The organism is Smaragdicoccus niigatensis DSM 44881 = NBRC 103563 (assembly GCF_000380645.1).
In the GTDB taxonomy this organism is placed as follows: domain Bacteria; phylum Actinomycetota; class Actinomycetes; order Mycobacteriales; family Mycobacteriaceae; genus Smaragdicoccus; species Smaragdicoccus niigatensis.
The window spans coordinates 172240-229910 of sequence record NZ_AQXZ01000019.1; the positions used below are offsets into that span (position 1 = coordinate 172240).

53 protein-coding genes (1 of these 53 running past the window's edge) are annotated in these 57671 nt (G+C 64.9%); 16 read left to right on the top strand and 37 right to left on the bottom strand.

Annotated features, from left to right (window positions below):
- The 3 genes in view from F600_RS0121970 to gatC are tightly spaced (at most 50 nt apart) and all read right to left on the bottom strand, a layout consistent with a single transcriptional unit that may run on beyond the window.
- On the bottom strand, nt 1-695 hold the 5' portion of the coding sequence (locus F600_RS0121970; protein ID WP_018162813.1) for an MFS transporter. The gene continues 454 nt to the left of window position 1, outside the view; only the first 695 of its 1149 coding nucleotides appear in the window; it begins with the start codon at nt 693-695; the stop codon falls past the left edge of the window.
- A gap of 50 nt (nt 696-745) precedes the next feature.
- Nucleotides 746-2233, bottom strand: a complete 1488-nt coding sequence (gene gatA / locus F600_RS0121975) for an Asp-tRNA(Asn)/Glu-tRNA(Gln) amidotransferase subunit GatA (RefSeq protein ID WP_018162814.1) — start codon at nt 2231-2233, stop codon at nt 746-748.
- Complete coding sequence (gene gatC, locus F600_RS0121980) at nt 2230-2529, bottom strand: Asp-tRNA(Asn)/Glu-tRNA(Gln) amidotransferase subunit GatC (RefSeq protein WP_026306831.1); 300 nt, start codon at nt 2527-2529, stop codon at nt 2230-2232. The genes gatA and gatC overlap by 4 nt, the downstream gene beginning before the upstream one ends.
- Before the next feature lie 128 nt (nt 2530-2657).
- Between gatC and F600_RS0121985 the strand changes: the two genes are divergently transcribed.
- Nucleotides 2658-3308 carry an ACT domain-containing protein gene (locus tag F600_RS0121985; RefSeq protein WP_018162816.1) on the top strand — a complete coding sequence of 217 codons (651 nt, stop codon included), beginning with the start codon at nt 2658-2660 and terminating at the stop codon, nt 3306-3308.
- Here F600_RS0121985 and F600_RS0121990 read toward each other — a convergent pair.
- Nucleotides 3252-3911, bottom strand: coding sequence for an SRPBCC family protein (locus F600_RS0121990; RefSeq protein WP_018162817.1), 660 nt, complete (start codon nt 3909-3911; stop codon nt 3252-3254). The two genes, F600_RS0121985 and F600_RS0121990, sit on opposite strands and share 57 nt — an antisense overlap.
- Nucleotides 3912-4074: 163 nt before the next feature.
- Nucleotides 4075-6156, bottom strand: a complete 2082-nt coding sequence (gene ligA, locus F600_RS0121995; protein WP_018162818.1) for an NAD-dependent DNA ligase LigA — start codon at nt 6154-6156, stop codon at nt 4075-4077.
- A 210-nt stretch (nt 6157-6366) separates the two neighbouring features.
- Here ligA and F600_RS0122000 point away from each other — a divergent pair, with 210 nt between their 5' ends.
- Nucleotides 6367-6750 (top strand): ankyrin repeat domain-containing protein, encoded by a 384-nt coding sequence (locus tag F600_RS0122000; protein WP_018162819.1) that lies wholly within the window; start codon nt 6367-6369, stop codon nt 6748-6750.
- 98 nt (nt 6751-6848) lie between these two features.
- Nucleotides 6849-7088, top strand: a complete 240-nt coding sequence (locus F600_RS31750; protein WP_156024765.1) for a hypothetical protein — start codon at nt 6849-6851, stop codon at nt 7086-7088.
- Nucleotides 7089-7095: 7 nt separating this feature from the next.
- Here F600_RS31750 and F600_RS0122010 read toward each other — a convergent pair whose 3' ends face one another.
- The 10 genes from F600_RS0122010 to F600_RS0122055 all read right to left on the bottom strand — a co-directional run bounded on the left by F600_RS0122010 (nt 7096) and on the right by F600_RS0122055 (nt 17634).
- Complete coding sequence (locus tag F600_RS0122010) at nt 7096-8082, bottom strand: methionine synthase (protein ID WP_018162821.1); 987 nt, start codon at nt 8080-8082, stop codon at nt 7096-7098.
- The gene (mnmA, locus tag F600_RS0122015) at nt 8079-9158 is read right to left on the bottom strand and encodes a tRNA 2-thiouridine(34) synthase MnmA (protein ID WP_040632279.1); all 1080 of its coding nucleotides are present in this window, start codon (nt 9156-9158) and stop codon (nt 8079-8081) included. Before mnmA ends, F600_RS0122010 begins: the two co-directional genes overlap by 4 nt.
- Nucleotides 9159-10343 carry a cysteine desulfurase family protein gene (locus tag F600_RS0122020; RefSeq protein ID WP_018162823.1) on the bottom strand — a complete coding sequence of 395 codons (1185 nt, stop codon included), beginning with the start codon at nt 10341-10343 and terminating at the stop codon, nt 9159-9161.
- 23 nt (nt 10344-10366) lie between these two features.
- The gene (locus F600_RS29365; protein WP_018162824.1) at nt 10367-11233 is read right to left on the bottom strand and encodes a lysophospholipid acyltransferase family protein; all 867 of its coding nucleotides are present in this window, start codon (nt 11231-11233) and stop codon (nt 10367-10369) included.
- 2 nt (nt 11234-11235) lie between these two features.
- A complete protein-coding gene (locus tag F600_RS0122030) occupies nt 11236-12069 on the bottom strand; it encodes a GNAT family N-acetyltransferase (RefSeq protein WP_026306833.1) in 834 nt (277 codons plus the stop codon).
- A gap of 130 nt (nt 12070-12199) precedes the next feature.
- Nucleotides 12200-13693, bottom strand: a complete 1494-nt coding sequence (locus F600_RS0122035; protein ID WP_018162826.1) for an adenylate/guanylate cyclase domain-containing protein — start codon at nt 13691-13693, stop codon at nt 12200-12202.
- Between the two features lie 44 nt (nt 13694-13737).
- Nucleotides 13738-14766, bottom strand: a complete 1029-nt coding sequence (locus F600_RS0122040) for a hypothetical protein (RefSeq protein ID WP_156024766.1) — start codon at nt 14764-14766, stop codon at nt 13738-13740.
- A gap of 60 nt (nt 14767-14826) precedes the next feature.
- On the bottom strand, nt 14827-15735 hold the full coding sequence (locus tag F600_RS0122045; RefSeq protein ID WP_018162828.1) for a dienelactone hydrolase family protein: 909 nt from the start codon (nt 15733-15735) through the stop codon (nt 14827-14829).
- A gap of 130 nt (nt 15736-15865) precedes the next feature.
- Nucleotides 15866-16819 carry an electron transfer flavoprotein subunit alpha/FixB family protein gene (locus F600_RS0122050; protein WP_018162829.1) on the bottom strand — a complete coding sequence of 318 codons (954 nt, stop codon included), beginning with the start codon at nt 16817-16819 and terminating at the stop codon, nt 15866-15868.
- Nucleotides 16820-16854: 35 nt separating this feature from the next.
- Complete coding sequence (locus F600_RS0122055; protein ID WP_018162830.1) at nt 16855-17634, bottom strand: electron transfer flavoprotein subunit beta/FixA family protein; 780 nt, start codon at nt 17632-17634, stop codon at nt 16855-16857.
- 223 nt (nt 17635-17857) lie between these two features.
- On the opposite strand from F600_RS0122055, the gene F600_RS0122060 reads away from it, so the two are divergent.
- Genes F600_RS0122060 through F600_RS0122070 form a run of 3 tightly spaced genes read left to right on the top strand, consistent with a single transcriptional unit; the run spans nt 17858 to nt 21417 of the window.
- On the top strand, nt 17858-18637 hold the full coding sequence (locus F600_RS0122060; protein ID WP_018162831.1) for a class I SAM-dependent methyltransferase: 780 nt from the start codon (nt 17858-17860) through the stop codon (nt 18635-18637).
- 17 nt (nt 18638-18654) lie between these two features.
- Complete coding sequence (locus F600_RS0122065) at nt 18655-20127, top strand: 1,4-alpha-glucan branching protein domain-containing protein (RefSeq protein ID WP_040632389.1); 1473 nt, start codon at nt 18655-18657, stop codon at nt 20125-20127.
- A gap of 39 nt (nt 20128-20166) precedes the next feature.
- Complete coding sequence (locus tag F600_RS0122070; protein ID WP_026306834.1) at nt 20167-21417, top strand: glycosyltransferase family 4 protein; 1251 nt, start codon at nt 20167-20169, stop codon at nt 21415-21417.
- Between the two features lie 6 nt (nt 21418-21423).
- On the opposite strand, the gene F600_RS29370 is transcribed toward F600_RS0122070, so the two are convergent.
- Nucleotides 21424-22596 (bottom strand): LamG-like jellyroll fold domain-containing protein, encoded by a 1173-nt coding sequence (locus tag F600_RS29370; protein ID WP_156024768.1) that lies wholly within the window; start codon nt 22594-22596, stop codon nt 21424-21426.
- A gap of 419 nt (nt 22597-23015) precedes the next feature.
- Between F600_RS29370 and F600_RS0122080 the strand changes: the two genes are divergently transcribed.
- The 4 genes from F600_RS0122080 to F600_RS0122095 are packed head-to-tail and all read left to right on the top strand — an operon-like array spanning nt 23016 to nt 28085.
- On the top strand, nt 23016-24392 hold the full coding sequence (locus F600_RS0122080) for a nucleotide sugar dehydrogenase (protein WP_018162835.1): 1377 nt from the start codon (nt 23016-23018) through the stop codon (nt 24390-24392).
- Nucleotides 24392-25753 carry a glycosyltransferase family 2 protein gene (locus F600_RS0122085; protein WP_081628976.1) on the top strand — a complete coding sequence of 454 codons (1362 nt, stop codon included), beginning with the start codon at nt 24392-24394 and terminating at the stop codon, nt 25751-25753. The genes F600_RS0122080 and F600_RS0122085 overlap by 1 nt, the downstream gene beginning before the upstream one ends.
- A complete protein-coding gene (locus F600_RS29375; RefSeq protein WP_018162837.1) occupies nt 25750-27327 on the top strand; it encodes a polysaccharide deacetylase family protein in 1578 nt (525 codons plus the stop codon). Before F600_RS0122085 ends, F600_RS29375 begins: the two co-directional genes overlap by 4 nt.
- A 38-nt stretch (nt 27328-27365) precedes the next feature.
- The gene (locus tag F600_RS0122095; protein WP_018162838.1) at nt 27366-28085 is read left to right on the top strand and encodes a hypothetical protein; all 720 of its coding nucleotides are present in this window, start codon (nt 27366-27368) and stop codon (nt 28083-28085) included.
- Between the two features lie 4 nt (nt 28086-28089).
- Here the strand turns inward: F600_RS0122095 and F600_RS0122100 are convergent, their stop codons facing one another.
- A complete protein-coding gene (locus F600_RS0122100) occupies nt 28090-28842 on the bottom strand; it encodes an acyltransferase (protein WP_018162839.1) in 753 nt (250 codons plus the stop codon).
- 161 nt (nt 28843-29003) lie between these two features.
- On the opposite strand from F600_RS0122100, the gene F600_RS0122105 reads away from it, so the two are divergent.
- The 3 genes from F600_RS0122105 (at nt 29004) to F600_RS0122115 (ending at nt 33186) form a co-directional block, all read left to right on the top strand.
- Nucleotides 29004-30302, top strand: coding sequence for an outer membrane protein assembly factor BamB family protein (locus F600_RS0122105; protein WP_156024769.1), 1299 nt, complete (start codon nt 29004-29006; stop codon nt 30300-30302).
- 77 nt (nt 30303-30379) lie between these two features.
- Nucleotides 30380-32890, top strand: coding sequence for a nitrite reductase large subunit NirB (gene nirB / locus F600_RS0122110; RefSeq protein ID WP_026306836.1), 2511 nt, complete (start codon nt 30380-30382; stop codon nt 32888-32890).
- The gene (locus F600_RS0122115) at nt 32887-33186 is read left to right on the top strand and encodes a Rieske (2Fe-2S) protein (protein WP_026306837.1); all 300 of its coding nucleotides are present in this window, start codon (nt 32887-32889) and stop codon (nt 33184-33186) included. Before nirB ends, F600_RS0122115 begins: the two co-directional genes overlap by 4 nt.
- Here F600_RS0122115 and F600_RS29380 read toward each other — a convergent pair.
- The 10 genes from F600_RS29380 to ctaD all read right to left on the bottom strand — a co-directional run bounded on the left by F600_RS29380 (nt 33183) and on the right by ctaD (nt 44463).
- On the bottom strand, nt 33183-34733 hold the full coding sequence (locus F600_RS29380; protein WP_018162843.1) for an alkaline phosphatase family protein: 1551 nt from the start codon (nt 34731-34733) through the stop codon (nt 33183-33185). The two genes, F600_RS0122115 and F600_RS29380, sit on opposite strands and share 4 nt — an antisense overlap.
- A 43-nt stretch (nt 34734-34776) precedes the next feature.
- Nucleotides 34777-35946 (bottom strand): GGDEF domain-containing protein, encoded by a 1170-nt coding sequence (locus tag F600_RS0122125; RefSeq protein WP_026306838.1) that lies wholly within the window; start codon nt 35944-35946, stop codon nt 34777-34779.
- 52 nt (nt 35947-35998) lie between these two features.
- The gene (locus F600_RS0122130) at nt 35999-37141 is read right to left on the bottom strand and encodes a THUMP-like domain-containing protein (protein ID WP_026306839.1); all 1143 of its coding nucleotides are present in this window, start codon (nt 37139-37141) and stop codon (nt 35999-36001) included.
- Complete coding sequence (locus F600_RS0122135; protein WP_018162846.1) at nt 37138-38139, bottom strand: class I SAM-dependent methyltransferase; 1002 nt, start codon at nt 38137-38139, stop codon at nt 37138-37140. The genes F600_RS0122130 and F600_RS0122135 overlap by 4 nt, the downstream gene beginning before the upstream one ends.
- A gap of 34 nt (nt 38140-38173) precedes the next feature.
- Complete coding sequence (locus F600_RS0122140; RefSeq protein ID WP_018162847.1) at nt 38174-38908, bottom strand: enoyl-CoA hydratase-related protein; 735 nt, start codon at nt 38906-38908, stop codon at nt 38174-38176.
- A 34-nt stretch (nt 38909-38942) separates the two neighbouring features.
- Complete coding sequence (locus F600_RS0122145) at nt 38943-39716, bottom strand: NUDIX hydrolase (RefSeq protein WP_018162848.1); 774 nt, start codon at nt 39714-39716, stop codon at nt 38943-38945.
- Entirely contained in the window at nt 39713-40546 is an 834-nt protein-coding gene (locus F600_RS0122150) for an ABC transporter ATP-binding protein (RefSeq protein WP_018162849.1), read from the bottom strand. The genes F600_RS0122145 and F600_RS0122150 overlap by 4 nt, the downstream gene beginning before the upstream one ends.
- A 23-nt stretch (nt 40547-40569) precedes the next feature.
- Nucleotides 40570-41355, bottom strand: a complete 786-nt coding sequence (locus tag F600_RS0122155; RefSeq protein ID WP_245541606.1) for an aminoacyl-tRNA hydrolase — start codon at nt 41353-41355, stop codon at nt 40570-40572.
- Nucleotides 41342-42574 (bottom strand): phosphoserine phosphatase SerB, encoded by a 1233-nt coding sequence (gene serB / locus F600_RS0122160; RefSeq protein ID WP_018162851.1) that lies wholly within the window; start codon nt 42572-42574, stop codon nt 41342-41344. Before serB ends, F600_RS0122155 begins: the two co-directional genes overlap by 14 nt.
- A 149-nt stretch (nt 42575-42723) precedes the next feature.
- Nucleotides 42724-44463, bottom strand: coding sequence for an aa3-type cytochrome oxidase subunit I (ctaD, locus tag F600_RS0122165; RefSeq protein ID WP_040632283.1), 1740 nt, complete (start codon nt 44461-44463; stop codon nt 42724-42726).
- A gap of 218 nt (nt 44464-44681) precedes the next feature.
- Between ctaD and F600_RS0122170 the strand changes: the two genes are divergently transcribed.
- The gene (locus tag F600_RS0122170) at nt 44682-45728 is read left to right on the top strand and encodes an ABC transporter substrate-binding protein (RefSeq protein WP_026306841.1); all 1047 of its coding nucleotides are present in this window, start codon (nt 44682-44684) and stop codon (nt 45726-45728) included.
- Between the two features lies 1 nt (nt 45729).
- Nucleotides 45730-46203, top strand: coding sequence for an NUDIX hydrolase (locus F600_RS0122175; protein ID WP_018162854.1), 474 nt, complete (start codon nt 45730-45732; stop codon nt 46201-46203).
- Here the strand turns inward: F600_RS0122175 and F600_RS0122180 are convergent.
- From F600_RS0122180 to F600_RS0122220, 9 genes are all read right to left on the bottom strand, one after another.
- Nucleotides 46200-47030 carry a peptidase associated/transthyretin-like domain-containing protein gene (locus F600_RS0122180; protein WP_018162855.1) on the bottom strand — a complete coding sequence of 277 codons (831 nt, stop codon included), beginning with the start codon at nt 47028-47030 and terminating at the stop codon, nt 46200-46202. The two genes, F600_RS0122175 and F600_RS0122180, sit on opposite strands and share 4 nt — an antisense overlap.
- Nucleotides 47031-47126: 96 nt before the next feature.
- Entirely contained in the window at nt 47127-48197 is a 1071-nt protein-coding gene (locus F600_RS0122185) for an amidohydrolase family protein (protein WP_018162856.1), read from the bottom strand.
- A gap of 71 nt (nt 48198-48268) precedes the next feature.
- Nucleotides 48269-49261, bottom strand: a complete 993-nt coding sequence (nrdF, locus tag F600_RS0122190) for a class 1b ribonucleoside-diphosphate reductase subunit beta (protein ID WP_051090895.1) — start codon at nt 49259-49261, stop codon at nt 48269-48271.
- A gap of 83 nt (nt 49262-49344) precedes the next feature.
- Complete coding sequence (locus F600_RS0122195; RefSeq protein ID WP_026306843.1) at nt 49345-50970, bottom strand: D-alanyl-D-alanine carboxypeptidase/D-alanyl-D-alanine-endopeptidase; 1626 nt, start codon at nt 50968-50970, stop codon at nt 49345-49347.
- 13 nt (nt 50971-50983) lie between these two features.
- Nucleotides 50984-52552: a D-alanyl-D-alanine carboxypeptidase/D-alanyl-D-alanine endopeptidase gene (gene dacB, locus F600_RS0122200; RefSeq protein WP_018162859.1), complete on the bottom strand. Its 1569-nt coding sequence runs from the start codon at nt 52550-52552 to the stop codon at nt 50984-50986.
- Nucleotides 52553-52729: 177 nt separating this feature from the next.
- Nucleotides 52730-54874 (bottom strand): class 1b ribonucleoside-diphosphate reductase subunit alpha, encoded by a 2145-nt coding sequence (gene nrdE, locus F600_RS0122205; RefSeq protein ID WP_018162860.1) that lies wholly within the window; start codon nt 54872-54874, stop codon nt 52730-52732.
- The gene (gene nrdI / locus F600_RS0122210; protein WP_018162861.1) at nt 54871-55362 is read right to left on the bottom strand and encodes a class Ib ribonucleoside-diphosphate reductase assembly flavoprotein NrdI; all 492 of its coding nucleotides are present in this window, start codon (nt 55360-55362) and stop codon (nt 54871-54873) included. The genes nrdE and nrdI overlap by 4 nt, the downstream gene beginning before the upstream one ends.
- Before the next feature lie 29 nt (nt 55363-55391).
- Nucleotides 55392-55625, bottom strand: a complete 234-nt coding sequence (nrdH, locus tag F600_RS0122215) for a glutaredoxin-like protein NrdH (protein ID WP_018162862.1) — start codon at nt 55623-55625, stop codon at nt 55392-55394.
- A 438-nt stretch (nt 55626-56063) separates the two neighbouring features.
- On the bottom strand, nt 56064-56624 hold the full coding sequence (locus F600_RS0122220) for an NADPH-dependent FMN reductase (protein ID WP_018162863.1): 561 nt from the start codon (nt 56622-56624) through the stop codon (nt 56064-56066).
- A gap of 117 nt (nt 56625-56741) precedes the next feature.
- On the opposite strand from F600_RS0122220, the gene F600_RS0122225 reads away from it, so the two are divergent.
- Nucleotides 56742-57338, top strand: coding sequence for a TetR/AcrR family transcriptional regulator (locus tag F600_RS0122225; RefSeq protein ID WP_018162864.1), 597 nt, complete (start codon nt 56742-56744; stop codon nt 57336-57338).
- On the opposite strand, the gene F600_RS0122230 is transcribed toward F600_RS0122225, so the two are convergent.
- Entirely contained in the window at nt 57323-57592 is a 270-nt protein-coding gene (locus F600_RS0122230) for a hypothetical protein (RefSeq protein WP_018162865.1), read from the bottom strand. The two genes, F600_RS0122225 and F600_RS0122230, sit on opposite strands and share 16 nt — an antisense overlap.
- Nucleotides 57593-57671 lie beyond the last annotated feature (79 nt).

The following is a 57671-nucleotide window of genomic DNA, read 5'->3' on the forward strand; positions in this document are numbered from 1 at the left end:
TCGCGCGCCCGAATCACCGCAAATGCGAGAAACGCACCCGCACCGAAGATTCCGCAGAACAACGCGACGGACGGCCCGAACGCGGGGCGGTTGATGACGTGCTTCCATGACAGATCAAGTCGGCCGGTGGCAGTGCTCGTTTCTGGAAACACGTACGTCGCAACCACGGCGATGAGCCCGAATACGGCCGCTCCGAGCCAGGCGCCGGCGAAGCCGGACCGGCTGACGAGAACTTGTCCGAGAACCGGCCCGATCGCGAGACCGAGGTAGAGCGACAGCGAGTTGTAGCTCAAGGCCTCAGCGAGGCGGTGCGCCGGTGCGAGGTCAGCCAGCGCCGCGAATCCAGCGACGAAGAAAGCGGCCTCTGCGACTCCGGTGATGATCCGGAGCAGGATCACCGGCCAGAAACTGTCGACGAACATCAGGCCGCCCGTCGCGAGAGCGGCTAGAAGTGTTCCGCCGATCATCATCGGGCGCCGACCGATCGCATCCGCGAGCGCACCCGCCAGCGGACGAAGGAACAAAGCCGTCACGCTGAAGGCGCCGACCGCGAACCCGGCTGCGGCGCGGCCACCGCCGATCGGACCTACGACGAACAACGGCAGGGTGTAGATGCCGATTCCGAAGCACAGGAAGTACGCCAAGTCGGCGATCATCAGCTTGATGAACCCCGCCGTGAACAGCGGCTCCTGCATGCCTCGATTGTGGACGCTAGGTCGCGCTACCCGCGACCTAGCGTCCACAATCAGCTGAGCGTCGGCAGCGGCATCGCCCCGCGCGCGGCTTCGTATGCCGCGGCAACGCGATACAGACGGTCGTCGGCCATGACCGGCGCCATGATCTGGAGTCCGACCGGGAGATTGTCTTCCGCGGCCAGACCCGACGGCACCGAGATTGCACACGTACCAGCGAGGTTCGTCGGGATGGTGCACAGGTCGGCCATGTACATCGCGAGCGGGTCGTCGACCTTCTCGCCGATCTTCCACGCGGTGAACGGACTCGTCGGCGAGATGAGAACGTCGACCTGCTCGTAGGCCCGCGCAAAGTCGTCGGCGATGAGTCGCCGAACCTTGAGCGCCTGGCCATAGAACTCGTCGAAGTAGCCGGCGGACAGCGCGTAGGTACCGATCATGATGCGGCGCTTGACCTCTGGGCCGAAACCGGCCTCGCGGGTCAGCGCGGTGACCTGGTCCGAGCTGTTCGAACCGTCGTCGCCGACGCGCAGTCCGTACCGGAGTGCGTCGAAGCGAGCGAGGTTCGACGACACCTCACTCGGCAGGATCAGGTAGTAGGCCGCGATGCCGTAGACAAAACTTGGGCACGACACCTCGACAACTTCAGCACCGAGGTCCTTGAGGACCGCAACCGCGGCATCAAAGGACGCCAGCACGCCGTCCTGGTACGCGCCGGACTTGAGCTCCTTCACGACACCGACGCGAACGCCCTTCAGATCACCCTGTGCGCCAGCACGTGCGGCGGCGACGAGGTCTGGGATCGCGACGTTCATCGAGGTCGAATCGAGCGGGTCATGACCAGCGATGACCTCATGCAGCAGCGCCGTGTCGAGGACCGTGCGACCGCAGGGGCCACCCTGGTCCAGCGACGACGCGCAGGCGACGAGACCGTAGCGCGAGACCGTGCCGTACGTCGGCTTTGTGCCGACGGTCGCGGTGACGGCGGCCGGCTGACGGATCGATCCACCGGTGTCGGTACCGATGGCAAGCGGCGCTTGGAACGACGCGAGTGCGGCCGCCGAGCCACCGCCCGAGCCGCCGGGGATTCGGGTGACATCCCACGGGTTCCGGGTCGGTCCGTAGGCGGAGTTCTCGGTCGAACTGCCCATAGCGAACTCGTCCATGTTGGTCTTGCCGAGGATCGGGATGCCCGCCGCGCGCAGCTTGGCGGTCAGCGTGGCGTCGTAGGGCGCGGTCCAGCCTTCGAGGATCTTCGAACCGCAGGTCGTCGGCATGTCGGTGGCGGTGAAGACGTCCTTCAGCGCCAGCGGGACACCCGCAAGCGGGGACGCCGGAGCCTCACCACGAGCGAGGCTGTCGTCGACGGCGCGTGCGGCCTTGAGCGCCGACTCCCCCGCGACGTGCAGGAATGCACCGAAGTTCGCGTCGACCGCGGCGATGCGGTCCAGATGAGCCTGGACGACCTCCGCCGAGGACACCTGCTTCGAATGGATGAGCCCGGCGAGGTCCGCGGCGGACTGCGTGGTCAAGTCGCTCATTCGGCCTCTCCCAGAATCTGCGGGACCTTGAAACGACCGTCTTCGGCCGCCGGCGCACCGGCAAGTGCCTGCTCCTGCGTCAAACCGGTGACGACCGAGTCCGGACGGGTGACGTTGGTCGCCGGGTTCGGGTTCGTCATCGGGCGCACGTCAGCACCCGCGACCTCGGTCACCTGCTGGACGTAGTTGAGGATCCCCTCGAGCTGTCCGGCGAAGTGGTCGAGTTCGGCATCGGTCAGCGCCAAACGGGAAAGCCTGGCGAGATGAGCCACCTCATCACGCGATATCGCGGGCACGCGAGCCCCTTTCGGGTGGTTAAACCTCTGTGAAAGCGCACGGCCAAAGTCTCGTCCGCGCTCCAACAGTGTAAGGATGGGTCCGACAGACTGTTCATCCGTACCCAGACGTTGCGAAAGGCAGGCACGTGTCGTACTTGCTGCGAGTCCAATTGCCGGACCGCCCAGGAAGCCTCGGCGCTCTTGCCCTCGCACTCGGAAAGGTCGGCGCCGACATCCTGTCTCTCGACGTTGTCGAGCGGGGTGACGGCTACGCGGTCGACGACATCGTCGTCGATTTGAGCCTCGGCTCGCTGCCGGACTCGATCATCACGGCCGCGGAAACGCTCCCGGGCGTTCACGTCGACTCGATCCGCCCGTACGCCGGACTTCTCGACGCACACCGGGAACTCGAACTCATCGACCGTGTCGCGACCGCCACGCACGACCGGCTACAGGTGCTCGTCGACATCACCCCACGTGTGCTGCGCGTCGGGTGGTGCACCGTCATCGACACGGGAGCTGACGGCGTCTACCGCGTCGTCGGCAGCCCGGGTGCGCCGCTCACGCAGGCGACGGAAGTGCCGTGGATGCCGCTCACCAAGCCCGCTGTCCTCGACGGCGACGCGGACTGGGTGCCGAAGATCTGGCAGGACATGAACACCAAACTCGCCGCGGCGCCGCTCGGTCACACCGGAAAGGTGCTGGTCCTGGGCCGTCCCGGCGGTCCGGCCTTCCGGCCGTCAGAGGTTGCTCGTCTCGGCTATCTTGCCGGGATCATCGGGACCGTGCTGGGCTAACGCATCTCGCGCGGAGATCTTGAACGCGTTGAGAATCGAGTCGACGTGCTGTCCGACGACGCGCGGACTCAAATTCAACTGGTCGGCGATCTCGCGGTCCGACCACCCCTGCTGAAGCAGCCGTAAGACTTTGCGCTGCAACTTCGTCAACGATGACCGACTGCCGCCATCGATGACGTCCGCGACCGCCATCATCTTCGACTGCAGCAACGTGCGATAAGCCAGCGCGCTCACCGCGTCCGCGAGACCAGCGAAGAGCCCACCGAACTCGGGTTCGATCTCTACCCGCATCGTCGTCGCGGAACCGTAGGGCGTCACGGCGATCGTGCAGGTTGCGGTGAACTGGAAGGTACCCACCGTCGACCGGATGCTCGACACTATCGGTCGCTCGGCTGCGATCGCCTCGACCGTGAAGCTGACGGGAGCCATCAGCAGATGACCGTGGATTTCGATGAGGGCGCCAGTCTCGAACGAGTCGCCCTTGACCTGAATCGCCTTCTCGATGCCGGGCGCGAACACCGGCCAGTTATCGGCGTTGCCGATGAAGTCCCATACGGCTTCCGGAGGCGCCGCGACGAGAACCGTCGTCTCGGATACCGACATGATTCTCACCTCCAACGCCACTGCGGTGCTGCCGAAAAATGTAGACCCTCGACGCGCGAGGTTCGTGCAGCACACGTGCTTGCTGTGGATCGGCGACGGCACTGGTGCTCAACCAACACGATCATAAAGCCGGCGCGAACCTCGCGGTCACCTCGTTGAAGGCTCAACTAACCGCGGCCGGACCCTCCGCCAAAAGCTTGCGGAAACCGTCCTCGTCCAGGATCGGAACTCCCAGCTCTTCGGCCTTGTCGGCCTTCGAACCGGGCGCGTCTCCGATGACCACGAACGCTGTCTTCTTCGACACCGAACTTGCGGCTTTGCCGCCGCGGGTGATGATCGCTTCCTTCGCCTGGTCGCGGGAGAAGCCGGCAAGCGATCCGGTGACGACGATCGACAAGCCCTCGAGATTGCGCTCGATCGTCTCGTCGCGCTCGTCACGCGTTCGTACGCCCGCGGCCATCCACTTGTCGACGATGTCCCGGTGCCAGTCAACGGTGAACCACTCGGCCACCGCCGCGGCGATCGTTCCGCCGACACCCTCCACCGCGCCGAGCTGCTCGGCCGAGGCATTGCGAATGACCTCGAGATCACCGAATTCCGTCGCCAACGCGCGCGCGGCAGTCGGCCCGACGTGCCGGATCGACAGAGCCACGAGCACGCGCCACAGCGGCCGGTCCTTCGCGGCCTCGAGGTTGTCCAGGAGACGCCTGCCGTTCGCGGACAGACCGCCCTCTTTCTTGACGAAGAGCGTCGTCTTGAGGAGGTCTTCCTCGGTGAGCGAGAACAGGTCGCCCTCGTCGTTCAGAACCCCGGACTTCAGCAGGTCGACGGCGGCCTCGTAGCCGAGAACCTCGATGTCGAACGCTCCGCGGCCCGAAAGATGGAACAGCCGCTCCCGCATCTGCGCTGGACAGCTGCGCTGATTGGGGCACCGGATGTCGGCATCGCCCTCTTTCTCGGGGGCCAGTTCGGAACCGCATTCCGGGCAGTTCGTCGGCATGACGAACTCGCGTTCGTCGCCGGTGCGGGCGTCGGCGACCGGGCCCAACACTTCCGGGATCACGTCTCCCGCCTTGCGCAGAACAACGGTGTCGCCGATGAGAACGCCCTTGCGCTTGACTTCGGACGCATTGTGCAGCGTCGCGTACGACACCGTCGATCCGGCCACGAGCACGGGCTCCATGTACGCGAACGGGGTCACGCGGCCGGTGCGCCCGACATTCACCTTGATGTCGAGGAGCTTGGTGGTGACTTCCTCCGGCGGGTATTTGAACGCGATCGCCCAACGGGGCGCCCGTGAGGTCGAGCCGAGGCGACGCTGCAGAGCGACCTCGTCGACCTTGACGACGAGGCCGTCGAGTTCGTGCTCGATCGAGTGCCGGTGTTCGCCCCAGTACTGCATTCGCTCGAGGACGGCGTCGACGCCCTGAACCCGCTTGGTGTACGGAGATACGGGCAGACCCCACGCCGCGAGCGCTTCGTAGGCGTCGTACTGCGAGGTCGGGGTGAAGCCGATACTCCGACCGAGGCCGTGGCAGAACATGCGCAGATTCCGGCGCGCGGTGACCGACGGATCCTTCTGCCGCAGCGAACCCGCCGCGGTGTTGCGTGGATTCGCATACGGCGCTTTGCCTTCTGCGACGATCGCCGCGTTGAGCGCCTCGAAGTCGCTGACCCGAAAGAACACTTCGCCACGCACTTCGAGCAACTCCGGAACCGGATAGGCGTCAGTCCCGGTCAGAACTTCGGGGATGTCGGTGATGGTGCGCGCGTTGAGGGTGACGTCTTCGCCGGTGCGGCCATCTCCTCGCGTGGCGGCCCGGACCAGGCGACCGTTCTCGTAGACCAGGTTGAGAGCCAGCCCGTCGATCTTCACCTCGCACAGATAGTGCAGTTCAGAACCCACTTCCGACTCGACTCGCCGGGCCCACGCGCGCAGTTCGTCGTCACTGAACGCGTTGTCGAGACTGAGCATGCGTTCGAGGTGGTCGACCGCGGTGAAGTCACTCGCGAATCCGCCACCGACGATCTGTGTAGGCGAATCGGGCGTGCGCAAGTCCGGATGCGCTTCCTCGATGGCCTTCAGCTCGTTGAACAGCGCGTCGAACTCGCCGTCGGAGATGATCGGCGCGTCTTTGACGTAGTACCGGAACTGGTGGTCGCGAACCTGTTCGGCGAGTTCCTGCCAGCGCTGACGGACCTCGGGCGACGCACCCTGCGGCTGTCCGGATTCAGTGTCGGTCACGGTTTTGAACCTTAGTCCAGGGGGCTGACAAGCCGGTTGGATGTGTCTGGCGATTTCTGGCCGTAGCGAGCGGCGGCCAGGTGTGCGGAATGCAAGGCGGACGAGGAGGACATAGCGGAGCTATATCCGACGAGGACAACGCCGCAGACGTGCTTCTGGCCGTCGCGCAGTAGGCCACGAAATTGCCAGACACGTCCTACGCTCAAGGGTATGAGCGATGAGGGAGTACCCGTACCCGATGCCATCCTCGAGCTGGCCGAAGCGCTGTTCGACCTGGCCCGCGAGGGCAAGATCGACCTCCTCGACCACATCCGCGCGGGTGTGCCGGTGAACCTGCTCGACGTCAACGGAAACAGTTTCCTGATGCTCGCGGCTTACCACGCGCACACCGATCTGGTGGCCGGTCTCCTGGAGCTCGGGGCGAACCCCAACCTCGCCAACGACCGCGGGCAGACGCCGCTGGCGGGAGCGGTCTTCAAGCGCGCGCGAGCGGTCGTCGACGGCCTGCTCGCGGCGGGCGCCAACCCCGACTTGGGCGAACCGAGCGCGCGTGAAGCCGCCTCGATGTTCGGATTCGAACTCGGCGGCAAGTAACACCCGCTGTCCTGCGTGTTGACCATTGCCAGCGGTCTTTGCGGGCGAGAAGAGTGGACTGTGAACGTTCCACCTTGTCAGCGCGAGGAGTCACAGCGATGGCAATTCTCAAGTCCCCCACTACCCGCCGAATGGTCGCCGCTTGTCTGTGCGGTGCTGGCCTGACCCTCATGGCGCCGGCCGTTGCATCCACAGCCCCAACGTGTACGACGAAGGGCACCTTGGTCTGGTGCACCGGAACCTTCGGCTTCTCGAGCAGCAACAGCGTTTCGGGAACCGTCGGCGGGTTCAGCTACAACTTTGGATACCGGGGCTTCAACACGACGCCGCCGCCGTAGACGACTGCTAAACCTCGTCGGCCTCGGAAAACGACTTCGCGACATCCGTGCACACCGCCAGTGCGCGGCGCGCCCACTCGCCCGATGAGCCGCCGAGGCCGCACGACGGCGTCACAACGACGCGGTCGGCAAGCATCGACTTCGGGAACCCGAGTCGGTCGAACAGCCTGGTCGCGGGCTCGGCTGCACTCTTGAAGTTGAATCCCGGTTCCGGCGCGGTCGGAACCAGCCCGAGCCACAGGTTCTTGCCGGCGTCGAGGATCTCACCGAGGTGGTCGAGGTCGGCCGTCTTCAACTTCGCGACATCGATTGCCACGGCGGCCGCGCTCGACTTCCGGAAGAGTCCGAGCGGCGCACGGTCGGCACAGCAATGAATCGTGGTCGGCAGCCCAATGCCCTCGATGACGCTCTCGAGAACCTTCAACGCCTCCCGCTCCGGAACCGCCCGAACGATGTTCAACGCGGATGCCGCACTCAGAGTCCCGGCGAGAACCGCGGGCAGCTCCGGCTCGTCGATCTGCACGATGACCTTGGTGTTCAGTCGCTTCGCGACCTCCGCCGCGTGCTCGCGCAACCCATCGGCGAGTGAAGACGCAATGTCCCGCACGGCACCCGGATCGGTCATCGCGCGGTGCCCGTTCGCCAGCTCGACCGACGCCGCGAGCGTCCAGGGGCCCGCCGCCTGCACTTTCACGACCGGGGCCAGGCAACGTGAGGTCTCCCACGCTTCCTCGAGCGCGTCGAGATCTTCGCGCAGCCGATCGCGCGCGACCTTGGCGACCGCACCCGGACGCATGGCCAGCCGATACGACCGCGTCGAGATGTCGAAATGAAGATCGGTGAGGATCGCGCTCGCACGACCGATCATGTCCGCGCCGAGACCGCGCGCTGGAAGCTCGACGACGTGCGGGATCGACAATTCGCCCACCACGATCGACGCAGCCTCACGCGGGTCACGGCCGGGCCAAGACCCGATTCCGGTGGTCAGAGTCACCGATGAGTTCCCGAAATCGTGCCGCTGCCGATGACCCGGTCCCCCGCAGAGTCCGGAACATAGAGAACCGCAGCCTGGCCCTTGGCCACGCCGGTCAGCGGCTCACGAAGGGAAATGCGCATTCCGGTACCGACTGACTCGGCGACGGCCGGAGCCGTGCCACCGTGGGCGCGGACCTGCACGACGCACTCGACCGGCGAATCGGGCGCCGAACCCGACGTCCAGATCGCGCGGCTCGCCTCGATCGTCGTGACCGCGAGCTGCTCGACCGATCCGACCGTGACGGTGCCCGACTCGGCGTCGATCCCGGTCACGTAGCGCGGACGTCCGTCCGCACCCGGCCCGGCAATCCCCAAGCCCTTGCGCTGCCCGACCGTGAACTCGTGAACACCCTTGTGCTGCGCGAGAACCGCGCCCGATTCCGCGTCGACGACGTTTCCACTCCGCACGCCGATCCGGGCGCCCAGGAATGCCTGGGTGTCACCGGACGGGATGAAGCAGATGTCGTGGCTGTCCGGCTTGTTCGCCACGGCGAGGCCGCGAGCTGCGGCTTCGGCGCGGATTTCCGGCTTCGGGGTGTCGCCGACCGGGAACATCGCGCGCTGTAGCTGCGCCGCGTTGAGCACCGCGAGAACGTACGACTGATCCTTGTCGGCGTCGACCGCCCGGCGCAGAACGCCATCGGACAACCGCGCGTAGTGACCAGTGACGACCGCGTCGAAGCCGAGTGCGTGTGCACGTTCGGCGAGCGCAGAGAACTTGATCTTCTCGTTGCAGCGCAGGCACGGATTCGGCGTCTCGCCCGCGGCGTAGGCGGCCACGAAGTCATCGATGACGTCTTCCTTGAAGCGGTCCGCGAAGTCCCAGACGTAGAACGGAATGCCGAGGACATCCGCCGCGCGCTGGGCATCGCCGGCATCCTCGCGGGAGCAGCAGCCCCGCGATCCGGTCCGGAGGGCGCCCGGCGCCGTCGACAACGCCAAGTGCACGCCGACGACGTCATGACCAGCGTCGACCGCCCGCGCGGCCGCCACCGCCGAGTCGACCCCACCGCTCATTGCAGCCAAAACCCGCATCTAACGCATACTCCCAACACTCATGAGGCCCGCGGCCTTCGCCCGCTCGACGACGGCCGGCAAGGCCGCGACGAGCACATCAACGTCTTCTTTCGTGGACGTGTGCCCCAGCGAGAATCGAAGCGATCCTCGAGCCGCGGCCCGTCCCATTCCCATCGCCATGAGCACATGACTCGGCGTGGCGACACCCGACGTGCACGCCGATCCCGTGGAGCACTCGATGCCCGCGGCGTCGAGCAGCATGAGCATCGATTCGCCTTCGCATCCGGGGAAGGTGAAGTGCGCGTTTCCCGGCAGTCTCTCACCGTCAGGTCCGTTGAGGATCGCGTCGGGAACCGCGCTCCGGACCTCGGTGATCAAGTAGTCGCGCAGCGTCGCCAACTCTGCCGAACGGGTGCCAAGGTCGGCGGTCATCTCCCGAAGGGCTGCCGCCATTGCAGCGATCGAGGCCGTGTCGAGCGTTCCACCGCGAAGGTCGCGCTCATGGCCGCCGCCATGCACGAGCGGCACGGCAGCAACGTCACGGCCGAGGAGTAAGGCACCGGTGCCGCGCGGTCCGCCGAACTTGTGCGCCGAGAAGCTCAGCGCCGCCAAACCGGACGACGCGAAGTCGACTGGCACCGCACCCACAGCCTGCACCGCGTCGCTGTGCAGCGGAACGCGATATTCGGCCGCCACGGCAGCCAGCTCGGTGATCGGCATGAGGGTGCCGACCTCGTTGTTCGCCCACATGACCGTGGCCAGTGCGACCTCGTCGCCGAACTCTTCGAGTGCCGCGCGGAAGTCTGTGACCGACACCGCCCCGGTGCCGTCGACCGGCAGCCAGGTGACGGCGGCACCCTCGCGCTTCTCGAGCCACTCCACGGCATCGAGGACCGCGTGGTGTTCCACCGCACTCGTGATGATCCGGGTACCGCGCGAGTCGACTTCGCGTCGAGCCCAGAAGATGCCCTTGACCGCGAGATTGTCGCTCTCCGTGCCACCGGAGGTGAACAGGATCTCCGACGGTCGCGCGCCGACGCACTCCGCGATGGACTCGCGGGACTCTTCTATCGTGCGCCGGGCCGCGCGACCCGAAGCATGCAGGGACGACGGGTTTCCGACCTGAAGGAAGATCGAATTCATCGCCTCGATTGCCGCGGGCACCATCGCAGTGGTGGCGGCGTGATCGAGGTAGACCGTCATAGCCCTACCAGAGTACTGCCAACTTACGCCGGGACCATTTTCGTGGTGTTCCTCGAGCCCTCGAGGACCCCGTGGGCGGCGAAGTCGAACTCGGCCGTGCCCTGCACTCGTAGTGCACATCGCGTCGCGAGCTCGCGGCGGTCGGGACCGGGCTTCTCGAGCGGCAGGAGCGTCACCCGCGCCCGGATTCCGTCCGCTGCGATCAACCGCTGGACCGAGGTCGCGATGGTGTCATCTCCGACAAACCCGGGGGTCGTGCAGGTGGTTCCGTCCGGATTGAAGTACTCGATCCGAATGGGCTGAACCGGTGCACCGGATTCGACCGCGGCCTGGAAGATCGCGGGCCGGAAGGTACCGCTTCCTCGGCCGCACCAGGTCGTTCCCTCCGGGAACATCGTGACGGTCTTGCCGTACTCGAGGCGGGTTCGCACTTCGTCGATCACCGCACGAAGCCCGGTGAGGCTCTCCCGACGGATCGGGATGAGCTTCATCCACTTCGCGACCTGCTTGAGCGGCTGGGCGTCGGTGATGTCCGCCTTGCCGACGAACGTGCTGGGCTCGACCGCCGAGACGGCGAGACCATCGATCCAGCTGATGTGCGAGGCGACGACTAGCTTGCCGCGCTGGGCGGACTCCCCGGCCCGACGGCGATCGACGACCTCGATCTCAACCCCGAGATTGCGAAGCATCGACCGCGAGTAGGCCTGAACGATTGCCGGCTGCCACGCCTGCGGTGCCAGCGTGTGAACCGGACCGAAGGTGGAGATGATGCCCAGCAGTCGTGCCGTCCGGGCCACCACCTCGGCTCGCCCGACGGTCACCGGGGGTGCGTCGATGCAGCCGTCCACGCACGGGCTCAGCGGCATCCAGGCGTGGTGCTCGGAACCCATGGCTATCTCGCTTCCAGAGAGGAGATCGCCCGCGAGAGGCGGTCGAGGTAGCGGACGTTGACCTGGTCCATCTGGAGCGTCGTGACGAAGTCGGCGACTCCGAAGTCCGGGTCGTGCGAAGGCTCACCGCAGACCTGCGCGTTGAGTCGCAGGTAGCCCTGCATGAGCGGCGGAAGCGCCGGCCGAACCGGTGCCGGCAGGTCGTCGAGCTTGCGTCCGTCGACGATCACCGGGTTGTACGGCCGCACGCGCTTGGCGGGGTCGTTCGCGTGCTTGCCCAGGACGAAATCGCGGACGCCGCGGACGTTGACGCCCGGCTGGTCTTCCGGGGTGGCCTGCATCGGCACCGACACGCAGCCCATGATGGTCTGGTAGCCGGTGAGCTGCATGTACTGCAGGATTCCGGCCCACATCATCGTCAGTACCGTGCCGTTGCGGTGCTCGGTCCGGACACACGCGCGACCCATTTCGACAACACGGTTGCCGTGCGGGTCGAGTGCGTCGATGTCGAACTCGGTGGCGGTGTAATAGCCGGTGGTGATCGCCGCGTCCGGCGGGAGCATGCGGTAGCAGCCCACGAAGGAATCAGTCAGGTCGTCGCGCACCAGCAAGTGGTCGCAGTATTCGTCGAAGCGGTCGGCGTCGAGGCCGTCCGGGTTCGAGGGAATCGCAAAGCCTGGTTCGGCAGCGAATACGTCGAAACGCAGTCGCTGAGCTGCCAGACGGTGGGCCCTGTCGGAGGACACCACCAGTGAGTATCGAGGCCGCGTCTCGGCGCTCGGGCTGCTTGCACCCTGCAAGCTGTCGCTCTTCTTGAGGACCGTCAAACTAGACATGATTCATGTTTAGGTGGGCCGAACGGCGACACCGCGACGAACCAATGACGAGTCATTCAAGCCTGAGTGAACAGATCAAAATCACACAAACCGCTGGTCGGAGTGTGTTCACCTACAGTCAAGCTGCAGTTCAGGCGCGCACACTACCGGTTCGCCGCCGCTGCATTGCGTTGCCGATGCGGACTCCCGCTCGCATGGCCCACGGATGCTTCCTCGCCAGTCTGAGCAACGCGCGATCACCGAAGCCAAGTGCCGGCGATTCGTCGGGAACGACCGGCGGCGCGGCTCCCGTGCCGGCTAGTGCGTACAGTCGCCACTTGCCCGGCACACCCTTGAGCTGCTGCTCACCGCGGTCGGTGAAAACGAGGCCCGACCCGACGACCAGGTCGCGCACGGGGCGCGAAACCAGCACCTCACGAGCCCCGGCGGCCGACCCGACCCGCGCACCGACGTGCACGGTCATCCCGGTCAGTTCGGGTCCGGCCTGCTGGACCTCGCCCATGTGCACCCCCGCGCGCGCCTCGATCCCGAGTTCACGCGCGCCCTCACAGATGAGCAACGCGCAGCTCACGGCCGCGGCGGGACCGTCGAAGATACTGAACGTCCCGTCGCCGGTGACGTTCACCAGACGCCCGCCAGCCTGCTCGACTTCTCGTCGAACGTGGCGCTCGTGCGCGGCGCGCAACTCCGAATAGGCGCGATCCCCCATCTTCGCCAACGCCGCAGTGGAACCGACCAAGTCGGTGAACAGCAACGCGGCGAGGAATCGATCGGCGTCGCCGGACCGGTGGGCACCGGTCGCGACCTCTTCGACGTGATCGACGATCGGCAGCCACGCTTCCCCCAACGAGGCACCCGGCGGTGTCGGGGGAAGCAGATGGAAGCTCCCGTTCGGGATCAGCTCGGCCACGTATTCCGCGGCTCCACGGGCCAGTGCGGCCGCCGGCGGAAGGAGGGCGCGGGCCGGACACTGGATCGACGGGAGCGCCTGCGAATAGTCGAGGCGCATGAGCCATTCGAAGTGGGCCTTTGCGGTTGCCGGTGTCGCGGAACAACGCTCGAGCATGCCCATCATCCGGCGGTTGTAGGGCGAGTCGACGTCCGGATCCCACATTGCCGCAGACTGCCCCGAGCCCCAGCGCGTGTACGCATCACGCCAGCCCTCGACGAACTTGTCGCGATCGGCGGGGTCCCACCCATGCGGGACGGGGTTGGACAGCACGCTCTCCGCGAACGGCTGGACGAGGATGAGGCCGGTCACCCGGAGTGGTGACCGCGCCGCCACGAGCGAAATCGGACCACACGTGCTCGCGACCCCCACGAGGGTTGCCCGCTCCATCCCGACCGCGTCCATCACCGCGACGACGTCGTCGGCCTGCTGCTCCAGGGTGGGGATGTAGTCGATGGGATCGGACAAACCCAACCCGCGCCGCTGGAAGAACACGCCCCGTCCGAAGCTCGCCACGCGCTCGAACAGATAGTGGATCTGCGGATCGGTCCACATCAGGTCCAGGTGGAGATTGGCCTCCAGAACGAACACCATGTCGGTGGGTCCGGCCCCGACCACTTGGTAGGCGAGCGCACGTCCGTCGCGCTCGACATACTGGGTGTTCGACGGGTCCACTCGCCCAGCGTAGGACGGTGACCTGCATTTATTTTGGCCTTCCGCTACTCCACGTAGTCAGTGCCGTTCCAGTGCAGCAGCTTCGACGTGATCGTGCCGTGGGCGCAGTCAGGCTTGCAGTCATTGTTGAACTGCTTGATGACGTACTGACCGTTGTCCCCGGGTCCGTCGAGTTCCGCGTAGTAGATGAGCCGCTTCCCGGTGTAGTTGCCGCGATCGGCGCCCAGCGGCTCGAATCCGGTCGGCGTCGGCACCAGCACCATGACCCCGTTGTAGCGACCCGGGTTGTAGTTGACGAAGAAGTTGCCACTCGCATCGGTCACGGGATCGGCGAATCGGAGCCGGTCGTCGAAGCCGGCCACCTCGAATGCCTGGACCACCTTGTTCGACCGATCAACAGCGATGACACACCCCTGCAGCTTCGAGTTCGACCCCAGTGGCTTGGTCAACGCGAACAACCGCAGCGTGCCCAGATACGGGTGCTTGATGTCGACCTTCTCGTTGACGAGAGTCGGGCAGTTGGGCACCTCGGGCGGGAAGTCGGCGAACGGCCGCGGACCACATCGACACAGCACGATCTTCGTGATCGTGCCGTCGAGCCGGCCCACGGTGGTGGGCTTGAAGTCGACCTCGTAGCCAGTGCCCGCTTCCTTGTCGACCTCCACGACCGCGGTCGACCGCGACGCAGCGGTCGTCAGATCGACATCAGCGAACAGTTGGCTCAGTCGTTTGACGTCGTCACCCACGCCGAGCCCCTCGACAGTCTTGACGGTCGACGGCGGCGCAATGCGCACCAGAGTCCCGTTGTTGAAGGTCAGCGTGCAGCCTCGCCACTCCACCTCGTCCACACCGGTCTTGGAGACCTTGGGGAGTGCAGTTCCGATCGCCTGAGCCGCAGACTTCGCCTGGTCGATCGACATACCCAGGAGCAGGCCGTCGATTCCCGCGTGGGACAACCTCGACGCCGTTGCAGACACCGGGACCGCACCGCGTGGAACCCCATCGGTGACCGTGGCGCAGCCCCCGAGCGCCACCAGGCACCCGACGATCACCGCCACCCGTAGCAAGGTCATGTCGGCAACGTACCGGACCTTTCGGCCAGGGCCCGTCGGGGGTTGGGTCGTGTCTGACAGCTACCCGACGTGCTCTCCAAACCAGTCGAGTACCCGCTTCCAGGCGTCATTTGCGGCAACGACGTTGTAGCGCTGGCCGGTGTCGTTGAAGAAGGCGTGATTGGCGTCCGGCTCGGTGACTATCTCGTGGACCAGGCCCGCCTGCGTCAGGGCCTCGTCCATCGCATCTCGCGTGGCATTGACCCGATTGTCGAGAGCGCCGTAGAACGCGATCACGGCCGCGTTCTTCGATCCGGAGAAGTCTGGATTTTCCGGTCCTGGCCCGTAGAAGGGCGCAGCCGCCGAAAGCCTCGGCTCCCCCGCGGCGAGGGTCTGCCACGTCAGACCGCCGCCGAAACAGAACCCGATCATCGCGAGCTTCTTGCCGTCCGCACGTACCTCGAGTTCGCCGATGGCAGCTTGGATGTCGGCGACCAGGTCGGCGGCCGGCGTGCCCGTGAGCGCCGCGGTCGCCTGCGCGGGATCGCTGAAATGAGCTGTGCCGCCATTGCGCGAAAGCAGGTCAAGCGCCATCGCCGAGTAGCCGGCGCCCGCGAAGCGGCCGGCCACGTTCTTGTGATGGTCGGTCAGCCCTTTGTTCTCGTGGATCACGAGGACGGCTCCACGAGGCGACTCCGCGGCCGCCCAGGCCGCGTGCAAGCCCCCATCCGGGCCAGCGAACGAGATCGCCTGGGTGGCGACGGCGTGCGCTGCCCCGGGCGGGCCCGCCGTGATCGTCGCGGGCGGCGTCGAGGACTGAACGAGCGGCGCTTCCTTGACCTGGTCACCGCACGCCGCGAGGAGCGCAGACGCCGCCCCGACACTGAGCCCGAGCAAACCCAGCCGACGCAGCGCCTCGCGGCGGGACATCAGTCCGTCCGCATGATCGGTCGCGATCTCCTCGGCGACGTATCGCTGTAGAGGCGTCATGACGTATCTCCGATCGGCGAGAGCTCTGGGTTCATTCTGCTGGATCACCTGCCCAGAGGAATCGCCAAAGGGGCAGTCCCCCAAACACAAAACGCCCGCCTTCAGTGAAGGCGGGCGTTTCGATGGGGTCTTAGCCCTTGTGCTTCTTGACCGCTTCGGTCAGCTGCGGAGCAACCTCGAAGAGGTCGCCGACGACGCCGTAGTCAGCGATCTCGAAGATCGGAGCCTCGGGGTCCTTGTTGACCGCAACGATGGTCTTCGAGGTCTGCATACCAGCGCGGTGCTGGATGGCGCCCGAGATACCGAGAGCGATGTAGAGCTGCGGCGAGACGGTCTTACCGGTCTGGCCGATCTGGAACTGAGCCGGGTAGTAGCCCGAGTCGACAGCGGCACGCGAAGCACCGACAGCACCACCGAGAGCGTCGGCGAGAGCCTCGACGGTCGCGAACTTCTCGGCCGAACCGACACCACGACCACCGGCGATGACGACGCTGGCCTCGGTGAGCTCCGGACGGTTACCGCCGGCGGCCGGGGTACGACCGGTGATCTTGACGCCACCCTCGACGGCCGGAACCTCGACAGCGACCTTCTCGCCTGCGCCGGCAACCGGCTCAGCCTCGATGGCACCCGGGCGGACCGAGATGACCACGGCGCCACCGTTGGACTTCGCCTCGGTGGTGAAAGCGCCACCGAAGATCGAGTGCACAGCCGAACCGTCCGCGTTGACCGCGATGACATCCTGCAGCAGTCCGGCGCTCAGGCGCGGAGCCAGACGAGCGGCGACTTCCTTGCCCTCGACGGTCGCCGCGGTGATGACCGCGGTGGCACCGGTCTGGCCGACGAGCGCCTCGAGAACGGCGACCTTAGGGGTGACGAGGTAGTTCACCACATCATCGCCCTCGGCGACGTAGATCTTCTCGGCGCCGGCAGCGGCCAGGGCGTCCGCGAGTGCATCGGCGGTGCCGGCGGCACCGGTGACGACAGCTGCGGGGGTACCGATTGCACGAGCAGCGGTCAGCAGTTCCGTGCTGACCTTCTTCAGAGCACCGTCAGCGTGCTCGACGAGCACGAGTACTTCTGCCATTTCATTTACTCCTGAAAGCTGTGAAGAAGAAGGAATTAGATGATCTTGTTCGAGACCAGGTACTGAGCGATCTGGTTGCCGCCCTCACCCTCGTCCGTCACACGCTGGCCGGCCTCACGCGGCGGCTTCGGGGTCGCGCTGGTGACCGCCGAGGCAGACGCAGCACCGCCGACGACGCTCGCATCGATGCCGAGATCAGCGAGAGTCAGCTTCTGGATCTCCTTCTTCTTCGCCGCCATGATGTTCTTGAACGACGGGAAGCGCGGGGTGTTGATGGCCTCGCCGACGCTCACGACAGCCGGAGCAGCCGACTCGAGGGTGAAGACACCCTCTTCGGTTTCACGCTCAGCCGTGATCGTGCCGCCGGAAATCTCGAGCTTGCGCACGTGGGTCAGCGCAGGCAGACCGAGGTAGTCGGCAACGATGGCCGGAACGGCACCGATCGCACCGTCGCCCGAGGTGTTACCCGCGATGACGAGCTCAGCACCTTCGACGGTGCCGATTGCGGTGGCGAGGATGTACGCGGTCTGAACAGCGTCCGAGCCGGCGATGGCCGGGTCCGAGACGTGGATGGCCTTGTCCGCACCCATCGACAGCGCCTTGCGGACGGCGTCGTTGGCCTTGTCCGGGCCAACGGCCAGAACCGTCACCTCTCCGCCCTGTGCTTCCTTGATCTGCAGCGCTTCTTCAACGGCGCGCTCGTTGATCTCATCGAGAGGACCGCCTTCGGAACGGTCGAGCGTGAAGTCGCTGTTGAGCTTCTTCTCGGACTCGTAGTCCGGAACCTGCTTGATCAGTACGACGATGTTCGGCATCGGTCTGCGTCGACCTCCTCGGTAAACGTTATGCAGAGCAGCTTTTCAATGTTGCTGGTACGGCAGAAACCGTACAAGCGTCCGCCTAGCGTGACACTAGCGGAATAGTAGGTTACTTCGCAGTAACAGGTTCAAGACCTTCGCCTGTGAGACCTGACACAGAAACATCCTTGCGCAAGGCGATTCTTACCTGGCCGGAATGCCGATTTTGACGGCTCATAAAATGGTGTCGGTGAGCGACTCCCAGCCCGACCAGTCCGCGGTCTCCCAGCTACCCCTCACGGGCGAGCGTACGGTGCCCGGAATTCCCGAGGAAAACTACTGGTTCCGGCGGCACGAAATCGCCTATGAGCAGCTCCTGGACCGCTGCGCCGGGCAGCGAGTTCTCGAAGCCGGCGCGGGAGAAGGCTACGGCGCCAACATGATTGCGTCCGTGGCGGCCTCCGTGACAGGCATCGACTACGACACCAGCGCGGTCGAGCACATCCGGGCGCGCTACCCCGCCGTTCAGATGCTCCAGGCCAACCTCGCAGACCTGCCACTGGCCGACGGTTCCATCGACATCGTCGTCAATTTCCAGGTCATCGAACACCTGTGGGATCAAGCCCAGTTTCTGCGCGAATGCCACCGGGTTCTGACGGTCGGTGGAGCGCTGTTGATCAGCACGCCGAACCGCATCACGTTCTCGCCGGGGCGTGACACACCCCTCAATCCGTTTCATACGCGCGAGCTGAACGCGGCGGAACTCGACGAACTTCTCGTCGAAGCCGGGTTCCGTGTGGAGGCCATGCTCGGCGTTCACCACGGCGCGCGCCTGCGTGAACTCGACGCCAAGCACGGTGGCTCGATCATCGATGCGCAGATCGAACGCGCACTCGCCGGCGAGCCCTGGCCCGCCGACCTCACGGCCGACGTCGCCGCCATTGCGACCGCAGATTTCGACCTCCATGCCGACGACATCGACGCTTCCCTCGACTTGGTGGCCATTGCGGTGAAGGAGTGACCAAGCCCGTGCCGGGCATGTTCTGCCTGGTTCTGCACTCCCACCTACCCTGGCTGGCCAATCACGGCCGCTGGCCAGTCGGTGAGGAATGGCTCTATCAGTCGTGGGCGGCCTCGTATCTTCCCGTCGTTGACGTCCTTCGACGGCTCGGCGAAAAAGGCCACGAGAATCTGCTGAGCCTCGGCATCACGCCGGTGCTCGCCGCTCAGTTGGACGATCCGCACTGTCTCGAGGGTCTGCACCACTGGCTCGGCAACTGGCAGCTGCGCGCTCATGAGGCCGCCTTGCGGCCCGGCGGCCGCGATCTCGGCGCCCGTGAGCACGCGAATTCGGCCTGGGCGCTGCAGCAGTTCGAGACGTTGTGGCGGCACGGTGCCTCGCCATTGTTCCGCGAGCTCATCGAAGCGAACACCATTGAAGTGCTCGGCGGCCCGCTTGCACATCCGTTTCAGCCGCTGCTCGATCCTCGCCTGCGTGCATTTTCTCTTGCCGAGGGATTGACCGACGCGAAGACCCGCTGGGGTCGGAGGCCACGCGGTATTTGGGCTCCCGAGTGTGGCTTCACGCCGAGCATGGAGCACGGCTACGACCTCGCTGGAGTAAAGCACTTCATGGTCGACGGACCGGCGCTACACGGCGACACCACGCTCGGCCGCCCGGTCGGCGAGGCCGACGTCGTCGCGTTCGGGCGCGACCTCCCGGTCAGCTATCGAGTGTGGTCGCCGAAGTCGGGCTATCCGGGTCACGCCGCCTACCGCGACTTCCACACGTTCGACCACGCGACCGGGCTGAAGGCCTACCGAGTCACGAGCCGCAAGTCGACCGAGAAGGCGCCGTACGACCCACACCTCGCGGCCGCCGCGGTCAAGCAGCACGTCGACGACTTCGTGCACACCGTCGTGCGCCGCCTGTCGAGCGAATCCGAGCGGATCGGGCGCCCCGCGCTTGCGGTCGCCGCCTTCGACACCGAGTTGTTCGGCCACTGGTGGTACGAGGGACCGGCCTGGCTCGAGCAGGTTCTGCAGGCACTACCCGAGGCTGGAGTCCGCGTCGGGACCCTGACGCAAGCCCGCGCCGAAGGATTCGTTGGACAATCTGTCCACATTTCGGACAGTTCGTGGGGATCGGGTAAAGATTGGCGCGTGTGGGCGGGCGACCAGGTCGCTGATCTCGTCCAACTCAATGCCGAAGTCGTCGAGACGGCGCTCGCCGCGCTCGACAAAAACCCTTCCGAACTGCGTAATCGCACCAACGATCAACTCATCCGCGAGGCGCTCATGGCGGTGTCGAGCGACTGGGCCTTCATGGTGAGCAAGGACTCGGCGGCGGGGTATGCCCGTGACCGCGCCCACCGACACGCCCACGCGACACGCGAGATTGCCGAGGCCATGACCTCCGGCCAATTCGCCAAAGCAGAGCGACTCGCGCAAGACTGGAACCAAGTAGACGGCTTGTTCCCCGCGCTGGATGCCCGGCGGCTGCAGGTCTGAAGCTAGAAAACCGGCATGCACAAAGGAAAGCCCGACGTCGTGCGCATATTGCTTGTGTCATGGGAGTACCCGCCGGTCGTGGTGGGCGGTCTCGGCCGCCACGTTCACCACCTGGCGGTCGAACTCGCGGCCGAGGGTCACGAGGTCGTCGTGCTGTGCCGGCGGCCGAGCGGGACTGACGCGTTGACGCACCCGACGGACTCCATGTACGCCGAGGGAGTCCTCGTCGTCGCGGTCGCCGAGGACCCGCACGCGTTCGAGTTCGGCCAGGACATGCTCGCCTGGACGCTTGCAATGGGACACGCGATGGTCCGTGCCGGCGTCGCCCTGAGCAAACCCGGCATCGGCGAAGGCTGGACACCCGACGTCGTCCACGCGCACGACTGGCTGGTTGCCCACCCCGCGATCGCACTCGCCGAGTTCTACGACGTTCCGCTCGTCTCGACCCTCCACGCCACCGAAGCGGGCCGCCACAGTGGCTGGGTCTCGGGTCGGATCAACAAGCAGGTTCACTCCCTCGAGTGGTGGCTCGCCAACGAGTCCGACGCGCTCATCTGCTGCTCGCACTCGATGGAAGACGAAGTCACGCGCCTGTTCGGGCCCGAGCTCGCGCCGATCTCGGTGATCCACAACGGAATCGACGTCTCGACCTGGAAGTACCGGGAGCGTCAGCCGCGGCGCGGTCCGGCCACCTTGCTCTACGTCGGCCGCCTCGAGTACGAGAAGGGCATTCAGGACGCGATCGCCGCGCTCCCCCGGATTCGCCGCACCCACCCGGGAACGACGCTCGTCATCGCGGGCGAGGGCACTCAGTTCGAGTGGCTGCGTGAACTCACGGTCAAGTATCGAGTCGCCCGCGCGGTGACGTTCCTCGGCAAGCTCGACCACGAGGAACTACTCGGTTGGCTGCACGGCGCGGACGCGATCGTGCTGCCGAGTCGATACGAGCCGTTCGGAATCATCGCCCTCGAGGCCGCTGCAGCCGGAACGCCGCTGGTCACGTCCACCGCGGGTGGGCTTGGAGAAGCCGTCGTCGACGGCGAAACGGGCCTCTCCTTCGAACCAGGTGATGTCGCTGGACTGGCAATTGCCATCCGCCGACTTCTCGACGATCCCGAAGCCGCACAGGAGCGCGCCGAAGCCGCTCGTGCCCGCCTGACCGGCGACTTCGGCTGGCCGGTCGTCGCCGAGGCGACCTCGACCGTCTACCAGAGCGCCAAGCGCCGCGTTCGGCACCCGCTTGGCCGTCCGGTCATCATCGAACGGCCACTGCCCGAGCGGGACGTCTGACTCGACCTAACCGAGCGAGCACGTCCCGCCGCTGAGGGTGCAACTGCCCGCCGGCGAACGGCCGGTCATCGCCCGGAAATGATCGGCAATTCGACTTTCGGGGAGCAGCGAGTCATAGATCGCGACCTTTCCGATCGCGCCTTTGAAGAAGCTGTCCAGCGCCACTGTGCCGATATTGAAGACCGATCCTCCGGCCGTGGGCGTAATGCCATATTGCGACATGCACCCAGTGGGCAAATGGGACGCCATATTCCATTTCACACCGTCGACCCAGATGTTGATGCCGCCGATCTGCGGCCCACTGCATCCCGATGGTTGAGTCACTATCTGATACTGACCAACCACCTGGTGCCATTGTCCGGCTTTGATCGCCGAGGTGCCGTATTGCTGCCAATAGGCGCCCGCACCCAGGCCGGCGCCGGGGTTGAAGGCATAGGCGGAAATGCGGGAAGGCCGGTCGGTGCTCTGGTTGTACATCCGCGCGGCCCACTCGCAATCTGGGCTGTAGTTGGCGCATTTGCCCATCCAGTCCACGTAGCCGCTGAGATTCGACGGGAAATTCGCTACGTCAGGTCGTATCCATGCCTCGAACGTCAACTTTCCGGTGGTGCTGATGGAGAGCACGTTTTTCGACGGCACTTGCAGGTATTGGGAACTGCCGTTGAACACGACGACCGGATCAGAGTTCGGCATCGTACTGACCGCCGGCGTACCGCCGCGGTAAGCGCCGGTCAGGCCGCGTCCGGTCTGGTCTGTTTCGGTGCCACCTCCGCCGCGCATCACCCAGTACGCCGCGGGCGCATCGACCAGGACTGCCTTGTCGTACGCGCTCAACGTCGATGGGGCGCTTGCCGTGGTGGTGGGCGCTGTAGTGGTCGGCGCAGTGGTAGTCGTGGGCCGGGGTCTGAACTTGGTGAACTCTCGGTGGACCGGCGCGCTGTCCGCATGGGCGGTAGCGATTGCGGGAGCGATCAATGATGCGCCGACACACACCGTCGCGATTGCCGTGCGCAGGTGGCGCGTGGCGCCACTCGACCGCTTGGGGGTGAATGGCGAGCCGGGTGTACGCGGAGGCATCAAACGCTTTCCTTTCCGCCGGGCGTGCGGCCGCACGGCGAAATAGCCAGTGGTTTCACGCAGACTTTGACACCACCAATTCACTTTCGTCTCAGAATTCACATCAGTAACAGTGCAAAAGTGCACCCGCAAAGGCAGATTGACGGCATTCGAGAGCGGTGAGGCCGAATTCTTCGGACGAACGGGAGTGCGTCCCCGATTTCGGCAGTAAATCGGCACAACGCGTCCGGTTTTCACGTCATTTTCGATGCCCGAGCGAATTAGTCAGTGCGCGCGACATTCTCGCGTTTCGTTTGCTAAACAATAGCTGTGGCCGCGGTTTCATACATTTGAACGCACGACATTCAATGGATATACGCCCCGCGTTACATCGGTGTGATCCATACCACGAATGCGTTTTGGGCCTGGTAAATGGCTATTTCTATCCGAATACTTAGGCCCGAAACAGACTTTCGGTCAGTTTTCCGTGCCACAGAGAAACTTCAGGCACGTTGGGCATTTACTTTTCGGAGAGAATTAGCATGCAGGTTGCAGAGGCCATGTTGGCCCGACTTCCGCATCGGACAAGCGTTAGCCAAACGGTTGTTGGGGGCACCACCGCGAGCTGGCTCGCGCATCGGACGCTCCGATCGCGGAAGGCATCGTCCGTCGCGATCGTCGGGCTCGGCTACGTCGGGCTGCCGACCGCGCTGTCCTTCGCGGACGTCGGTGTGGAAGTCGTTGGCTTCGATATCAGCACCCCGCGCCTCACGGCGATCCAGAGTGCCAAGGTCGATCTTCTGCCACGCGACCTCACCCGACTCAAGACCCGTCTCACCAAGCCGAACACCTTCAAGCTCACCTCGGACCCGGCGGCGATCGCGACGACGGGCGGAGTGATCATCTGCGTGCCGACCCCGGTCGACAAGCACCTCAACCCGGATCTCACCGCCTTGGCGAGCGCTTGCAAGGCCGTGGTCGAACATGCGGCGGCGGGCCAGGTGATCGTCCTGACCTCGACGACGTACGTCGGCTGCACCAACGACATGCTCATCGAGCCGCTGCGCAAGCGCGGATTCACTCCCGGCGAGGACATCTTCGTGGCCTTCAGCCCGGAGCGGATCGACCCGGGCGTCGCCAATCACGCACCGGAAACCACGCCGCGCGTCGTCGGCGGCGCCACTCCGAAGTGCCTGGCTCGCGCCCTCGATCTGCTGCGCCCGACGGCGAGCGCACTGCATTCTGTCTCGTCGCCGGCCGCGGCTGAGATGACGAAGCTCGTCGAAAACACCTTCCGGGCCGCCAACATCGCACTGGCCAACGAATTCGCCGATGTCGCGCACGAACTCGACGTCAACATCATGGAGGTCATCGGGGCTGCGGCGACCAAGCCGTACGGCTTCATGCCCTTCTACCCCGGCGCCGGCGTCGGCGGCCATTGCATTCCGTGCGACCCGCACTACCTGCTGTGGCAGCTCAAGGCCCACCGCCTCGAATCCCCGGTGATCCAGTCGTCGATGAGCGGTATCGCGCTTCGGCCGGGCCGGGTCGTCGACCGGGTCCGCGAGCTGCTCGGCGATGCCGGAAAGCGGCTCGCCGGCGCACGCGTCCTGATCGTCGGCGTCGCATACAAGCCGGGCGTCGCCGACCTGCGCGAGTCACCGGCGCTGGAGATCATCGAGGAACTCGCCCGATCCCGGGCAAAGGTCAGCTTCACCGACTCGATGATCGACGAGCTGACGCTGCGCGCCACCGGCACCCTGACGTCGCTGTCCCACACGGACGCCGCTGCGCACGCATGGGATGTCGTGGTCGTCCACACCGTCCATCCACGCGAAGACCACCAATGGCTCGAAAGCGCTCCCGTCGTCCTCGACACGACCTTCCGTCTGAACCTTCCCGAGAAACACACGCTCTGATGGCTTTGCTGACCCATTCCCGGAGGCGGACCGCGCCTCCGGTTCCTCGCCCGGGCCTACCGACCCCCGCGCCCACCGCAGGGGCGAACAAGCACCGCATCCTGTGGACAGTGTTCGTGGCGCTGGTCGTCGCGATCTGCATCGTCAAGGTTCTCAGCTTGACGAACCTGATCACCGAGCCGGTGTTCGCGGCGTACAGCATCGCGGTCACGACGTTCATCCTGGCCCGCTTCGGATTCGCGCGCGTCTACCTCCGCGCGCTCAAACGTCGGAACGACACCGAAGACCTGGTCCAGGTGACCTATCAGCCGACCGTGGCGATCATCGTGCCGGCCTACAACGAGCCGGACATCGCGCGAACGATGAAGGCCTGTCTCGCTGCGGATTACCCGCACGACAAGCTGCGGGTCGTCGTCGTCGACGACAAGTCGACGGACGACACCCTCGCCATCATCCGGCGCACGGAGTCCGAACTCGACGACGAGCGACTGCTGGTGATCGCGCCTCCGGTCAACCAAGGCAAGCGACACGCGATTGGCACCGGCCTTGCCGCGCTACGTGCGGACGAGGGCGAGATCTGTGTCTTCATCGACTCTGACTCCCAGATCGAACCGGACGCGATCAGCGCCCTGATCCGGCATTTCGCGGACCCGGAGGTCGGTGCGGTCGCCGGCCACACCGACGTCGCGAACAAGTCGGTCAACATCCTCACGCGCATGCAGGCGATGCAGTACTTCATCGCGTTCCGCGTGCACAAGTCTGCCGAGTCCCTCTTCGACGCGGTGGGCTGCTGCTCCGGCTGCTTCTCGGGATACCGCCGCACGGCGCTCGAGCCGATCCTCGACGACTGGCTGGGCCAGACGTTCTTCGGCACCCCGAGCACTTACGGCGACGACCGCAGCCTCACCAACTTCCTGCTCCGAAACTGGAAGGTCGTCTACGCGCCGGACGCGCAGGCGTACACGAACGTCCCCGAGCGCATGAAACAACTGCTCAAGCAGCAGTTGCGCTGGAAGAAGAGCTGGATGCGCGAGTCCCTGCGGGCCGCGCGCGCCATGTGGCACAAGCACCCGGTGATGATCGCGATGTTCTTCGTCGGCGTGATCCTGCCGCTCGCGGCGCCGCAGATCGTGTTCCGCGCGTTCGTCGTGCAGCCGTACTTCCTGCACGAATTCCCGATCTGGTACCTGGGTGGAGTCGCGACGATCGCGCTGCTCTACGGCCTGTACTACCGAGCTCACCAGCGCGAGCCGCGGTGGTACCTCGGCATGTTCTTCACGCTGTTCTACACGATCGTTCTCGTGGTCCAACTCCCCTACGCGATGCTCACGATCCGCGACTCGAAATGGGGCACTCGATGACTCCGCCGAATGTTTCACCGACTGGTACCGGCCAGGGCAAGCACGCTGCGGTTCGCCAATCGCGACGTGTCGCGTCGCCGTTGATCACCGCTGTCATCGTCCTGCTGGTCCTGGCGTATCTGCTCGGTCCAGCCGTGTGGCAGTGGTCGACCGGTCAAACGAAGATGGCCGCGATGTCGAACGAGCAGGTCACCACGATCGACGCCAACGACATCGACAGCGCCCTGGTGGACAAGCTCGTGGCGGCTCCGACGAGCACGCAGTCCGGGCCGCTGATTCTCACGTACCACGACATCGGGTACGAGAAGGGTCAGTATCAGACCACGCCCGAGGCCTTCGCGACCCAGATGAAGCTGCTCGCCGACGCCGGCTGGACGACGATCTCGGCTGGGCAACTGCTCGACTGGCTCGATGGCAAACCGCTTCCGGCGCACAGCGTCATGATCACGTTCGATGACGGAACGCGCGGTGTGTGGAAGTATGCCGACCCGATTCTGGCGTCGCACAACATGCGTGCGATCTCCTTCGTCATCACCGGCTTCGTGGGAACCCACGAGCCGTACTACATGACCTGGGAGCAGATCGAAGAACTCCACTCCTCCGGCCGCTGGGACATCGAGTCGCACACGCACCTGGGACACCTCGAGGTCCCCGTCGACAGCAAAGGCACAACCGCGCCGTTCTTGACCAGTCTCATGTGGCTCGACAGCAAGAACCGCAAGGAAACCGTCGAGGAATGGCGCGACCGCGTCACCACCGACCTCAAAGAGAGCAAGGACGAGATCGCGCGGCACGGTCTGGGTGAGCCCACATTGTTCGCGTATCCGTTCTCGGCCAACCGAACCGACCCCGACGGCACGAGTCTTCTTCCTGGAGTTCTGGCGCCGATGTTCCGGGCGTCGCTGCTCGACGCCGGCGGTGTCGCGCGGACCACGACGCTGGCGAACCTGGCGTCCGGTGATGTCGCACGGATGGACATCACCAGCGATGTGACACCAGCAGTGCTGACGGACCGGCTGCTGGAGGCGAGCGGAATCGACCCACGCGGACTCCACCCGCTCGTGGGACCGAATCGGGTCAAATGGGCGACCGCGCAGGACACCGATACCGCGATCGCGGTGCCAGGTGCCGACGGCACGATCGAGTTCAAGAGTCGCGCCAACTACCAGCGCTACGTCTTCGCTCCGGTCGCGACCGCGATGTGGTGCACCTACACGGTGACCGCCGACATCGGCGGGTTCCAGCCCGATTCCACCAGCTCAGCCGGCTTGATCGCACTGCTCGAGGACGCCAAAAACCAGATCGACGTCTCGGTCAGCGGTGACGAGTTCCAGGTCCACCGTGGGCTCGACAACGACCTGGTCGCGGCCGGTGCCCTGGCGTTCGGCAGTTCGCATCGCGTTCAGATCAGCGTTTCGACCACTGCCGTCTCGGTGACGGTCGACGGTGTGCGGGTGTACTCGGCCACGATCGACGCACCGACCGGCGGCCACCGGGTGGCCGGAAGCGTTGCGGTTTATCAGGCGGCTAGTTCGGCGAGGCCCACGACGATCCGAAACATGACAATCTCCTGAGTGTGGTCTCACTTCGCCCAATAAGGGTCGTTGCTGCGGTGATCGCAGCAACGACCCTTTTGGTCGTCGGGGTATTGATCGTCCACTACCGTGATCGCGTGCTCCTGGCCGACTCGTTCGACGGACCGGACGGCTTGGTCGCCTCGGAATTCGGGCCCCCACGCGGCGGAAACTGGCTACTCAACAGCGGAACTCTCTACCGCACAGCCGGGTCCGGGTGGACCGGGGTGCCCGACGCGGCGTCGCAGCCGCCCGGCAACCACTCCGCGGTATTCCGGATGTACTCGGTGCGGGACGACTTCGGCGACATCGCAATCTCGTTGCGTCTCAAGGTCGCTCGGTTCGTCTCCAGCAAAGCGATGCCCGCCGAAACCTACGACGGCGCGCATGTCTGGGTACGTTATCGATCCGAACGCGAGCTCTACGCGGTGTCGGTGGATCGGCGCGACGGGCGGATAGTCATCAAGAAGAAGTGCGCCGGCGGGAAATCCAACGGTGGAACCTATTACGACCTAACACCGGAAACGCTCGCGCCGCCCATCCCGTTCGGGCAGTGGCAGGACATCTCCGTGACCGTCGCCGACCAAGACGACGGCAGCGTCCGAATCACCGCGAACCGCAACGGCACGGTTCTGGAGGCCATCGACCACGGCACCGGATGCGCGCCGCTCCGCGGACGCGGTGCTATCGGGATTCGCGGCGACAATGCCGAGCTCTTTTTCACCGACCTCAAGGTCACCGCGTACCGAGAAGGCTGAGCGGCTACTCGCCCTGGTTCGGGAGGCCCGCCTTCTTGCGCTCGATGTCCTCCAGCGCCGCGATGTACTTAGCGCGCTCTTCCGCACCGGCTTCCCAGGATTCCTTGCGGTTCTTCACCACGCGAGCCGGCGCACCGACCGCGATCGAGTAGTCCGGGATCTCGCCGCGGACGACCGCGTGCGCCCCGAGGACACAACCTCGCCCGACGCGTGTGCCGCGGGTGACGGTCACCTTCGTCGAAATCCAGCAGTCCGGTCCGATGCGGACCGGCGATTTGATGATGCCCTGGTCCTTGATGGGCAGGTCGATGTTGTCGACGATGTGGTCGAAGTCGACGATGTAGCTCCAGTCCGCGACGAGGGTCGAACCACCGATCTCGATATCGAGGTAGGCGTTGACGACGCTGTCCTTCCCGAATACGACCTTGTCGCCCAGACGCAGCGACCCTTCGTGGCACCGGATGGCGTTGCCGTCGCCGATGTGCACCCACCGACCGATCTCCATGCGACCGAGTTCGGGGGTGCAGTGCAGCTCAACACCCTTGCCCAGGAACAACATTCCCTTGAGCACGATGTGCGGGTTGGCCAGCCGGAACTTCAGCAGACGCCAGTATCGAACGAGGTACCAACGCGAGTACGCCTTGTTCCGAATCACCCAGCGCAGCGACGCCATCGTCAGGAATTTGGCCTGCTCAGGGTCGCGTCGGCGCGATCCGCTCCAACGCTTCCGTAGCGGAACACCCCACATCGTCGTCATTGCATGAAGGGTACAGAGTGTCCCACTGTGCTCGATGCGCGGACCGTCCTGCGCTCCGCTCCTCGCTCGTCCCTCGCTGCGATGCTCCCGCGGTCCTCCTTCCGCGGCGTCCTGCATGTCCCTCCGGCGCCCGCTGTGCTCGAACCACTAGTCTCGAAGAAGTGACCTGGGGACGACGCATGGCGACATTCGCGATCGCCGGAACCATGACTCTCGCGGCCTGCAGCTCCGGCCCGGGCTACGACAACCAACTCGGCGACGCCGCCTTCGCCGGCTCGCATGGCGATGCCCACAACTCGGCGAATTCATCGATCGAGGGGTCGCGCGCGCTCAAGTTCGCGTGGTCGCGTCCGATCGGTGCGCCCGTCGCTTCCGGCCTTGCGATCGCACCCGAAGGATTGATCTACACGACAGCCCGCACCAAAGCCGGCTGCAATGTGTTCGCGTTCCAGATCGAGTCGGGGCGCAAGAAGTTCTGCAACAAGATCAGCCCAGCGTCTTTCGCCAGCCGACCCATCTCCGATGCGGCCAACAACATCTACGTGGGCGACGACGGCGCAGTCCTGTCCTTCGCCGACTACGGTCCGGCCCGGTGGCGGACCGAGCTCACGGGTTCTCCCGTCGGATCGCAGTTCACGCCGGACGGCCACCTGCTGGTGGTCACCCAACTGGGCGAAATCAGCGTTCTCAACAGATACAACGGCACGCGGTTCGTGCCGTCGCTGAAGCTTGCCGGCGACCTCAACTACTCCAAGACACCAGACGTCCCGGAAATGTCGCCCACCGTTGGCCTCGATTCCTGCATCAGTGGCGGCAAGTGGTGCCTGACCTCGACGGTTCCCGCGATCGATCTCCCGACCGGCCGAGTCATCGTGACGTTCTGGCGGCCGAATACACCCGAGGCGTCGGTCGTCTCGCTCAAGTACACGAGCGGCGACAAGCCCGGCCTCAAGCAGGAATGGTCGGTTCCGGTGCTGTCGAAGGGCACCGCCGTCAGCCCGGTCATCTCCCCCGACGGCAAGACCGTGTACGTCGCCGACAACTCCGGAAAGCTGCGGGCTTTGGACGCCGCAACGGGTTCGACGAAGTGGTCGCACGATCTCGGATTCATTCCGCAGTACGGCCTTTCGCTCCAGGACGGCCTGATCGTTCCCGGCGGGTCGGAGGGCCACCTCGTCGCGATCCGCGATGCCGGCAAGAGTGCCGAGGTCGCGTGGGAACGCAAGGATGTCGAACTACGCGGAGCCCCGGTGCTCGCCGCCGGCGGCACCGGTTACATCGTCGCGCGCGATGGCGACACGGGCCTGGCGCTGGTGACCTTTGACGTGACGTCAGGCAAGACCGTCGACCACGACGCGCTACCCGGCGCCACCGGCACGACCCTCGCGACGTCGATCGGACCCGACAAACAGGTCGTCGTGGTGACGATCATCGGCGAACTGTTCACGTTCGCACCCTGAAACATAAAGAGCGGTTCCTAACCCCGCCGTAACACGTGCGACGCAGCCGCGTCACCCGGCCCTTGGACGCTCGACGTATGACGAGCGACACAAGAGCTAAGCAGCGGTTGCTCGTCGTCGGAAACGGGATGGCTGGCGCCCGCACGGTCGAGGAGATCCTCGCTCGCGGTGGCGCCGAACAGTTCGACATCACGATGATCGGCGACGAGCCGTACGGCAACTACAACCGCATCATGCTCAGCCACGTCCTCGCCGGCCACGCGAGCCTCGATGACGAGGACGTCGTCCTCAACCCGATGAGCTGGTACACCGAAAACGGCGTCAAGCTGTACGCCGGCGACCGCGCCATCCGTCTGGACCGCTTCGCCAAGGTCGTGACGTGCGAAAGCGGCCGCGAGGTCCCCTACGACATCCTCATCATCGCGACCGGAAGCACGAGCTTCTTCCCCAACATCGACGGCCTGCGCGAATCCGACGGCCGCCTGGGCCGCGGGGTCTTCGGCTTCCGGAACATCGCCGACACCAACGGCATGCTGCAGATGGCAGAAGCATCCGTCCCCGGCGAGGGCTCGGTCAACGCGGTCGTCATCGGCGGCGGCCTGCTCGGACTCGAAGCCGCCTACGGCCTGCGCACACAGGGCCTGACGGTCAACGTCGTGCACTCCCCGACCCACCTGATGAACCAGCAGCTCGACGAACGCGGCGGCAAGGTGCTGCGGACCGAGATGGAGAAACTCGGCATCGGCGTCCACACCGGCAAGCGCACGACCACCGTCCATCGCGATGAGAACGGGCACATTTCGGGCGTCGAGTTCGCCGACGGCGGCCGGCTCGCCGCCGACATGGTCGTCGTCGCCGCAGGCATCCGTCCCAGCACGAGCTTCGCGCAGTCGGCCGGACTCGTCGTCGAGCGCGGCGTCATCGTCGACGACCAGATGCGGTGCGAGGACGAGAGCAGCATCTACGCGGTTGGCGAGTGCTGTGAGCACCGCGGCGAGACCTTTGGCCTCGTCGCCCCGGTGTGGGAGCAGTCGGTGGTCCTCGCGGACTACCTGACGGGCGCGAAACCGCATGCGGCCTACCACGGCTCGGTCAAGATGACGAAGCTCAAGGTCGCCGGCATCGACGTCGCCGCCATGGGCGTCAAGGGTCCCGAGCACGAGGACGACGAGTTCGTTCAGTTCTACGAACCGAGCAGCGGCGTCTACAAGAGCATCGTCGTGCGCGACGACAAGCTCATCGGCGCGATGCTCCTCGGCGACATCAGCAAGGCCGGTTCGCTGCAGCAGGCCTTCGAGAATCAGATCGACCTGCCCAAGGAACGCATCAGCCTGCTGTTCGATCTGGGTCCCTCAGTGCCCGCCTCATCGGTCGCCGATCTGCCCAACGACGCACAGATCTGCAACTGCAACGGGGTCAGCAAGGGCACGATCACCGAATGCGTGCACTCGGGCGCGCACACCCTGTCCGATGTCGTCGCCCGTACCCGCGCCGGCAAGGGCTGCGGTTCCTGCAAGGGCATGGTCAAGGACATTATCGCGTGCGCACTTGGCGGCGCCCTCGCCGATGACCCGTCGGCCGACTGGTACGTCCCGTCGATTCCGATGTCCAAGCCCGAACTCATCGCCGCGGTTCGCGAGCGTGGACTGCGTTCGGTTTCCGAAGTCGTCGCGGCGTTCGCCCCCAACGGCGAAGACGCCAACACGAAGATGCCGCTGGCGTCGCTGCTGCGCGTGGTGTGGGGTCCGGACTGGGTTGACGAACGTGGCGCCCTGTTCATCAACGACCGCGTGCACGCCAACATCCAGAAGGACGGCACGTTCTCCGTCGTCCCGCAGATGCAGGGCGGCGTGACCACACCCGATCAACTGCGCAAGATCGCCGACGTCGCGGACAAGTACGCGGTACCGATGGTCAAGGTCACGGGTGGTCAGCGCATCGACCTTCTCGGCGTGAAGAAGGAAGACCTGCCGAAGGTGTGGCAGGACCTCGGCATGCCGTCGGGCTTCGCGTATGGCAAGAGCTTCCGCACGGTCAAGACCTGCGTGGGTAGCGAGTTCTGTCGCTACGGACTCGGCGATTCGACGAACCTCGGCATCGCGATCGAGCAGCGCTTCCAGGGCCTTGAAACCCCGGCCAAGCTCAAGCTCGCCGTGGCCGGCTGCCCGCGAAACTGCTCCGAGGCCTTGTGCAAGGACTTCGGTGTCGTCTCGATCGGTGACGGCAAGTGGGAGATCTACATCGGTGGCGCAGCCGGCGCACACATCCGTAAGGGTGACGTGTTCGCGACGGCCGATTCGGGCGAGGAAGTACTCGTTCTCGCCAGTCGATTCATCCAGTACTACCGCGAGAACGCCAGGTGGCTCGAGCGGACGTACGACTGGGTTCCGCGCATCGGTCTCGAGGAACTTCAGCGCGTTCTCGTGCGCGACGAGGACGGCATCTGCGCCGGTCTCGAAGAGCGTATGCAGAACTCGGTCGACGGCTACCGCGACCCGTGGGCGACCGACGCCGCGGCCCCGCGCTCGGTGGGCCAGTTCTCGTCCTCGCTCCCCCTGCTCCCACTACCGATGGTGCCGGTTCGATGATCCCTGTTTGTGGCTTGGACGAGCTCGTCCCCGGCGAACCCCGGACCTTCGTCGTCGACGGCGCTCAGGTCGCACTGTTCCGCATGGCCGACGATTCGGTCCGCGCGCTCAACGCGATCTGCCCGCACATGGCCGGTCCCCTGACCGACGGCCAGTACGACCAGAAGGTCGTGGTGTGCCCGTTGCACCAATACGCGTTCTCGTTGGACACGGGCGAGTGCACGACGCCCGAGATTCCCGCCGTCACCTGCTATTCGACGCAGGTGATCGACGGGAAGGTCGTCGTCGGCGTCTAGCGTTCGACTTCGGTCAGAAGGTCCGGGTGGACGACGCCGTCGGTCGCCGTCAGCGGCGCACCGACAATCGCGCACAACGTCGGCGCCACGTCGACCAGCGACATCGGCTCCGTGCGGCGTCCCGGACGGATACCCGGTCCCTTCACGATGGCCAGGCCTCGATCGTTGTGGTCGCCCGTGCGGTGCTTGAGGTACCGGATGCTGACCTCGCCGATCAGCGGCGACGCGACGCGCGAGATCGGCGCCTCCCGATTCCACTCGACGAACAGGTCGGGCAATCCGTCGTCGAGTGACCGTTCCAGGACGCTTTCGGAGCGAATGACGGCGTGCACGGCCGGACGACCGGTCTCGACGTTCCGCAGGTCCAGAAGTGCGCGCTTGATCTCCTCGCACACAGCGTCGTAATGCGCCCCGGGCTCGACGAGCCCTTGGCTCTCGCGTCCCACGACACTGAGCCGGATCGCGCCGACAGCGGTGTTCCCCGGAATCTGGAAGAACCGGCGATCCGGTCGCGGTGCCGGACGCGGGTTCCAGTTCAGGAACCGGCGGTAGGCCGCGGCGATCAGTCCCTCGATGCGGCTCTGCACGGCCGCTCGAGCCTGCGCGACAACACTTCGCGGCCCTCGAGAGGCCTCGTCGATCCGGAGAAGCACGGTGTCGAGAAGGTGCTCACCGTCGTAGTGCGGGCCCATGCCGTGGTTGAACTGCAGCCACACGGTCGTGTCCTCGCCGGCGCGGGCGAGGTGCTCCCCGAGCGAAGCATCGAGTCGCGAGTAGACCTGGACCACCGGGTCGCCGATCGCGGCGCGAACATCGGCATCGTGGCGCGGATGGCCGGCGTCGTGCAGGTGCCACATCTGGTGGCCGACACAGTGGCTCTCGCCGAGGACCGTCATGAACAGGTCCCACGGTTCGCGGTCGAGCAGCGACAGGGAAGCCTTTCGCTTTGCCTCGACCCCGTCGAGCAGCTGCGTCAGGAGTTGCTTGTTCTCATCGAGAGTCCGATGAATGCCCGCGCGGTGCGTCGAATCGCAGGGCGCGAACTGCTCGGCACCATGCGGTCCGGACTGGCACCCGATCGGATGGGGGCCCGCGATCGCGTTGATTTCGTCGAGCAGCGCCGCCGGGTAGGACTCGGTGCCGAAGTGCCGATCGTGGCAGCCCCACTCCTTGAGGAGCAGGCCGTTCAGCTCCTTGGGGATGTCGGCGTGCGGAACGTCGAACGCGCAGACGCGCCGGCCCGAGTCCGACACGTGCTGCCAGAACGGCGCACGACGGCTCTCGCGCGGTGTCGTCTGACGCAGCTTGTACGTGTCGGGATCGACCTCCACCCAGTTCCAGTACCGGTGCGTGCCGACGTCCGCGCCCGTGGAGATCGTCATCCACGAGGCTCCGACGTACGTGCCGTACGGCGCCACGGTGTCGACGACCGCGCCCTCGACGAGCAGTTTGGCGAGGTTCGGGCAGTGGCCGTCACGGGCCAGTTCCTGAATGAGTCCGGCGTCGCAGGCATCGAAGGCGACGAACAGAACCTTGGGCTCGTTCACAGATCCCCCTGGTCGAGTTGTCAAAAGTTGAACCAACGATATTTCAGGACGATTCAGATCTATAGGCGGGCCACGATTGATCCCGGCCCGCGGCCTTCGCGCGATACATTCGGCGATCCGCTTCGTGCAGGAGCGTCTCCAGATCCAGCATGCCGGTACCAGCGCCGGCCACTCCGAAGCTCGCGGTGACCTGCTGCGACGAGGGCAGGAAGGCAAACGCCTCCGACGACAATCGAATACGCACCCGCTCGGCGAATTCGAACCCGTCGCCGCCTTCGGACGTGGCCAGCAGGATCGCGAACTCCTCACCACCGAGCCGACCGACGAGGTCGATATTGCGCGCCGATTCCCGGAGCAAGCGGCCGAATTCCTGCAGTACCTCGTCTCCCGCCCGATGCCCGAAACGGTCGTTGATCTGCTTGAAACGGTCCACATCGCACACGATCATCGCGACCGGAGCCAGCCGCGGGTCATCGATCATCCGTTGTGCTTCCGCGAGGAAACCACGCCGATTCAGCACCCCGGTCAAAAGATCCGTGTCGCGTTCGGTGCGCAGGACGTCGATCACCCCGGCGACCTCCTGCCACACCGTCGTCACGGTCGCGGGCACCAGAAGGACCGCGAAGATTACGTACACGGGTGTCACGAAGATGTTCGTGCCGAAGCGTGCGCCCGCAGTGAGTGCTGCCGCGGAGACGCCGAACCAGGTCCGCGTCAGGCACCAGGCGGCCAATCCGATCAGGAAGAAGAACAGCACCGGATCGCCGCGGCGCCCATTGGTAAGGAGGCGCCCCCGGAGAACCGACCGAATCGACACCGCAGCGGTGACGTAGTCCTCGACGCGGACCCGCCCGACGGCATCCGGCCGGATTGCTGAGAACCACACCTCGCCCACGACCGCCACGACAACGACGCCCAGGACGAACCCGCGGCCGAGGGTGCTTCCCGCGCGCCGCGCGAAGGCCTCCATCGACAGGATCGCACCAGCGATCATGCAGAAGCCGGCGACCACTTCATCGGGCACCGCGCCCGGGAGAAAGTCTCCGAACGCCACGGCCAGGCCCACGGCATAGGTCATGGCGCCGCCGAACATCAGAAGCAGGTAACGGCGTCGCTTGTCGAGCGACCACGCCCAGAAGACCGCGAGACCCGCGAAGAAAACGAGAACAGCCCCGACGGCAGCCCACACCAGGCTTAGGGAATCAGCCGTCACTGCCTGCCCCTACCGCGAATTCGTTGCCGAGATGCTTTTCAGCCTACTCACCTCAGGGACTGGCGCTTCCTGCTTCGCAGATGAACACCGTCGCATCGCGGCCGATCCGGGTGATGACGAGGCTGAACGCGGCTCCGCCCCGCAGTTTGAGTCGCTTGCGCAGCGCATCGGGATCGACGTCGACTCCGCGCACCAGGATTTCGAGCGCGCCACATCCGAGCCGCTGCAGATCCTGTCGAAGGACCTTCTCGTTGAACGACGTTCGACTGACGATCCGAAATCCGCGAACGCCGGGCGGTACTCGGTCGCCGGTCAGGTAGGCGATCCTTGGATCGAGTTGCCACAGCCCGTGCCGCGCCGCGTAGTGACGCACCAGACCAGCGCGAACGATCGCGCCGTCCGGGTTGATGATCCACTCTCCTGGTTCGCGCTCGGGAATGTCATCGGGTTCGGCATCGGTCACGGTCAGGACCCCACCGGAACTGGTCAGCACGGTCGCGCGGCGCCCGGCGGTGGCCAGTCCCGCCGACCACAGGCACGCCTCACGCACCCCGCCGTCGAGGGAGACGATCTCGACCTCACCGTCCCACTCGAGGCTGTCGTAATCGATCCCGGGGGCGCTCTTGATCGCGATGTCGCGGCCTCGGTAGACCTCACGCACAGCGCTGAGTGGCGGTTCGAGCGCCTCCGGGTCGAAGACCCGTTTGCCACCGGTTCGGCGTCCTGGGTCCACCAGCACGACCGCATCCCGCGAGCAGGGACGCAAAGCATCGGCACGTGCGAACAGCACGTTCGGCACATTGTTCTGAGCCATCCGCAGACGGACTTCGTCGAGATCGCTCCCGATTGCCCGGCCCACGTGATGCGCGACTTCCGTGCCGATCGAGCAAGTGACGTCGTGAATGGTGCGACCGCGCAGGCGCTCGGCTCGATGCTTCGCGACGATCGAGGCCGTCGCCTGCTGGAGCGCATCCGCGGTGAAGAGCCAGTTCTCGGCGCCGTCGATCTTTCCGGCTGCCTTCCCGCGGAGCGAGACGGTTTCGAGGATCGCGCCCGTGCGATCGCCGAACCTCTTGCGCGCGGTTTCCAACCCGGCGAAACCGGCAAGATTCAAGGTGCGCGCAAATGCGAGCGCCTCCCTGCCAGGCTCGCTGGTCAGGAAGGCGACATCGTCAAGGGAAAACTGGTACGTCAGGAGGGCTTCACTCCGGTGATCAGCACGTTGTAGAAGAACCCGCGCGGCACGACGTGACGGAGGATCTTCTCGTCCACCCAGGTGAGCGTGCGCCAGCCACCGAATGCGAACTTCGCCCAGCCCCAGCCCAGCTTCTCGGCCGGGACCGCAGCCTGGAAGGTCCGGACCGGCCAACCGAGCATGGCCGCGGCGAACTCCTCCGAGTGCGCGTGCACACCGGCGGCGCCGGCTGCGGTCGCGATGCGCTCGAGGTCGGCCGGCGAGAACGTGTGCAGGTCGACAACGGCTTCGAGCGCAGCCGCGCGCGACGACTCGTCGAGTTCGGCCTGGGGACGACGCCAGCCGTTGAGGAAGGGAACCTTGGTGACATTCGTCGTGGCTTCCCACGTCACCCGACTGAGCCAGCGCGCGTAGAAGTTGCCGACAGTCGACGGCTCACCGGCGAACACGAAGCGTCCGCCTGGCTTGAGGACGCGCAGAACCTCGCGCAGCGCCTGCTCGACGTCCGGGATGTGGTGCAGTACCGCGTGTCCGACGACGAGGTCGAAGGTGTTGTCCTCGTAGGGAATTCCCTCCGCGTCCGCGACGCGACCGTCAACGTCGAGGCCGAGGTTCGCAGCGTTCCGCAAGGCCACCTTGACCATGCCCGGAGAAAGGTCGGTAACCGAGCCCTTCTCGGCAACGCCGGCCTGCATGAGGTTGAGCAGGAAGAAGCCCGTGCCACAGCCGAGCTCGAGCGCACGACCGTACGGAAGGTGCTGCTTACCGGCGACCGCGTCAAAGCGACCGCGTGCGTAATCGATGCACCGATCGTCGTACGAGATCGACCACTTGTCGTCGTACGTCTCGGCTTCCCAGTCGTGGTAGAGCACCTGCGCGAGCTTGGTGTCTTCCAATGCCGCGGCCACTTCTTCCGCGGTGGCGTGCGGGTTCGGGGCCGGGTCTTCGGTATCCGGTACCAGCGACAGGCGGCGAACCGGCTCGTGGCTCGAAGTCATGCCCAGCAGACTACCTGTATGGGACATGGCGTACCTAACCGCGGGCGGCCACCGGACCACTCGCCAGGAACGCTTCCAGCAACTGCCGCCGTTCGGCTGTCGACGCGAGATCGGAGAACTCTTGATCCTCTACGGTTTCCGCCGAGAGCACCCGCTTGACGGCACCGACCGCCGCACTGGGGGCGTGCCGCATCCGCATCGCCCACGCCATGGCTGCGGTGTACACATCGTCGGGAGCCACGACCTCGTCCACGAGACGCAGCGCCTTCGCCTCGTCCGGCTCGACGAAGCGGCCGGAGAACACGAGGTCGCGCACGTTGCTCTCGCCTACCAAGAACATGAGGCGCTCCAATGTCCCACCGATGGGAATCCCGCCCTGATGGACCTCACCGAAGGCGAGCTTGACGTTGTCCCCGATGATTCGCCAGTCGGCGCACAACGCGAGTCCCGCACCGCTGCTGATCGCGTAACCACTGATGGCCGCGACAACGGGCTTCGGCAGCTGCGCCACCGCATCGAACAGATTCTGCACCGAAGCAGCGAATCGACCCGCCTGCGCAGCGTCGAGATCGAGAAGCTCACGCGCATCGTCGCCGGCGGAGAACACCTTGTCACCGCCGTACAGCACGACCGCGCGAACCGCCGGGTCGGCGGCCAGGTCGTGTACCGCATTCGCGAGTTCGGCGCGCGCCGACACGGTCAGCAGGTTCAGTGGAGCGTTGTCGAGGCGCAGCGTTGCGATCCCGTCGCCGGTCACCTCGACCGACACGAACTCCGCCGAATTCCCCGTCGCTCCGCTCGCCCTAGGCACGGAAGTTGCCAACCACTTCGAGGTAGTCCGCCGCATTCGGGAAGTCGAGCGCACCGTGGCCAGGCCGCGGTTCGATCGCGGTGATGATGCGCTCGGCTTCGAGAACTTCCGCGATGAGGCCGAACTCCGCGAGGTCGACGATCTGGGCCCAGGTCGGCGGCATGAGGATGGCCTGCCCGGCCTTCCAGATCTCGAGAAGCCCGGCCGGTGTGTACCAACCCGTCTCGGCGGCCTCGGTCGTCTTGCCGTCGGCAGCCTGATTCGCCGGCAGTTCAGCGACGAAGAACCGCACGTCATACCGGCGCGGTTGCCCGACGGGCGTGATCCAGTTCGACCACGGGCGCAGCAGGTCCGCGCGCAGGAAGAGGTTTTCCGCCTGCAGGAATTCCGCCATCGAGAGCGTTCCGGCAGCCAACTCGGCACGCGCAGCGAGGAACTGCGAGGGGTCGGCGACCGTCTCGGCGTCGGCGCCGGCGAGGAGCACGCCGCACTCTTCGAACGTTTCGCGGATCGCCGTCACGACGAGCCCCCTGGCCAGACTCTCGTCCGTCCCGAACTGGCCCGCCCACCACGCGGCGTCCGGACCGATCCACCGAACACCCTCGTCGAGGTCCGAGTCGGACATGCCGCCGCCGGGGAACACCGTCATCCCCGCGGCGAAGGCCATCGTGGACGCCCGGCGCTGAACGAACACTTCAATCCCCCGCTCGCCCTCCCGCACGAGAAGAATCGTCGAGGAGTGCTTGGGCACGGGAATCTCGGTCATTGCGGTCCTATGTAAGCCATGGAGCGATCCCGACGCGCGAAGAAGCGGCCGTCGGACGTCGATTCCACGACGATAGCCTGCTGGAACGCCTCGCTGAGATTCTCGCTGCTGACGACCTTGTCCATCGGTCCGTGGGCCACGACCTCGCCATCGCGCAGGATGAGCGCGTGTGTGAAGCCCGGCGGAATCTCCTCGACGTGGTGCGTCACGAGCACGGCGCCTGGCGAATCGGGGTCCTCCGCCAGATCCGCGAGCCGAGCGACGAGCTCCTCACGTCCACCGAGGTCCAACCCCGCAGCCGGCTCATCGAGAAGCAGCAGTTCGGGGTCGGTCATGAGGGCGCGGGCGATGAGCACGCGCTTGCGCTCACCCTCGGACAGGGTTCCGTACACGCGCCCAGCGAGGTGTTCGGCACCGAAGTTCGACAGCATCGCCATGGCGCGCCGATTGTCGATCGCGTCGTAGCGCTCCCGCCAACGACCCAGGACGCCGTAGCTCGCCGACATCACCAGGTCGGCCACCCGCTCGTCGTGCGGGACCCGGGTCGCTACCGCCGCCGACGACAGACCGATCCGCGGCTTCAACTCGGTGATGTCGACGCGACCCATGGTCTCCCCGAGGATTGAGGCAGTGCCCGACGTCGGGTGCAGTTCCGCGGCCGCGATGCGCATGAGGGTCGTTTTGCCGGCACCGTTCGGGCCGAGAATGACCCATTTCTCTTCGGCCTGGACCTGCCAGCTGACCGGCCCGACCAACGTCGTCCCGGATCGGCGGACGACGACGTCCGTGAAGTCGATCAGGAGGTCAGGGTTCGTAGCCACGAATCCCATACTTGCGCACATTCAGCGGCGATTCACGCTTGGCCCCGGTGAGTCTGGTCCCACTCCGACTGATCCCACTGCGTCTGATCCCATTGGGCGATGACCGTTCGCGCACCAGGGGCCACTTCCGTGAATCCAGCGTCGTGCACCGCGACGGCTCGACCGTCATCGACCGCCCGGCACAGCCGATCCCACTGCTCCGCATCGGCCTCGGCGACCACGACCGGATAGCCCGCACCCGCCCATTGCGCGACGGTGTCGAATGGCAGCGCAGCGGCCAACAGCATCGAGGCATGCCCGACCTGAGCGGCGCTCTTGCCAACGGTCATTTCGAGTCGCGGATCGATCCACAACACCGGGTGGGGTGAGACCACCGAGCGGGTCGTTCCGGGCGGAAGCTCGGTGCCGCCGATCTGCACTTTCTTCACCCGAGGGTCAACCCCAACGACACGGCCCGGCACGAAGGCTCGCGCCTGCGCATCGCCGACTTCGACTGTGACTCCGGGAACGTCCTGGACGGCTTCCCATTGCGCTCCGCGAGCCCGCCGCGCGACCTTGCGGATGCGGGCGTCCATCCAGGCGACGAAGTCGTCGTGCCACTCCCCGCCTTCGCCGACGCGTTCGTCGAGGCACAGACTCACCACGGACGACGCAGCGGCGGCGAGAAGGTCGAATCGGTCTACTGGGCGTTGCTTCGGGATGTGCAGAACCATCTGCATCGCCAGCACGTCCGCCGGATCCTCGGGATCGACTGCACCCCGATATCCCCTGGCCAGAAATCCGTGCCGGGCACGGAACCCGGGGTCAGTACTGGTCAAGCGGAACCCGGGTTCCGAACAGTCCGTCGACCGCGTCCGCCGCCTCGACCTCCGAACGCGTGACACCGAGAACGAACAACACCGCATCGAGGTAGGGGTGAGACAGCGCGGTGTCCGCGACTTCGCGCAGCGCGGGCTTGGCATTGAATGCGATGCCCAGGCCGGCCGCGTTCAGCATGTCGATGTCGTTGGCCCCGTCACCGACCGCCACGGTCTGCTCGATGCGGACACCGACGTCGGCGGCGAATTCGCGCAGCGACTCGGCCTTCGCCGCCCGGTCGATGATCTCGCCGACGACCCGACCGGTGAGCTTTCCGTCGACGATCTCGAGCACGTTGGCGCGCACGAAATCGAGTTCGAGTTCGCGCGCGAGACCCTCGATCACCTGAACGAAGCCGCCGGACACGACGCCGCAGCGGAAGCCGAGACGCTTGAGCGTCCGGATCGTGGTGCGGGCGCCCTTGGTCAGCTTGAGGTTGGCGGCGACTTCGTCGATCACCGACTTGTCGAGTCCGGCGAGCGTCGCGACGCGTCGGTGCAACGATTCCTCGAAGTCGATCTCCCCGCGCATGGCCGCGTCGGTGATTTCCTTGACCTGCTCTTCGACGCCGGCGTGCGCCGCAAGCATCTCGATGACCTCGCCCTGGACCAGCGTCGAGTCGACATCGAAACAGATGAGGCGCTTCGATCGACGGGCGAGACCGGCCCGCTCGACGGCAACGTCGACGCCCTCCCGAACCGCGACCTCGGACAGTGAAGTCCGCAGCTTCTCGTCCGCGTCGGCGCGTTTGCTCGTCGCGGTGACGAGGAGTTCGAGTCCGGTGATCGGGTAGTCGGCGATGCCACGGATGGTCTCGATGTTTGCGCCCTGCTCGGCGAGCTTGCGCGCGATCGCACTGAACGCCTTCGCCGACACCGGGCTGCCGAGAACGACGACCGCGTGTGTCGGTTGCACGCGCTGGCCTGGTTCAGCGCCGACCTGGACGTCGACGTGCATGCCAACCGTTGCCATCGCCTGCTCGAGCTGCTCCTGCAAATCCTCGCAGTTGGGGTGACACCGGATCAGCACACCGAGGGTCAACTGACCGCGGATAACGACCTGCTCGATGTCCAGGAGGCTGACATCGTGGCGTGCGAGCGCCGCCAACAGGACCGAGGTGACGCCGGGACGGTCCTGGCCGGTGACCGTGATCAGAACCGTCGTATCGGTGACAGCCACGCGCCCGGTCTCCGTTCTCCCAGATGAATTCAGCGAGGTCACCTTATCGCGAACCGGCCGCCGGGATGGATCGGTGGACAGAAAGGGAAACACGCCCTCCACACAGCAAAGTGCCCCGATCCGCCGGATCGGGGCACTTTGACGAGGTCTTACTTGCTGTAAGCCTTCACTTCTTCCATGAGCTCGGCTGTGTGCTTCGCCGAACCCCAACCGATGTGCGACTCCGCACGCATCCGCTCGAACATGTGCGGGTAGTGCAACTCGAACGCCGGACGCTCCGAACGGATACGCGGCAGCTCAGTGAAGTTGTGGCGCGGCGGCGGGCAGCTGGTGGCCCACTCCAGCGAGTTCCCGTAGCCCCACGGGTCGTCGACCTTGACCTGCTCGCCGAAGCGGAAGCTCTTGAAGACGTTCCACACGAACGGCAGCGTCGAGGCCCCGAGGATGAACGCACCCGTCGTCGAGATGATGTTCAACGTCGTGAAGCCATCCGTCGACTGGTAGTCGGCGTAACGACGCGGCATACCTTCGTTGCCCAGCCAGTGCTGAACGAGGAAGGTCGTGTTGAAGCCGATGATCGTCAGCCAGAAGTGAACCTTGCCCAGACGCTCGTCCATCATGCGACCGGTCATCTTCGGGAACCAGAAGTAGATACCGGCGTAGGTCGCGAACACGATCGTGCCGAAGAGGACGTAGTGGAAGTGCGCGATGACGAAGTAGCTGTCCGACACGTGGAAGTCCAGCGGCGGGCTCGCCAGGATGACGCCGGACAAGCCTCCGAACAGGAACACCACGATGAAGCCGACCGAGAAGAGCATCGGGGACTCGAAGGTGAGGTGGCCCTTCCACATCGTGCCGATCCAGTTGAAGAACTTCACACCGGTCGGGACCGCGATGAGGAACGTCATGAACGAGAAGAACGGCAGCAGCACCGCACCGGTGACGTACATGTGGTGCGCCCAGACCGCGACGGACAGCGCCGCGATAGCGAGCGTTGCATAGACGAGGGTGCGGTAACCGAAGATCGGCTTGCGGGCAAAGACCGGGAAGATCTCCGAGACGATGCCGAAGAACGGCAACGCGATGATGTACACCTCAGGGTGGCCGAAGTACCAGAACAAGTGCTGCCAGAGCAGCACACCGCCGGTCGCCGGGTCGTAAATGTGCGCACCGAGGTTGCGGTCGATCGCGAGACCCATCAGGGCTGCGGTGAGCAGCGGGAACGCGAGCAGCACCAGTAGGCTCGTGACGAAGATGTTCCAGGTGAAGATCGGCATCCGGAACATCGTCATGCCCGGGCAGCGAAGCACGATGACGGTGGTGATCATGTTGACACCACCGAGGATGGTGCCGAGACCACCGACGGCCAGACCGAGAATCCAGAGGTCCGCACCGACACCCGGCGAGTGCACGGCGTCAGTCAACGGCGTGTAGGCCGTCCAACCGAAGTCCGCAGCACCACCCGGGGTAATGAAACCGGCAGTCGCCATCGTCGCACCGAACAGGTACAACCAGTAACTGAAGGCGTTCAGACGGGGGAACGCCACGTCAGGCGCGCCGATCTGAAGCGGCAGCACCACGTTCGCGAAACCGAAGACGATCGGCGTCGCGTAGAACAGCAGCATGACCGTGCCGTGCATGGTGAACAGCTGGTTGAACTGCTCGTTCGACAGGAACTGAAGTCCCGGAAGGGCGAGTTCCGCACGCATCAGCAGCGCCATGAGGCCACCGATGAGGAAGAACGCGACCGATGTCGTCAGGTACATGATCCCGAGCACCTTGGGATCGGTGGTCGTGATCATCTTGTAGAGATACGACCCCTTCGGTCCCACCCGCTGGGGGTAGGGCCGGCCCGCGGTGAGCGTGGGCTGTGGCGCTACGGCAGTCACTAGTCCTCCTGGATGCGCGTCCGTATCTCGCGACCGCCTCGGCCGAGGACACAGGACGTCCAAATTGCTTGCGCTATTCCGCATCGTAGACCGTCGAACGGCCTTCCGTGGGCGCGGTCCTACTTTATGTCGTAATTCCAAATTCTCCGCCATTGCAAGAGCGGACACAACGGTCTCCGAGGACGGTGACCGACTCTCGAAGCGGTACGTTGGCAGCCATGGCTAGGGTGTCGCTATCCGTTCTCACGGCGATTCTCGCGGTGCTCGTGGTGGCCGGTTGCTCGACCGCCAATGACGAATCGGCGATCGCGAAGTCGACGAGCCGAGTCGCCGGAGCTGGTGTCGTCGGCCTCAAACGCGCCCCGGGCGTGGTGTGCGCCCCGATGACCGCCGCCGACCCGTCGCCGCAGGGGGACGTGCGATCCATCGGCTATATCGGAGTTCCCGGAGTCGTACCGAGCGACCCGAAACGGATCGTGGTCCTGGACACCCCAACCCTCGACGCGGCTTGCGGGGTCGGAATGTGGGAGCGCGTGGTCGGCGCGCCGACACTCACCGAACCGGACATCTACGGCTTTGCGCATCCGCAGCCGCGATACCTCGGTGAGGGTGTCGACAAGATCGCCAGTATCGGCACCAACGGCGGCATCAACCTGGACAAGATCAAGGCCCTGCATCCGGACCTGATCGTCGGAGTCCAACTACCCAAGAACGTCCAGCTCCGTGACCTCAACACGATCGCGCCGACGGTCCTCACCGGCGGCCAGCTCGGCTGGAAGAAACAGTTCGTCGTGGCGGGCGGAGCCATGGGTCGACTCTCGGTCGCCAGGGACGAACTGGACCGCTACGAACGGCAAGCCCAACGGCTGTCAGACGACCTTGTGACCTCCCAAACCCAGGCCTCGGTGGTCGAGTTCGACCCCTCCAAGATCGACGTCGTCGGGACGGAGACGTTTGCGGGATCGGTCCTCATCGACGCCGGCGTGCAACGCCCACCGGGGCAGCGCGGACCGTCCCACCCCGGGAACGCGACCGATCCGCGGTTCGCTGAAGGCGACTGCATCTACGTGATGTTCGCCGACCACGCCGCGCAAGTGAACGCCGAGGAAACGATGCATTCGGACGCGTGGACCGATCTCGGCGCGGCGAAGGACAGACGGGTGTTCGCCGTCGATCGCCAGATCTGGGACGGCAACGGCATCATCGCCGCGCGTGCCATGCTCGACGATCTGCGCGAGTCCCTCAACGGCGCGGTTTACGACTGACGTGCCGACGCCCGACTTCATCCTCGATCTCCGGCAGAAGGTCGGCCACGCTCCCCTGTGGCTTCCGGCGGTCAGCGCAGTGGTGGTCGACGACCAGAATCGCGTGCTGTTGACGCTGCGCCAGGACTTCGGCGAATGGGCGGTGATCTCCGGAATCCTCGAGCCCGGTGAGGAGCCGGCAGCCGGGATCCTTCGCGAGATCCGCGAAGAGACCGGCATCGACGTCGAACTCGTCCGGGTCGGGTGCATCGATGTCACCCCGCAGATCACGTATACGAACGGCGACGAGATTCAGTTCCTCGACATCTGCTTCCTCGCGCGGTACATCTCGGGCGATCCGTATGCGGCCGACGACGAGAACACCGATGTGCGCTGGTTCGCTGTCGACGCTCTGCCGCCGAACATCCGCGAGACCACGTTGCTCCGCGTGGAGAAAACGCTTGCCGGTGGGCCCGAGGCCTGGTTCCGGAGTTAGTCCCCCACGCCGACCGTGAGCGAGACGTTCATCTTCGAGGTCGAGCCGGTGGCCGTCGCCAGCTCTGCGGTCCAACCGTCACCGAACACATTGTCCGACGACAGCGAGGTCGACTCGAGATTCCGAATGCTCGACGAGTACCGCGAGTCGTTGTCGTAGATCCGCTTGCAGGCGTCCTCGGGCAGTGCGATCTGCGAGGTCAGACGGGCATCCGACCCGGCCACCACTGCGGCTTCGAGCGAGTCGTAGACCTCGAAGTGGATGTGCGGCCAGCGACCCGAGTAGCAGCCCGGGAAGATCGACGTGAAGGTGACCGTTCCGTCGGCGCCGGCGACCTGAACTCCCCGCAGATAGTTCGCCTCGGCTGCGTTGCGGTAAAGCGAGTACTCCCCGTCCGCGGTGCAGTGCCAAACGTAGACGGCCATGCCTTTTCCGGCGGCCTTGGTGTTGAGATCGACGAGCTTCATCGTCAATTGCATGTCGACGCCGTCTGCGGTGCCGGTGTAGTCACCGAAGCTCTTCCGAAGGTCCTTCCGGACGACGCCGTTCTGGATCAGGATGTTCGGCCCGTTCGAGCCGTCTCCCGGATACGGTCCCGCGGTCTCGGCCGGTACCTGGGCTACTGACCCGGCGGCCACGGCTGTGGCCGATGCAGTCGCCGAGGTCGACGTCGGCGTGCCCGTGACGCTCGAGGCACACGCCGCGGCGAGCGACGCAGCTCCCACCCCACCGGCCAGGATGAACATCCGCCGACGCGTCATGACCTTGAGGTCGTGCGTCAGGCCGAGGTCGTGCTCGTGCGGATGGTCGTCGTCGTGGCTGGTCATGCCTGCTCTTTCATCGATTACACAATCAAAGGTAAAGAGGCAGAATTCGGTCACCCTGAGATGCCGCTGGGAGGTCCCTGGGAACGCTGTTGCCAGCTACGCGCCGACCTTGTACGTGCGTGCGGCGACGTCGTGGAAGAGCAACTGCGGGTCGGCCGAGGCACCCAGCACCTCGGTGAGCATCCGGGCGCTGAAGGCAACCGAGTGCACCGGTTTGTCCATCGGAAAGTTCGACGCCCACATCGTTCGTTCTGGTCCGAACGCGTCATGGAGACCCTGGATCAACGGCGCACAGCGCTCGCTGACACGTGCGAGGTCGCCGTCTTCGAACGGCCTGCTCGGGTCACCGCCGAGCATCGGCATCCCGAGGCCGGAATGCTTCGCCACAACGTTGGGCAGCGCGGCGAGTGCCGCGACATCCTCCTGCCACTGCGACAACAGCCCGGCGCGATCGGCCACCGTCTTTCCGGTTCGCCGACCTCGTGGGCCGAAGATCCCGACGGGAGTCGCGTAATGGTCGAAGATGAACGTCGTTTCCGGGTATTCACGCGCCAGGACCGTCATGTCTCGAATCTGATGGGCGAATCCCCACAGTTCGAAGGTCAGTCCCCTCTCGGCGATCGCGGCGAATCCGCGTACGAAATCCGGGTCGGAATGGATATGCGGGTGGTCGATGAAATCGCGGACGCCAGGGTCGGGATGATTCGCTCCGCTGAGCCGCACACCGCGCACCAACCGGCTCGCCGCAAGGTGCTGATCGAGCACAGATCCGACGTCTGACCAGCGCGGATCTGCATTCACGACGATCGCACCCAAGGCCGGAGTGCCCTTCTGCCCAAATGGCAACGAAGCGATCCAGCGCGTCTCACCGACGGTGTCGGCATGGTCATGCGCAAGCCAGCCGGCTTCGACGTGAACGACCGATCGCACGGGAACCGGTACAGCGTCAGCCGCGTAGTCACGTGGCTCGTAAGGCTTGAGGACGTGATGCGGATCGCCGATGAATTCGCGGTCAGCCTGCGGGACGATCCAACGCATCTCTCGCGGAACACGAGGAAGCGGCCAGAAGAGCTTCGCCATCGTCGAGATGTGCCGCGGCGTCGAATACGGATTCCACTGGTGGATGTGCGGATCTATGACCGCGGCAGGCCATGGGGCGGCGTTCATGGGTCCTCCTTAACGCGAAAGTGCGCGCAACTCCGCGATGGCCACGGAGTTACGCGCACTTTGGTGACGGCTTAGAAGTCCCAGTCCTCGTCTTCGGTGTTGACGGCCTTACCGATGACGTAGCTCGAACCCGAGCCGGAGAAGAAGTCGTGGTTCTCGTCGGCGTTCGGCGAGAGGGCCGAGAGGATCGCCGGGTTGACGTTCGTCTCGTCCTTCGGGAACAGCCCCTCGTAACCGAGGTTGTTGAGCGCCTTGTTCGCGTTGTAGCGCAGGAACTTCTTGACGTCCTCGGACAGTCCGACACTGTCGTACAGGTCCTGCGTGTACTCGACCTCGTTGTCGTACAGCTCGAAGAGCAGGTCGAACGTGTAGTTCTTGAGCTCCTCGCGCTCTTCCTGAGTGCAGAGTTCGAGGCCGCGCTGGTACTTGTAACCGATGTAGTAGCCGTGAACGGCCTCGTCCCGAATGATGAGGCGGATCAGGTCAGCGGTGTTCGTGAGCTTCGCTCGCGACGACCAGTACATCGGCAGGTAGAAGCCCGAGTAGAACAGGAAGCTCTCGAGCAGCGTCGAGGCGACCTTGCGCTTGAGCGGCTCGTCACCCCGGTAGTAGTTGAGGACGATCTCAGCCTTGCGCTGCAGGTTCGGGTTCTCTTCCGACCAACGGAAGGCCTCGTCGATGTCGCGGGTCGAGCACAGGGTCGAGAAGATCGAACTGTAGCTCTTGGCGTGCACCGATTCCATGAACGCGATGTTCGTGTAGACGGCTTCCTCGTGCGGAGTCAGCGCATCCGGGATGAGGCTCACGGCGCCGACGGTGCCCTGAATCGTGTCGAGCATCGTGAGGCCGGTGAACACCCGCATCGTGAGCTGCTTCTCGGATTCGGTGAGGGTGTTCCACGACGGAATGTCGTTGGACACCGGCACCTTTTCCGGCAGCCAGAAGTTACCGACCAGGCGGTCCCAGACCTCTGCGTCCTTCTCGTCCGGGACGCGATTCCAGTTGATCGCGGACACCCTGCTGACGATGTTCGGACGAGCACCATTTACCGAAGCGTTACCCACTCCTCCACCTTACGTGGAGGCCGTCTGGCACCTGGAATTCGGGCGGCGTGTCCAGGATGTCGATCTTCGTGCTGAAACCCCTGTTAAAACTGCTCGTAGATGAGGCTCGAGATCTCACCCTCGTCCTCGAACACCGCCCCGACGTCCTTCGACAGGTCGGTGATCTTTCCGGCGTTGTTGACCATGACCGCGTACGCCACCGTCCGTCCGCTCTTCGTGTCGATGTAACCGGCCAGATTCTGCGCCTTGAGCTCGAGCGTTTCGCCGTCCGCGCCGGGCATGACGGTGGTGCCGGGCTTGGCGTGAACGTGTCCCTTGCCGGACAGGGTCTTGCCGGTGAACGCGAGCGAACCGTCGGTACCCAGGATCGGCAGGCACGTCTTGTAGTCCTCGGCGACCTCAGTCTTCGACATCTCGGTCAGCAGTTTGACCAGCGCCGACGCCGTCGCCTGGCTGTCCGGCGAACCGCTGCCGTTCGTCGGGAAGTTGAACTGACCGCCGTCGATCTGGAACTTGTCGACCAGCGTTTCGCGCTCGGCCATCAATGCCGCCTCAATCGTTCGCGCCCCCTTGGTGAGCCCGAACAGACTCAGCGAAAGATTTGCGCCGAGGTTCATGCTGACCTTGAGCGTCAGCCGGGCGTCCTGGAAATACGGCGCTGACACATACGTCGCCACCGCATTGCCGTCGTTGTACAGCGTGGCATCGGGCAGTTTGCCGGACGGATTCGAAGCGACGGCCGGAGCCTCGACCGTCACCCCGTTGCGCTTGAGCGCATCGATGTAGGCAGTGCGCGCGAACGTGGCCGGATCTTCGATGCGCAGGGTTCGGACCGCGGTCGTGTCGCCGATGAAGGGCGACTTGTACCCCTTGGCGATCGACCCGGAAATGTCCCCGGTGCAGTCCGGCGACCCGATGCACTCGACGTGACCGTCGCCGGACACGTTCAGCGTGGTCTCGGACCCCTCGGCGCCCGTCGTCACCGAGCCGGTCACCGTCACCGCGTCGGTCATCGGCCGGTAAGAGATGGTCGCCGGCTTACCGACTTCGGTCGGCACGATCGACAGATCGATCATGTTCTCGTTGATCAGAATCGGCGGGATCAGCAGGTTCCCGTTCGGGACTCGGTAGGCGACGAACAATCGGTCGTCGACGACGACGTCGCTCACCGACGTGATCCCCGCCTTCCTGACCTCCTCGGCAAGCTGGTTGATCGCGAAGAGCGGGTCCTGCGGAGCCAACTCGGCGACGCCAAGGTTGTTCGCGTCACCGTGGTCGAAGTCCGTGTACTCGACGGTGTCGGCGTCTTTGCGACGCCCGCCGAACGTGAGGTCTCCAGCGGCAACAAGCACGAGATCGCCGTCGAGCTTTCCGTTGGGCCCGACGTCCGCCGTCCGGTGCACGCGGGTGGTGAATCGATGGTCTTTGCCCAGCGTGTTCAGTGCCATTCCCACCGAGAACAGCTTGCGCGTCGAGCCGGTGAACGCCATCGCATACGGGTTCAGCTCGAGGAGCGTCTCCCCCGACTTGATGTCCTTCGCCACGAGACTCCACTGCGCGGCGCTGTATCGCGGTTTGGCCATGATGTCCCGGATGCGCCGCGGAATCTCCGTGGCCGGCCGCGAAGTCTGACCACACGACACGGCGACGACGGACACTCCTGCCGCAGCAAGAAATGTCCGGCGGTCCAACTCGATCCCGGTTGTCATGTGCTACCTCAGTTCACTTGGACAGCGCTTGTTGGAATGCTGCGGCAACGCCACCGACGTCGTCATTGGATTGCGTCAGACCGACTCCCACGCTGGGGTACGTTCCGCCACTCATGGAGAGGTCGAAGACGAGTCGGCGCCCGTCCTTTGTGACCATGAATCCAGCCAAACTCTGCACGTTGAAGAGAGCACGCATGGTCGCCGGGTCGAGTGCGGCACTGGTTCCGGTCTTGGCCATGACCTTGCCTTTTGCTGCTGGATCAGCGGCTACCGACGCGAGGGTTCCGGTCTCCCCCAGCCGTGGCAATCCGGCGTCGAGGTCTTTGCCCCACGGCTGCGTGTCCGTCCACGTCAGCCACTTGGCCATCTGTCGCGGAGTTGTCGACGCCGGGTCCGCACCCTGCCCGTCGACGAGAACGACCTCGTCGCTGTCGAGGTGCGCCTTCTCGATGACCTTGCGAATCACCTTGAGTCCGTCATCGCAATCGGTCGAACCATCCTTGACAGCCAGCAGACACAAGAAGGCGTTCGCGCCGGTGTTGTAGCTGGTCAGGTTGATCATCTTGCCCATCTCACCGAGCGTCGGCGACTCGAGCACCGCCAGCGGTTCGTAGTGCACGTCCTTCGGCGAAAGGTTGGCCTCGTTGTTGGTCCCGATGGCAGGCGAGGTCACGCTCACCCCGGCACGCCCGAGCGCTTCGATGAACAGGGTCCGCGCCCAGTCGGCCGCATTCGGAACGCGATAGATCGTGAGCTGCGGTTTTCCGGCGGGGATTGTGCCGGTCACGATCAATCGATGGGGATCGTTGGGGTCGGCGCTGACACCGAGTGGCTCGGCCGGGGTGTCGCTCTTTGCCGTCTTGACCTCGGATACCACGGTGAACAGGTTCGTCTCGGGACTGGCTTTGACCGTCGCCGACTCCCCTACGCCGGCCGGGGTGACGTTCAGGTCGAGGATGTTGTCGTTGACGAAAATCGGTGGGACGGGACCTTCTTGGCCCTGGAAGGTCTTCCACAGCCGGGAGTCGATGACGACGTCACCTTGGACCGTCTTGACGCCCTTCTTCGCAATCTGACCCGCGAGGTAATTGAGCCCGGCGAGTGGGTCGCCGCCTGTGGTGGAAGCGATCGGTGCGATGTTCCCGTAGACGTGATCGATCGTCTTGTCCGTGAACGACTCGTCCATCCGGCCCTGCATCGCACCGCGACCGCCCAGGGCGAGATCACCGGACGCGACGAGGACCAGGTCACCGTTCACGGTGCCGTCGACCGGCGCGGACGTCGCGTACACCGGCGTCTTGAGTTTGGTGTCGGCGCCGAGCGTGTCCAACACCGAGCCAACTGTGAACAACTTCGCAGTCGAACCGGTGAAGACGAGTTCGTCAGCGCGGTTCGACAGCAGCACCTCGCCGGTCTTGGCGTCCTGCACGTGGTAGATCCAGCGCGCGCCTTGATAGGCGGGTTTCGACATGATTTTCGAGGCCGCTTCGGGGATGTCGCTCGAGTCCGACGACTTCGAGCACCCGGCCAGAAGGGCGAACGGCAGCACTGCCGCGAGGAGTACGGCACAAGCACGGTTCATGGCAGCCCCCAGAACCCGACAAAAATCGTGGTTCTCACTCTGCCTAGATCACTTTCGGCATGTCAATGCCGACAACAGTTTTCGTGCGAAATCTGCCTCGGCCAGCACCCCGCCAAAACGAAACGGCAGGATTCTCCGCGGTCAGCGCGGAGAATCCTGCCGGATCGAGTCACGGGGCTACAACATGCAGGAAACGCAACCCTCCACCTCAGTCCCCTCGAGCGCGAGCTGGCGAAGACGGATGTAGTACAGCGTCTTGATGCCCTTGCGCCACGCGTAGATCTGGGCCCTGTTGACATCACGAGTCGACGCCGTGTCCTTGAAGAACAACGTCAGGGAAAGGCCCTGGTCGACGTGCTGCGTCGCCGCGGCGTAGGTGTCGATGATCTTCTCGTAGCCGATCTCGTACGCGTCCTGGTAGTACTCCAGGTTGTCGTTCGTCAGGAACGGTGCCGGGTAGTAAACGCGACCGATCTTGCCTTCCTTGCGGATCTCGATCTTGCTGGCAACCGGGTGGATCGACGACGTCGAGTGGTTGATGTAGCTGATCGAGCCGGTCGGCGGAACCGCCTGCAGGTTCTGGTTGTAGATGCCGTGCTTCTGGATCGATGCCTTGAGCTCGATCCACTCTTCACGGGTCGGCGGGTTGACCTTGGCATCGGCGAAGAGCCGCGCGACCTTCTCGGTCTTCGGCTTCCACTCCTGGTCGATGTACTTGTCGAAGAACTCGCCCGAGGCGTACTTCGACTCCGGGAAGCCCTTGAAGTACGAGCCGCGCTCGATCGCGATCTTGTTCGAGGCACGAAGCGCGTGGAACAACACCGTATAGAAGTAGATGTTCGTGAAGTCGACACCTTCCTCGGAGCCGTAGTAAACGTGCTCACGAGCCAGGTAGCCGTGCAGGTTCATCTGACCGAGGCCGATGGCGTGGCTGTCGTTGTTGCCCTGCTCGATCGACGGCACCGACGTGATCGACGTCTGGTCGGAGACCGCGGTCAAGCCGCGGATTGCTACCTCGATGGTCTGCGCGAAGTTCGGCGAGTCCATGGCCTTCGCGATGTTCAGCGAGCCGAGGTTGCAGGAGATGTCCTTGCCGACCTTGCTGTACGAGAGGTCGTCGTTGAACTCCGACGGCGTGCTGACCTGCAGGATCTCCGAGCACAGGTTCGAGTGCGTGATCTTGCCGGCGATCGGGTTGGACCGGTTCACCGTGTCTTCGTACATGATGTACGGGTATCCCGACTCGAACTGCAACTCGGCGAGAGTCTGGAAGAACTCACGCGCCTTGATCTTCGACTTGCGGATACGCGCGTCGTCGACCATCTCGTAGTACTTCTCGCTGACGTTGATGTCCGCGAATGGAACGCCGTAGATGCGCTCGACGTCGTACGGCGAGAACAGGTACATGTCCTCGTTCTTCTTCGCCAGTTCGAAGGTGATGTCCGGGATCACGACACCGAGCGACAGCGTCTTGATGCGGATCTTCTCGTCGGCGTTCTCGCGCTTTGTGTCGAGGAAGCGGTAGATGTCCGGGTGGTGCGCGTGCAGGTAGACCGCACCCGCACCTTGACGCGCACCGAGCTGGTTGGCGTACGAGAACGAGTCCTCGAGCAGCTTCATGATCGGGATGACGCCCGAGCTCTGGTTCTCGATCTTCTTGATCGGAGCGCCGTGCTCACGAATGTTGCTGAGCAGCAGCGCAACTCCACCGCCGCGCTTGGACAGCTGCAGCGCCGAGTTGATCGAGCGGCCGATCGACTCCATGTTGTCTTCGATGCGGAGCAGGAAGCACGAGACCGGCTCACCGCGCTGCTTCTTGCCCGAGTTGAGGAACGTCGGGGTCGCGGGCTGGAAGCGGCCGTCGATGATTTCCTCGACGAGCTGCTCAGCGAGCTTCTCATCGCCGGCGGCGAGAGTCAGCGCGACCATGCAGACGCGGTCTTCGAAGCGCTCGAGGTAGCGCTTTCCGTCGAAGGTCTTGAGCGTGTACGAGGTGTAGTACTTGAACGCACCGAGGAAGGTCGGGAACCGGAACTTCTTCGCGTAGGCGCGGTCAAGCAGGCTCTTGACGAAGTTGCGCGTGTACTGGTCCAGAACCTCGCGCTCGTAATAGTTCTCTTTGACGAGGTAGTCGAGCTTCTCGTCGACGTTGTGGAAGAAGACCGTGTTCTGGTTGACGTGCTGCAGGAAGTACTGGTTCGCAGCCTCGCGGTCCTTGTCGAACTGGATCTCGCCGTTGTCGCCGTAAAGGTTCAACATGGCGTTCAGCGCGTGGTAGTCGAGCCCGTCGGTGCTCGACGCCGGTGCGGCTGAAACGTTCATGCGCCCCGTAGGTGCTGCTTCGGTGATGGTCGGTGACACAGTTCCTCTTCCTGCTGCGGATCCGCGTCTTCCCCAACGCGATTCCAGAATTGAGCCAATCCCTCACGGACTCGGTCCACGTCTTCAGCGGTGCCCATGAGCTCGAAGCGATACAGGTACGGGACCTGACACTTGCGAGAAATGATGTCTCCGGCGAAGCAGTACGAATCGCCGAAGTTGGTGTTGCCCGCCGCGATGACGCCGCGGATCAACGATCGATTGTGTGCGTTGTTCAGGAACTTCACGACCTGCTTGGGAACGTGCGGTTCAACTTTGCCGTCGATCCGGCTGCCGCCCCCGTAGGTGGGGACGATCAGCACGAACGGTTCGTCGGCTTCGAACGTTCCAGCAGGGTCAAAGAGCGGAATCCGCTTTGCCGGCGTTCCGAGCTTTTCGACGAACCGGTGAGTGTTCTCCGAGGTACTGGAGAAGTAGACCAATCCGCCCATCGCTTGGCTCCGGCCGATCAAACGACTGATCAGGCAGCCGAGGTGACGAGAGCGTTGATACGGTCCGGACGGAAACCCGACCAGTGCGAGTCGCCGGAGACGACGACCGGGGCCTGCAGGTAACCAAGAGCCATCACGTAATCACGGGCATCTGCGTCCACCGAAATGTCGATGATGTCGTACTCGATACCGGCCTTGTCCAGTGCGCGGTAAGTTGCCTTGCACTGCACACATGCCGGCTTCGTGTAAACGGTGATAGCCATACTGTTCCCCTCAGCGATTGACTAGCTCCAACAGTTCATTCACTGGGTCGGACTCGCGAGAAGAAGATCTTGGTAGATCGTTCGCCTTGTGTCTCTCCCGTGCCTCAAACACTACACCTAGTGGGTGACAAGTAGATGAGACACGAGATATTGCGAACTACAAAGATGAAATTCTTTGCGTGTAACCATCTTTGCCGGAAAGTTCACGCCGTGTCCGGCGTGTCGCAGGTCACAGTTACATCTGACACCCCGGGTCGGCGCCAAACAAATCGCCACGCCGGTTGTGTGTGACCCAGGACACAAGAACGCCTCGCCCGCGTCGGACCGCTAGGTCTTGGAATCGAAGTCTCGCTGACCGCAACGGCGATTCCAAAATCGCTGCCGTCCCAACGACAAAAGGCCCGGCCACCGCGGGCCGAGCCTGTCGCTGAGGGAATCTCAGGCGGCGAGCAATTCGCCGGCCGCACTCACGAGCGCGTCGACGACGGCGCCGATCTGGTCGCGAACGTCGGCAACCTCGCGCGGGTGCTGCTCACCGAACAACTGGCCGACCGGTCCCAGTGACAGCGTCGACTCCTCGAGGACGCTGGCTCCGGCGACGCCGAGCGAGCGGACCACGTCCGCAGCGGCCCACTTGGCGCCGTAGGGGCTGATCGAGGAACTGATGACGGCCGAGGCCTTGCCCTTGATGGCGCCGGCGCCATACGGACGCGAGATCCAGTCGATCGCGTTCTTGAGGACGGCCGGGATCGTGCCGTTGTACTCCGGCGTCACGAACAGCACCGCATCCGCCTGCTCGACGGCGTCACGCAGAGCCTGCGCGGTGGCCGGAGCCGGAGCTTCGAGGTCTTCGTTGTAGAACGGGATGTCGCCGAGTCCGCCGAAGATTTCGACGTTGACGCCGTCACCCGAGACGGTTGCCGCCGCTTCGGCGATCTGACGGTTGACCGATGCCTGACGCAGGCTTCCGACGAGGACGAGTACGCGGGTCTCACTCATGACCAGTTCTCCAATTTCGATCCGTGGGGGTTCATCTAGCTAAACGGACCGTAGTCCGGTTCTATTCCATGTCCGGGAAAAATCTTGAACAGAAATTTCGGACCTAGGATCGACGTCATGGACCTGCACGTCGTCGGCGAGGAGCCTCCCGAGCGCGGCGACGCTGCCCGGAATCGGCAACGAGTTCTCGTCGCGGCAAACGAACTACTGCACAGTTGTGGAGCCGAGGCGCTCACCATGGATGCGCTCGCCGAGCGTGCGGGCGTCGGCAAGGGAACGATTTTCCGGAGATTCGGCAGCCGCGCCGGACTCATGCGCGCGCTGGTCAACGAATCCGAGATCGATCTCCAGCGCCGAATCGTGTTCGGGCCACCACCTCTGGGCCCGGGAACCGACCCGATTTCACGACTCGCAGCATTCGGTCCAGCAGTGCTCGAGACCCTGGAACTCCACGGTGCCGTCATTCTGGCCGGTCAGACCAAACCGGGCGCTCGCTACGAACACCCGGCCTATCAGTTCCAACTCACCCACGTCTTGATGTTGCTTCGCCAAGCCCGCGCCGCCGGCGACCACCGACTTCTCGCCGAATCACTCCTCGCGACGATCGATGTTCCGCTCGTGCGTTTTCAGCGCAACCAGCTGGGAATGTCGCTCGATCGCCTCGGTGCCCACTGGGAGTGGCTGGTCCGGGCGACCGTTCAATCGCCCTCGTAGGTGAGGATGCTGCGCGCCAGCTTGATGTCGCGCGAACCGAATCCCCGACCGGAATTCAGGTCATAAGTGAAGAACATTTCCTTGAAATGTCCGTCCGCATCGAACTCGACCCCCACGATCGGCCCCGATGCGGGCGAACCGAGGTTCCCCCGGTCGAAGACCGTGGCGCGCATCTCCGAAGTGATGCTGATGCCCCAGTCGTGCTCGATGGCCAGCAGTTCGAGTTCATCTCGATCGCTGAGTGACAGACTCATACAGATCGGTTTCCCGCCTCGCCGTCCGCTAATCAGCTGCTCGAGTTGTCCGGCTCACAGACTCCGCGTATAGGTTGTG

Excerpts from the sequence above, each read along its gene's own strand:
- gatA (WP_018162814.1), bottom strand. The coding sequence starts at position 2,233 with ATGAGCGACTTGACCACGCAGTCCGCCGCGGACCTCGCCGGGCTCATC.
- F600_RS0121990 (WP_018162817.1), bottom strand. The coding sequence starts at position 3,911 with ATGTCGGTATCCGAGACGACGGTTCTCGTCGCGGCGCCTCCGGAAGCC.
- F600_RS0122000 (WP_018162819.1), top strand. The coding sequence starts at position 6,367 with ATGAGCGATGAGGGAGTACCCGTACCCGATGCCATCCTCGAGCTGGCC.
- F600_RS31750 (WP_156024765.1), top strand. The coding sequence starts at position 6,849 with ATGGCAATTCTCAAGTCCCCCACTACCCGCCGAATGGTCGCCGCTTGT.
- mnmA (WP_040632279.1), bottom strand. The coding sequence starts at position 9,158 with ATGCGGGTTTTGGCTGCAATGAGCGGTGGGGTCGACTCGGCGGTGGCG.
- F600_RS0122020 (WP_018162823.1), bottom strand. The coding sequence starts at position 10,343 with ATGACGGTCTACCTCGATCACGCCGCCACCACTGCGATGGTGCCCGCG.
- F600_RS29365 (WP_018162824.1), bottom strand. The coding sequence starts at position 11,233 with ATGGGTTCCGAGCACCACGCCTGGATGCCGCTGAGCCCGTGCGTGGAC.
- F600_RS0122030 (WP_026306833.1), bottom strand. The coding sequence starts at position 12,069 with ATGTCTAGTTTGACGGTCCTCAAGAAGAGCGACAGCTTGCAGGGTGCA.
- F600_RS0122040 (WP_156024766.1), bottom strand. The coding sequence starts at position 14,766 with ATGACCTTGCTACGGGTGGCGGTGATCGTCGGGTGCCTGGTGGCGCTC.
- F600_RS0122045 (WP_018162828.1), bottom strand. The coding sequence starts at position 15,735 with ATGACGCCTCTACAGCGATACGTCGCCGAGGAGATCGCGACCGATCAT.
- F600_RS0122050 (WP_018162829.1), bottom strand. The coding sequence starts at position 16,819 with ATGGCAGAAGTACTCGTGCTCGTCGAGCACGCTGACGGTGCTCTGAAG.
- F600_RS0122055 (WP_018162830.1), bottom strand. The coding sequence starts at position 17,634 with ATGCCGAACATCGTCGTACTGATCAAGCAGGTTCCGGACTACGAGTCC.
- F600_RS0122060 (WP_018162831.1), top strand. The coding sequence starts at position 17,858 with ATGGTGTCGGTGAGCGACTCCCAGCCCGACCAGTCCGCGGTCTCCCAG.
- F600_RS0122065 (WP_040632389.1), top strand. The coding sequence starts at position 18,655 with ATGTTCTGCCTGGTTCTGCACTCCCACCTACCCTGGCTGGCCAATCAC.
- F600_RS0122080 (WP_018162835.1), top strand. The coding sequence starts at position 23,016 with ATGCAGGTTGCAGAGGCCATGTTGGCCCGACTTCCGCATCGGACAAGC.
- F600_RS0122085 (WP_081628976.1), top strand. The coding sequence starts at position 24,392 with ATGGCTTTGCTGACCCATTCCCGGAGGCGGACCGCGCCTCCGGTTCCT.
- F600_RS29375 (WP_018162837.1), top strand. The coding sequence starts at position 25,750 with ATGACTCCGCCGAATGTTTCACCGACTGGTACCGGCCAGGGCAAGCAC.
- F600_RS0122100 (WP_018162839.1), bottom strand. The coding sequence starts at position 28,842 with ATGACGACGATGTGGGGTGTTCCGCTACGGAAGCGTTGGAGCGGATCG.
- nirB (WP_026306836.1), top strand. The coding sequence starts at position 30,380 with ATGACGAGCGACACAAGAGCTAAGCAGCGGTTGCTCGTCGTCGGAAAC.
- F600_RS0122115 (WP_026306837.1), top strand. The coding sequence starts at position 32,887 with ATGATCCCTGTTTGTGGCTTGGACGAGCTCGTCCCCGGCGAACCCCGG.
- F600_RS0122135 (WP_018162846.1), bottom strand. The coding sequence starts at position 38,139 with ATGACTTCGAGCCACGAGCCGGTTCGCCGCCTGTCGCTGGTACCGGAT.
- F600_RS0122145 (WP_018162848.1), bottom strand. The coding sequence starts at position 39,716 with ATGACCGAGATTCCCGTGCCCAAGCACTCCTCGACGATTCTTCTCGTG.
- F600_RS0122150 (WP_018162849.1), bottom strand. The coding sequence starts at position 40,546 with ATGGGATTCGTGGCTACGAACCCTGACCTCCTGATCGACTTCACGGAC.
- F600_RS0122170 (WP_026306841.1), top strand. The coding sequence starts at position 44,682 with ATGGCTAGGGTGTCGCTATCCGTTCTCACGGCGATTCTCGCGGTGCTC.
- F600_RS0122180 (WP_018162855.1), bottom strand. The coding sequence starts at position 47,030 with ATGACCAGCCACGACGACGACCATCCGCACGAGCACGACCTCGGCCTG.
- F600_RS0122185 (WP_018162856.1), bottom strand. The coding sequence starts at position 48,197 with ATGAACGCCGCCCCATGGCCTGCCGCGGTCATAGATCCGCACATCCAC.
- F600_RS0122195 (WP_026306843.1), bottom strand. The coding sequence starts at position 50,970 with ATGACAACCGGGATCGAGTTGGACCGCCGGACATTTCTTGCTGCGGCA.
- dacB (WP_018162859.1), bottom strand. The coding sequence starts at position 52,552 with ATGAACCGTGCTTGTGCCGTACTCCTCGCGGCAGTGCTGCCGTTCGCC.
- nrdE (WP_018162860.1), bottom strand. The coding sequence starts at position 54,874 with ATGAACGTTTCAGCCGCACCGGCGTCGAGCACCGACGGGCTCGACTAC.
- nrdI (WP_018162861.1), bottom strand. The coding sequence starts at position 55,362 with ATGGGCGGATTGGTCTACTTCTCCAGTACCTCGGAGAACACTCACCGG.
- nrdH (WP_018162862.1), bottom strand. The coding sequence starts at position 55,625 with ATGGCTATCACCGTTTACACGAAGCCGGCATGTGTGCAGTGCAAGGCA.
- F600_RS0122220 (WP_018162863.1), bottom strand. The coding sequence starts at position 56,624 with ATGAGTGAGACCCGCGTACTCGTCCTCGTCGGAAGCCTGCGTCAGGCA.
- F600_RS0122225 (WP_018162864.1), top strand. The coding sequence starts at position 56,742 with ATGGACCTGCACGTCGTCGGCGAGGAGCCTCCCGAGCGCGGCGACGCT.
- F600_RS0122230 (WP_018162865.1), bottom strand. The coding sequence starts at position 57,592 with ATGAGTCTGTCACTCAGCGATCGAGATGAACTCGAACTGCTGGCCATC.